This is a genomic window from Stenotrophomonas sp. 169 (assembly GCF_014621775.1).
Classification (GTDB): domain Bacteria; phylum Pseudomonadota; class Gammaproteobacteria; order Xanthomonadales; family Xanthomonadaceae; genus Stenotrophomonas.
Map to the genome: position 1 here is coordinate 3,429,892 of NZ_CP061204.1, position 56,131 is coordinate 3,486,022.

Here is a 56,131-nt window from a genome sequence, read left to right on the forward strand (position 1 = left end):
AGATCTTGTGCTGGGCCTGCGCCACCGCCATGCCATACCCCGGCACCACCACCACCCGTTCGGCATAGGCCATCATCGCCGCCACGTCTGACGCATCGATCGGCTTCTGCGCGCCGGTGATTTCCTGCGCCTCGCCCCCGGCGTTGCCGCCGAAGTTGGAAAACAGCACGTTGCTGATCGGCCGGTTCATGGCCTTGGCCATCAACCGCGTCAGCAGGATGCCCGCCGCGCCGACCATCATGCCCGCAATGATCAGGGCTTCGTTGCCCAGCACATACCCTTCAAAGGACACCGCCAGGCCGGTGAACGCGTTGTACAGCGAGATCACCACCGGCATGTCCGCGCCGCCGATCGGCAGCGTCATCAGAACGCCCAGTGCGAGCGCCAGCACGAAGAAGGCCACGATCGCCCAGCTGCTCAGCGTGGTCGCCGCTACGATGCCCAGGATCACCACGGCCAGCGCCACGATCAGGTTCAGCGCCTGCTGCCCCGGCCAGGTGACCCGCTTGTCCAAGCGACCGTCCAGCTTCGCCCAGGCAATCACCGAACCGGACAGCGACACCGCGCCGATCGCCGCACCGGTCACCGCCAAGGCGATGACAATTGCCGACGGCTGGCGCGCGGCCAGATCGGCCAGCGCCTGCGCGCTCCAGTGCGTGGTATCGCGGTTGGCCAGCGCTGACCAGCGCAGCAGCTCCACCGCGCCGATGGCCGCGGCCGAGCCACCGCCCATGCCGTTGTACAGCGCCACCATCTGCGGCATGTCGGTGATGGCGACCTTGCCAGCCGACCACCACGCCAGCCCGCCCCCCAACGCCAGCGCAACCAGGATCAGCGGGATGTTGTGCAGCTCAGGCAGGAAGAACGTCGCCACCGTGGCCAGCAGCATGCCCACGCCCGCCCAGCGGATGCCGCTGCGCGCGGTCACCGGCGATGCCATGCGCTGCAGGCCGAGCAGGAACAGGGTGGCAGCGACGAGGTAGCTGGCCTTGACCAGCCAGTCGAGCAGCTCAGGAGTACTGATGTTCACGACTGCGACTCCTTGCTGGCGTCGGTGTCGGCCGGCTTGACGCTCGGCTTGAACATTTCCAGCATGCGCGCGGTGACCACATAGCCGCCGGCCGCATTGCCGGCACCCAGCACGACCGCCAGGAAACCGAGGATCTTCTCCAGCGGCGTCTGGGCATGCCCCAGCACCACCATCGCACCGATCAGCACGATGCCGTGGATGAAGTTCGACCCGGACATCAACGGCGTATGCAGGATCACCGGCACCCGCGAGATGATGACGTGGCCGGCGATGGCCGCCAGCATGAAGATGTACAGCGCTACGAATCCGTCACTCACCGGCAACGCTCCCGCTCTGTGATGTAGCCCCATCATAACCACGCGCTGAACCGCGTGCGCCCCGCGGTCAACCTTGCCGCTGCCCGCGCGTTGTTCTTGGTACGCCCCATGAAGGACCCGTACCCTGTGCTGGTGAGTCCGCTTGCTGCCACCGCTGCTGCGCCGCCTGCTTCGCTGGACGCTTTCCTGGCCAGCGTGGGGCCGCGTGCGTTCCGCTTCGCCGAGGCCGGCCTGCGCCAGCGCGAAGATGCCCTGGACGCGGTGCAGGACAGCCTGATGCGCATGCTGGACTACCGCGACAGGCCGGCCGCCGAATGGCCACCGCTGTTCTGGAGCATCCTGCGTCGCCGCGTGATCGACATGCAGCGCCGGCGCCGCTTCCGCCTGCCGTTCTGGCGCGACAACGTGGATAGCCAAGGCGAGCCGGTGGATTGGGCCGACGAAGGGCCCGGTCCCGCCGAAGTGCATGCGCAGCGCGCGCAGTACGAAGCGCTGGTGCAGGCGCTGCGCATGCTGCCGGCCCGCCAGCGTGAAGCCTTTACGCTGCGCGTGCTGCAGGATCTGGACGGCGCGACCACCGCGCGCGCCATGGGCTGCAGCGAAGGCGCCGTAAAAACCCACTTGGCGCGCGCCCGCGACGCGCTGAGAACCCTGATGGAGAACCCGACGTGAGCCGCACCCTGCCCCCCGACGACCAGTTGCACGCGCTGCACCAGCAGGCCGTGCAGGCGCTGTCGCCTGCCACGTTGGCCCGCCTTCGCAGCGCACGGCACGCCACGGCCCCGTCGCGGCGCAGCCCCGCGTGGTGGATGGCCACCGCATTCGCCGGGGTCGCCGCGCTGGGTATCGGCCTCAGCCTGCAGATGCGTGAGGCGCCCTCCTCTACGGTCGCGCCGATGGTGGCGGCGCTGGAAAGCGATGGCGGCGCACTGGATGAAAACCCCGACCTCTACCTGTGGCTGGGCAACACCGACCTGGCGATGGAGTGAACCGATGAAGATGCCCTCCCCTTCTTTCCTGCTCGCCCCCCTGCTGCTGATGACGGCCAGCGCGACGGTATCGGCGCAGACTGCGCCGCCTGCATGGGAACAGCTGAGCCCTGCCCAGCGCGATGCGCTGGTGGCGCCGCTACGTGATCGCTGGAACAGCGCTCCGCCCGACCAGCGCCAACGCATGCTCAACCACGGCCAACGCTGGCAGGCGATGACGCCCGAACAGCGCGATCAGGCCCGCAAAGGCATGCGTCGCTTCGACGGCATGAGTCCGCAGCAACGGGAGCAGGCCCGCGCCCTGTTCGGCAAGATGCGCGGCATGACGCCCGAGCAGCGCGCCGAGCTGCGCACCCGTTGGGGCAGCTTGACCCAGGACCAGCGCCAGCAATGGGTGCGGGACAACCCGCCGCCCCCGCGCAACCGCGACTGACCTGACGTGTCCTGGCCCGGCCTAGCTTGGCTTGGCTTGGCCTGGCGTGGCTTGGCCGGGCTTGGCTCGCACGGCTCTGATCTGTCCGGCTCGGCTCGCTCTGCTCGGCTCTGCTCGCTCTGCTTGGCTCTGCTCTGCTTGGCTCTGCTCTGCTTGGCTCTGCCCTGCTTGGCTCTGCTCTGCTCTGCTCGCCTCTGCTCGCCTCTGCTCGGTAGAGCCGACTTCAGTCGGCTGCTCTCCCGGGCACCGCGCCGTCAGCCAGCCGCCACCCAGCGCGTCTTTGCCAGCAGCTCATCGTCCCAATCAAACCGGACCTCACCCTCCTGCACGAACAGGCTGACGAAGTTCAGCACATTCCGCGCGTACATCTCACTAGCGTGCGTGGCGCCGAGGCTGGCCAGGTTCAGCGGCCCATCCACCATCACCCCGCCGTGCTCGATGCACTCGCCCGGCACCGTCAGCGCGCAGTTGCCACCGCTCTCCGCTGCCAGGTCCACGATCACACTGCCAGGGGCCATCCCTTCCACCATCGCCTGGCTCAGGATCACCGGCGCCGTCCGTCCCGGCACCGCCGCCGTGCAGATCACCACATCCACGCCACGCAGATGGTCGGCCAAGCGCTGCTGCTGCAGCGCGCGTTCTTCATCGGTCAGCGCACGCGCGTAACCGCCCTCGCCCGCCGCACTGACCCCGAGATCCAGAAAACGTGCACCCAGCGACTGGATCTGCTCACGCGTCTCCGGCCGCACGTCGAAGCCTTCAACCTGCGCGCCCAGCCGACGCGCGGTGGCAATCGCCTGCAGGCCCGCCACGCCCGCCCCCACCACCAGCACCTTCGCCGGGCGCACCGTGCCGGCGGCCGTGGTCAGCATCGGGAAGAAGCGCGGCGCACGCTGTGCCGCGATCAGCGCCGCCTTGTAGCCGGCCATGCCCGCCTGCGAACTCAACACATCCATCGATTGCGCGCGCGACGTGCGTGGCAACTGCTGCAGCGGGAAGAGGTGCAGACCGGGATGTGCCACCAGATCCGCCAGACCTGCATCGCGCGCCGGATTCAACAGACCGACCACGCTGGCTCCGGACTTGAGGCGCTGCAGCCTGGTCGCGTCCGGCGCCTGCACGCACAGCAGCACATCGATCTCCGCCCACCGGCTGTCGTCCACGCTGAGCGCGCCCGCATCCAGATACGCCTGATCGGTGAATCCCGCCGCCACCCCCGTACCCGGTTCGAACCAGACGGTTGCGCCCCGGGCCACGAGTTTCTTGGTTGTCTCCGGCGTGAGCGCGACCCGCCGCTCGCCTGCTGCGGTTTCCTTGACGCCCAGCAACGCTACGGACATGCGATTCCCCGCCGAAGAATGAATCCCGATGGTAGCGCGCGCATCGGGGTGGGGGTAGCGCCGAGCCACGCTCGGCGAGCAAAGCGGCAAAAACACAAGGCCCCAGCGGCTTCAACCACTCTTCTATCCCCCGCCACCCCGTGCCTCTGCCTCAGACAACGCTTGGATCGTTGATGCAGTGCGCTTCAACGCTGATCTCAAACGCCTGCTTCGCCTTGGACAATTGTTCGAGATACGCCGCGTTTCCCTCGTAGACGATCGAAGAAAGAAACCCCTCGGAGCTGCTTACGAAGGCATTCACGGGCGCAAAACCGCCGTCCACCTGAACCACTACCGTTGCCACATGCAGGGCGACGGCTTTATTGGGGAATGCGATGGATTCATTGAATACCGGCTTTCCACGCAGTGTTCGTCGGAGCGCGATACCGCCACCCCCTACTGCACGCTGGACATCGTTTATTTCATCAACCTGACGCTGCCACAGCACAGCGGTTTCGGGACTCAGGCACGCTTTCGCCTCTTCGAGAATCAAACGCTCCAGATCGGATAGAGGAGTCAGACGCGAGAAGAGAGAGCTGAGCATCGACTTCATCGCGCGCCCGCCTTTCTTCTGCAAGTACGAACCGACTTGAGGCATTCCTGTGCCTTCCGCATTCCCAGCTCCTGTAAGTTGCACATCTACACCATCCTCCTTGAATCAGCACAAGTCCAAGGCTTTCGCCCAGCATCTCCGCCGCTACGCCGCCCCACTTATTCGACGCATGAATTCTTGAGGGCTGACGCGACAGTGGGATGCACAGGATGGCTGAGCATCAACTTCCGAATGAGCCTGCACTCCACGACGAAGCGCCTGATGTCAGGAACGGACAATAGTCCACCACCTTTACCGACACCACCCAGATAGATCCACACCCTGCCCCCTTCACGAGTCTCAACACCAGCAACCCGACGTCCATTGGAGGTGCGGTACAGAACCGTGCCAACCATCCCCCGCCCATTGACCTCCGCAGACTGGATATCTGCGTAGATGGATTTATCATCGACCCCCGCGTGGCTATACATGAAAAGTAGGCCTACGGCGAAGGCGAAGGCGAAGGCAGCCAAAGCCAAGCTCAAAATCGCCCGCTTCATATCTCGACCCCAGTACACGCCGTCTTGAAGGATTTTATTCAACCTCCCGACGTAGTCAGCCACGCGGCTTCGGCGGCAACGCGGTTTTCAAAACCAATATTGCAACCTCAAACAAAATGTACGCCGACCCCAGAATTGCCAGATAGATCCATCCACTCGCCACACCAGGCCCACAATACGGTTGAGTAAGGCAGATGAAAATTCGAGAAATGGTAACCACATCTATAGCTAAGGCCGCGATGACGATTATTACCGCAAGGAAGAGGTAAATGCGCCTTCCCTCGTTCACGACCCTCTTAGTGACGAACCACGATCTCAGCGGGATCGCCCCTGTGGCGAACAACCCTATAAACCCCATAACGTAGACGAGTACGCTCATTTAGTCCTCAACATCTGCCTAAGCAAATTACCTGGGAAGAATGTTCCCGCCTCCACATAAGGGAACGACGGATTCCCACTCAAAGCGGAAGACGACATAATTGCGCATTCGAATGGGCCGGCAGAAGGAAGGTCCATGGCGTTGGAGATTACATTCTCCTCTTCTGCTTGCGATGTACTTTTGCAAGAAGACTCCACCTTCTGCCCATCATGAAACTTGCTAAACTTCGCGATATTTGCAGCATCACCGGTGACGATCCCACCGCTTCCGCCCCCAGTTGCGGCACCATATGCTCCCGCAGGATCGTATAGGGCAGGACCGCCTGAACCATCGCCGCGCGACGTGTAGACCGCTGCGTGATCTCGAATACCGCCATGTCCGACTGTCGTCAGCAGGCATGTCTTCAGTCCAAGGGAGTCAATTGCCCCGAGCGGGCTTCCAGCGACGTAGCCATACGTATTCGTCCCCCCTTCCAACCCAATCGGATCACTCTGCACATACCGCCCCACCCCCGCATCATAATCCCGCTGGTAGTTGTAGTTCAGCCCGCTCTCCGGCGTAGCCTGCTGCCCCGGGAACCGCAGCGCAAACCCAAACGCGACGCCATCCCCATCCGGATCCTCATTCGCAGCATCCGCCCCGAACGCCTCACCCGTCAGCGCCCACTCCCACACCGGCACGTTACGCGTCGCGTCGATGATCACCCGTGGTGTGCCCAGGTGATCCGGCTGCACGTAGCCCAGCGCCGGCACACCCGCGCTGGATTCACTGAACACCGCAATCGGATAGTTCTCCAGCCACACCACCTGCTGCAGCGGTTGGCCGCTGGCGCTGTATTCACCCAGCCATTGGCCGGATTCGTCATACAGCGTCGTGGTGGTTTTGCCGCCCGCCTGCCGCATCACGCGCTCGCCCCGGTGGTTATAGCGGTAAATTCCCAACGACGTGGCGCCCTGCTTGACCTGTCCCAGTCGGCCAGCGCTGTTGTAGGCGTAGGTCAGACCATTCATTTGCGTTGTGTTGCCCGCAGCGTCATAGGTCCTCGCCAGACCGCCCACGCCGGTCAGACGGTGGCTGGTAGCCGGATAGTGATACGCCAGCGTTCCTGCATCGCTGCCGGCCTGCGAGCGGTTGCCGGTCGCGTCCCAGCCATAGGTATGCGTCGGCATCCCCGCAACATCCGCTGCCTGCAACAGGCGCCCCATCCCGTCGTAACTGTAGGTCGCGAGCACGCTTCCGGATGCACCGGCACGCAGCTGGGTAAGCGCACCCACTGCGTCATATCCAAATCCGAGCTTGAGCCCACCGGTCGACGCATCGCTGACGCTGCTCACCCTGTAGTCCTGATCATGCGGACGGTTCAGGCGACGTTCGTTTCCATAGGTCCAGCCGGTGATGGGACCGAACGGCGCATGGCCCACCTGCTTGACCAGAACCTGCCGAGCCAAAGTTCCACGCTTGAGTCCTACCTGGGTGACGCGGCCCTGCGCATCCCGCATGTAGTCGGCCACCGCCCCACCGGGATAGATCACAGAGGCAAGCCGTCCCGCCTTGTCGTAGGTGTACCGCAGAGTCGTCGCGACGTTGTTGATCGTCTGGATCTTACGGGTCACCTGACCGAAGCGGTCGTGGCAATACTGGGTAGATCCACCGGGGTGAACCACGCGCCCAACTCGACCGATGGCGAAGCGCTCTGTCGTTGCGCATGCCGCCGGTGCGACGTCGTACTGCACCGTCACGTCTTGAATGGGGTCGGGATAGGCGATGGACGTAACGCGGTTCAACGCATCGTAGCCATAGGTCGCAGTGACGCCACGCGCATCGGTACGCGTCGCCATGTTACCTGCGGCATCACGGGTCATTGTGGCGCTCCCCGTGTCCGGGCTGGAAAGGACCAGCAGGTCACCGAAGCCGTTGTAAACGAAGCAGTCTTAAGCAGCCGGTCACACCCCACCAGAACTGTAGAAAAAAAACGCTGCAAACAGCGGGAACTGCGCGATGATTAGAACAATCAGGATGACCTTATTAATGAACCTGGAAAACCAGAAAACCAAGCAATTAAGAAAAATCATCCCAAGAGGTAGGCCTATCAAAAAGGCGGAGCGACTGGTTAGCATGCCGCTGATGAGGCCCGCTTCAGACCCACGCTTGTAGGCGCCGATTCCGTAGGAAAGTGCCACGTACCAGAGAAAGATGGGCAACGTCAATGCCACTCTGCGCCTGGTGAAAAAATCCTTCATTACGGCACCCCGGCATCATTTATAGTTGACGACGCCCTCATGCCCAAATACTGGAATATGAGCGGCCCTGCCAGCTGATTTATTACAGGCATCGCCCCCACGCCCGAACCAACTACTTGGGCACCAATCACGCCTCGCCTTTCAGTTATTGATATATTCACGGAACCTCCAAAAACATGACCCGGCAAAGTAGCATTGGTAATGGTCATGCTGCATTGATCCACAGTTTGCCGGATCGGATTATCACCCTCCAGTCGTAGATCCCTTGTCCCTTCGAGGGCAGGAGGCGCACCGGGCGCTGAGAATTTCTTCACTGCTTCAAATGCTTGCGCCTTAGTGCACCCTCCCGAGCAGAGCGGGGTCCAAACTTCGTAGTGGTGAGACCCTACTGTGGGCGGAACCGCGCCTGATAGCTTGTAGATGTACTCGAGATCACGTGATCTGAGGCCGAACGGGTCCAACAGGCTGAGCGGATCAGCGCTTGCATAGAGGTATGGGTTGATTCCACCCGCCAACCCAATCGGATCACTCTGCACATACCGCCCTACCCCCGCATCATAATCCCGCTGGTAGTTGTAGTTCAGCCCGCTCTCCGGCGTCGCCGGCTGCCCCGGGAACCGCAGCGCAAACCCAAACGCGACGCCATCCCCATCCGGATCCTCATTCGCAGCATCCGCCCCGAACGCCTCACCCGCCAGACTCCACTCCCAGACAGGCACATTACGCGCCGCATCAATGATCACCCGCGGTGTCCCCAGGTGATCCGGCTGCACGTAGCCCAGCGCCGGCACACCCGCGCTGGATTCACTGAACACCGCAATCGGATAGTTCTCCAGCCACACCACCTGTTGCAGTGGCACCCCGCTTGCGCTGTATTCGCCCAGCCACTGGCCTGATTCGTCATACAGCGTCGTGGTGGTCTTACCGGCCGCCTGCCGCAGCACGCGCTCGCCCCGGTCGTTATAGCGGTAGATTCCCAACGACGTGGCTCCCTGCTTGACCTGTCCCAGTCGGCCAGCGCTGTTGTAGGCGTAGGTCAGACCATTCATCTGCGTTGTGTTGCCCGCAGCGTCATAGGTCCTCGCCAGACCGCCCACGCCGGTCAGACGATGGCTGGTAGCCGGATAGTGATACGCCAGCGTTCCTGCATCGCTGCCGGCCTGCGAGCGGTTGCCGGTCGCGTCCCAGCCATAGGTATGCGTCGGCATACCCGCCGCATCCGCCGCCTGCAACAGGCGCCCCATTCCGTCGTAGCCGTAGTTCGCGAGCACGCTTCCGGTTGCACCGGCACGCAGCTGGGCAAGCGCACCCACTGCGTCATATCCAAATCCGAGCTTGAGCCCACCGGCCGACGCATCGCTGACACTGGTCACCCTGTAGTCCTGATCATGCGGACGGTTCAGGCGACGTTCGTTGCCATAGGTCCAGCCAGTGATCGGGCCGAACGGCGCATGGCCGACCTGCTTGACCAGAACCTGCCGAGCCAAAGTTCCACGCTTGAGTCCTACCTGGGTGACGCGGCCCTGCGCATCCCGCATGTAGTCGGCCACTGCGCCACCGGGATAGATGACAGACGCCAGTCGGCGTGCCTTGGTGTAGGTGCACTGCAGGGTCGTCGCTCCGTGGGTCACCTGACCGCAGCGGTCGTGGCAGTAGTTGATCATTCCATCAGAGATCGCCGAGGCTCTTGGGTTTGCTCAACCGACCTCCACCCGCAAACGTCGTGCCGCTCCACGTAGCGAGCCCGACGGGACTATCCGCAAACCACCAGAAGAGCGTTCCCATTCAGAACCTGCTCAAATGCATGCAAATCTGGAGCCATAACCATTACGTATATGGGCCCCGCCTCATCACCACGCTCGTAAGCGAACAAAAATTTGTCTTTTCCATCGCTTCTTTCCTTACCGAGTAATTTGAATCCATCCGTTGCGGCTATACCTTTCTTGACAGCTCTATGTGAGAACCTTGGGTGCCCACCTATCTGAATTTCGGCCACTGAATCATTCACTTTGATGTTGCCCAAATCAAAGTCCGGCCCAGGCTCTTGAGGCTGAAACGAGACACCCGGCGGAAGTGCCGCACAGACGTTGAATCTTTCGCTTAAAACGGCTACCTCCTGTTCAGCCTGGCAGGCAGTAACCAAGACCATCGCAGCGAAAAACAAGAACTTAGTTGCAACCGCAGCCATGTCGAATCACCTCGTTTCCAGCCGTCAAGAAATCTTTATTGTTCTGCTCATTCACAAGAACAGTCAGATTTCTTCCCATAATGCCGGGCCCATAGTCTCCGAGGCCTAAGAGGTGGCCCGCCTCGTGCGCGAATGCAGCATCCCCCCACTGACCAAGCAGATACCAGTTGCGGGCAAGCTGCGCGACGTATTGCTCGCGCAGGCGGGGTCGAGTAGGAACATGGCAAGCAAAATCTGGGGACCACCATCGAGCTTCATGGCGAAGCTCCAAAGTCGCAATCGCGATTCGTTGCATCGACTACATTCCTCCGGTGCACCTCAGTTGCTCCCCCAGATATTCAGCCACAATAGTGCGATGCCAACCGGGGTGGGGAGGGGTACTTCCTGACTCGAGCTAGCAGCATGCTCGCATAATCACTGGAGAGACATGGTTATCCGAATATTGGCTCGTACCAAAACATCCCCTTTTTCCTCAGCCACGGAAACCTTCCATCATCAAAAACCGAGAGCTGCGCCATGTCGATGCCGTAGCGAGTAAAAATTGAAATCAGCTCAGACAGGTCATTATCCCCAAGGGTCGTTGCCACGCTCAAGTATATTGAATCGCCTTCCCCTTTAATTTTTTCGACGGCAGGAACGGAGCCAAGCCAGGAGAACAGGTTTTCTTCATCGCGAGGCGAGAAGTAAGTCAAACTATAAATCTCCAATACAACTAAGCCAGGCCCTGTCATCTCTCCCTCCCGCCGGGATACTTGTTCTTATAGCCGCCACCATTAAGCTAAATGCCTCAATGCTCAACACCGTGAGCTGCTTCGCCCTGCCCAGTTGGAACCAACACGTTCGATTTACCTTCTTCGCGCCCCGAACCGCAGCTCCATACGCCCTTCGCTGCTGCAAACGCTACCAACTATTTGAGAATTGTCACGCCGACGCATACCGCCCGCATTGAGCCTTCGACGGTGAGGCTTTTGAACGCAGCACCCCATACATTCTAATCACTCGCAACCCCGAATACCTCCGAGTACCAAAAAGCACTTGGATCCCTGAAGCTCTTTGATATTCCAGGAACGTCTAAACGTTTGAGCTCAGGCATTGGAATTTGATACCGAAGAAAAAGTGAGACGAATTCGAGTGCGTCATCAAATGTAATCTCATCCCTATCAACAACGGCGTATATAGCTCTACCCTGACCAAAGACATCGGATACCGATCCAATACCTTTCAGCCACGCGAAGAAATACAGCTCATCCTGAGCCGAATAGAACTTGACGCCAGCCATCTCTATTTCTAAAGGCTCCTGGCCACTCATCGTCTTTTGCCTCCTGGATAAACATTTTCGTAATCTCTACCATTTTTACCCTGCACGTCCCAGTGCGGACCTCCGTGCGCTGAACCGCCCTGCCCACTAGGGACCCATACGTTACCATCCGCGTCGAGCCATCCGTTACCGCGCCCTTTGGGCGACTGCTGCCATTTCGGCCCACCCTTCGGCGGACAGTAGCCTTCCGCATCGCCAGGCAAACCCGGAGCCTTCGCGCCATGCCTATCATATGCATCACTGGGCGGCTTGACGTTATTTAAAATTGTTGCAGCAACTGGAATGGCCGGAAAATTGATTGCTCCCAGCTGCCACGTCGTGTTGACGACGTCCCCGAGCGTGACGGTCGGCAGCGCCCCTGTGGAGTCTCCGACAGGGTATCCATCAACCGTATATTCGGGGCTCCGCCCTGGCATGTACCCAGGGGGATTGACGTTGCGAATTGAGCGCATTTGCAGTCCATCCGGATCCGCCGCTAGCAGAGGCCCACCGGCAACATACCCGTATGTGCTAAGCCCGCCCAATAATCCAATCGGATCACTCTGCACATACCGCCCTACCCCCGCATCATAATCCCGCTGGTAGTTGTAGTTCAGCCCGCTCTCCGGCGTCGCCTGCTGCCCCGGGAACCGCAGCGCAAACCCAAACGCGACGCCATCCCCATCCGGATCCTCATTCGCAGCATCCGCCCCGAACGCCTCACCCGTCAGCGCCCACTCCCACACAGGCACGTTACGCGTCGCGTCGATGATCACCCGTGGTGTGCCCAGGTGATCCGGCTGCACGTAGCCCAGCGCCGGCACACCCGCGCTGGATTCGCTGAACACCGCAATCGGATAGTTCTCCAGCCACACCACCTGTTGCAGTGGCACCCCGCTTGCGCTGTATTCGCCCAGCCACTGGCCTGATTCGTCATACAGCGTCGTGGTGGTCTTACCGGCCGCCTGCCGCAGCACGCGCTCGCCCCGGTGGTTATAGCGATACATTCCCAACGACGTGGCTCCCTGCTTCACCTGTCCCAGTCGGCCAGCGCTGTTGTAGGCGTAGGTCAGACCATTCATCTGCGTTGTGTTGCCCGCAGCGTCATAGGTCCTCGCCAGACCGCCCACGCCGGTCAGACGATGGCTGGTAGCCGGATAGTGATACGCCAGCGTTCCTGCATCGCTGCCGGCCTGCGAGCGGTTGCCGGTCGCGTCCCAGCCATAGGTATGCGTCGGCATACCCGCCGCATCCGCCGCCTGCAACAGGCGCCCCATTCCGTCGTAGCCGTAGTTCGCGAGCACGCTTCCGGTTGCACCGGCACGCAGCTGGGCAAGCGCACCCACTGCGTCATATCCAAATCCGAGCGTGAGCCCACCGGCCGACGCATCGCTGACACTGGTCACCCTGTAGTCCTGATCATGCGGACGGTTCAGGCGACGTTCGTTGCCATAGGTCCAGCCAGTGATCGGGCCGAACGGCGCATGGCCGACCTGCTTGACCAGAACCTGCCGAGCCAAAGTTCCACGCTTGAGTCCTACCTGGGTGACGCGGCCCTGCGCATCCCGCATGTAGTCGGCCACCGCCCCACCGGGATAGATCACAGAGGCAAGCCGTCCCGCCTTGTCGTAGGTGTACCGCAGAGTCGTCGCGACGTTGTTGATCGTCTGGATCTTACGGGTCACCTGACCGAAGCGGTCGTGGCAATACTGGGTAGATCCACCGGGGTGAACCACGCGCCCAACTCGACCGATGGCGAAGCGCTCTGTCGTTGCGCATGCCGCCGGTGCGACGTCGTACTGCACCGTCACGTCTTGAATGGGGTCGGGATAGGCGATGGACGTAACGCGGTTCAACGCATCGTAGCCATAGGTCGCAGTGACGCCACGCGCATCGGTACGCGTCGCCATGTTACCTGCGGCATCACGGGTCATTGTGGCGCTCCCCGTGTCCGGGCTGGAAAGGACCAGCAGGTCACCGAAGCCGTTGTACTGATAGTTGGTATGCAGTCCCTTCGGATCGGTGACGCGCGTAACGTTGTCCAGCGCGTCGTACTGCATCAGGGTCTCGGCCGCGACACCCGCGCCGTCCTGCAGCGAACGCGCCAGACGATTCAGCGCATCGAAACCCTGCGTGCTGGGGCGAAGCAAGGCGTCGGTGACCAGGGTCGGATTGCTGTTGGCGTCATAGCCATAGGTCGTAGCGAAGTTACCCGCGTCCTTGAGCGCGGTCAGCTGGCCCAGCGTGTCGTACACCCGTGCCATCGTGCGGCGAAGCGTACCTGCATCGTCGAGCACCTTCTCCTGCAGGCGATTTCCTGAGTTATCCAGAACATAGTGCAGTGTGTTTCCTGACGTGTCGGCGATGTCGGTGAGACGCTGCGCGGCATCGTATTCGTAGGTGATGGCACTGCCGTCCGGCTGGTTCACCTGCTTGACCTGGCCGGTCGGCCAGTACGCGATCGAAGTGACCCGGTCGTCCGACGTGGTTGCGCCACGGACGATCACCTGCGTCGGCCATCCACGCGCATGGTATCGATAGTCGGTGATTACATTGTTCGCGTCCCGCGAGGAAAGTACGCGTCCCGCCGCGTCGTAGGCCAGCACGTCGACCTTGTGCCCGAGACCGTTGGTGGTGCTGCGCAGATCGCCTTTGCGGAATGTGCACGCACCAGCGCTGCTGCAGCCGGCATCATCTGCGGTGTAGTACGCGTAGGTGACGGTGTCGGCCACGACGCTGCGCGGCCCATCCACGCTGCGCAGGAGGCCAATCTCCGGGCAATCGTCTCCCACCGTTTCGCAGTAGGCAAGGGTGGTCACACGCGTCTGCCCGCTGACAAGGTCCTGCACGGTGATCGAGACCGGCTGCATCCTCGCATTGCGCGTAATACGGGTTTCGCGGTTTGCTTCGCGCTGCAGTACGACGGATTGCTGCCGACCGCCACGTGGGTGGTCGATACGCGCTGCTCGGGCAGGCCCGCCGCTTCGGTCACCGTGTGGCTCTGCACCGCACCCGCAGCGGGATCATTGATGTCTGCATACAGGTGGCTGGTCGCCGTGCCGCGACGGTCCGTGACGCTCTGCACGCGTCTGCGGAAATCCGTGGTTTCCGGCAGGTAAGTTCGGCTGATGCTTCCCTGGGAATCGGTGATGCCATTGACCTTGCGCGGCAGACCGCTGGTGCCTGAGGCCGTCAGCCCAAAGTTCGACTGCCGACCGAGCGCATCGGTCACGACGGTGCCCGTCGCGGTATAGGCCAGTTTGACACCATCCACACCGACGTCGCTCTGCGTGCAGTCGCCCGAATGCCGGCTGCAAGTGACCCGGCCCTTTTCGTCATAGCCGAACCAGCTGAATCGCTGTCCATCCTCCGCCGTTATGCCTGTGAGGTGTTGCGGGAAACGGCTGTCCTCGTAATGGTAGGTACGCGCACCACTGTCCGGGTAGCTTGCCGAAGCCAACTTGCCGTTGCCGTCATAGAGATAGGAGACGACGACGGCGCCACTGATCGAGAGGGACGAGATGACCGTATCGTCCGCGGGCAGCGCGTACTGGAGCGTTACTTGTCGCCCTGTTGAATGTGTAATGGACAGCAAGCGGCCGCGCGCGTCATGGATGTACTGAAGCCAGGTGCCGTCCTCGAACTCGCGCCATTGCAGTCGGCCGGCTGCGTTGAAGACCATGACTTCATCGCGGCGCCGGAGCGTCCAGTCGGTGCCCTGCTGTGAAACGCGGTCGCCGCTGCCATTGTTGGCCTCGTACTCTGTCCCTTGCTTGACGAAGGCGATGTGGCTGCCATCTGCCTCCACCAGGCCGACCTTCAGTTCGGTCCCGGCAGGCATCGTGGTCGTATCCACGCCCATTGCGAGCCGGATGTTGTGCGAGTGCGTCCAACCCGGACCGAAGGCACCACCGGCCGTACTGCTTTGAGAGTGGTAGTAGCGATTGAAGGTCAGCCAGCTGAGGGAAAGATCTTCCTCAGTTTCGAACTTGTCACCTGTCGTGGGATCGCAGGGATTGCCTACATTGCATTCATTGGTAAGCGGGCCGCTCCAGTAACTGAACATCGCGGCATATGCCGGATTGTCCCATGTCGTCTGCATTCCACAGGCTTCAAGCTCCTCACGCCACTGCATGACACTGGGATTCGGACATTTCACCGAACGCCGTCGTGCGACGGTCAGCGTGTTGCTGGCGGCACTGCACTGACCAGTTTCAGACTTGGTATAGAACCCAAGCGCAAGCGTTCCATCTTCCTGGGTATTGCTGCCATCAGCGCCGGCACCATCGCCTGCCGAAACATCCCATGACACGGGCGAGGCACTCGCCGCAGGGCACCCGTCCGTGGCAAAGACGCTGATGATTTCAGCACGCAGCGCTTCTTCGCTGTCGAGCGGCGGGCGCTCGCTCCATGAGTGCATCCAGTCGGAGACAACGACAGGAGCCGGCTTCACGCGATAGTCGTAAACCGTCTTGGCGCCAAGGACCGTCTGTTTACGAACCTCCCAAGAGAAAGGCCCGTTGCCTGCATAGGGCGCGAGTATGGCCTCGACGTCCTGCTGCACCCGTCTCTCTGTCGCTCTGACCTGGCCCATGCTCATCTGCGCATGCCACGTCTTGATCACTTCCTGCGCAGCAACCTCGCTGCAAAAGAAGCATGAACCCACGATGGCCACAACACAGGCCGGGGCGAATCGGGCAGCCAGCATCCTTGTCCTCCCTCCATTGAGTAAACCTACAGCGAGCAGCCACCCGCCTTGCTTCGCATCAAGCCATACCCAAACCGTGAACGTCCGTGAACCATACCTCAGTCCGAAGAACGAAAAAGGGGACGGAGGGGATTAAGTCGTAATCGGCCAAGCCGATTACGACTTAATCCCCTCCGTCCCCTTTTTTTCAATGCACGGTGCGGTTGGCCTGAGGATCCAGGCGGTCGATCACGCCTTGCATGGCGCTGTCGAATGCGCCGTTGTCTACGTGCGGGCGCAGGCGGCCGAGGCGCACCATGACGGCCAGTTCTTCCGGGGAGGCGACGCAGAAGCGGACGCCGCGGCGGTTGACGAACAGCAGCCGCTGGGAGATCGGGCTGATCCACGACAGCTTGCCGGCCTGCAGCTTGCCGTCCTTGTCGATGAAGTCCAGCCAGATGCCGATCTCCATGCGACGGAAACGATCGGCGTCGGCATTGTCGAAGTTGTCGTCATCCACCGATGCGGTCACTTCCGCAGAGGTGGGGTCGGTGGGCGGCGGCGGCGGCAGCATGCCCTGCGGCAAATCCGGCAGCGCGCGCTCCAGCTCGGGACGCGACTCGGCGATGCTCTGCAGCGTGTCGTGCAGCGCATCGATCGCGCGTGCCGCGCCGTCACCGTGCACGCCGACGCTGGTGAACACCCGCCCCAGTGCCGGCTGCCACGCCTGCAACCACGGCTTGCCGACGATCTTGCGCCGCGCCTCGGCGACTTCATCCAGCAACCCATCGGCCAGCGCCAGAGCTTCGGCCACCGATGCCCCATCGTCGCCCTCGCGCAGCAGCGCCAGGGTCAGATGATGCTGCCACGGCTGGCGCAGGAACTCGGCGATCGCCTGCGGCAGCGTCGCGTCGGCGATGCGCCGATCCAGCTCGGCGCTGGAGCGTGCACGGGCCAGTTCGAGTTTCTCCTGGCCACGCTGCGTCTCCGCTGCACGACGCTCGGCGATCTCGATCCGCCGACGGTGCTGGGCCAGGAAGTCGCGGAATTCTTCTTCCAGGGTGAGGAAGATCGCCAGGTTCTCGTTGAACTCGGCGACCAGTCGTTCAATGATCTCTTCGACCTTGCCCATCAACACGCGCTCGGCCTGGCTTTCGCCGGTATTGCCTTCGCAGGCCTCGGCCAGCGAGTTGAGCAGCTTGCGCGCGGGGTGGGTCTTCTGCACGAACATGCGCCTGTCCAGCATCGCGACCTTCACGAACGGCACCACCAGGCGACCGATCAGCTCGCGCGAGCGGCCTTCCAACTCACGTTCGTCCAGCATGACGTCGAACAGCATGCCGACCAGATCGATCGCATCTTCGTCCTGCGGGTCCAACCGGGCCTGGCTGGGGTCCATGCCCAGCTGGGTCGCGTTGGACAGCACTTCGCTCTTCAACCGTTGCGCCAGTGACTCGCCGTCTTCGCCGATGGCTGCACGCAAGGTGGCGCTGGGCGTGGCCTGCAGCAGCGAGAGCACCGACATCATTTCGCGCTGGCTCAACGGACGCTGCTGTCCCACCGCGACCTGTGCGGCGGACGTGGCGTCCTCGCGTACGTGGCGGGTCTGGCGCAGCAACTCATGCAACGCATCCAGCAGCATGCCTTGTTCGCCGCCCTGCCCCGAGGGTCCACTTTCACCGTCACCCGGCATGCCCTGCAGCGAACCGCGCTGCTGCGCCCAGCGGTCCGTGAACCGTTGCGCCCACGCCGGTGCGGCCTGGCCATCATCCTGCCCTTCATAGGCGTCCGCGCCCGGTGCCTGGCGGTGTTCCACCAAGTCATCCAGCATGCCTTGCGCGGCAGCGGCCTGCTGCGGGCGCGGTGGCGGCGGTGGCTGCCGGCGTGGCGTTGCCATGTTCGGCATCACCCCCGCCTTGACCAGATGGTCGTCCACCTTTTCGTAGATCTTGCCCACCGGGCCGTGCAGATCGCGCTCGCACAACTTGATCAGGACCAGGCGGACTTCCGGAGCCAGCTCGCAGTCGGCGAACGCCTCGTGCACCGCCACGCCCAGATGTTCGGGGCTGATCGGATTGGTATCCGCATCCAGCTCCAGACCGCCGCCGATGAAACCCAGCCGCCGATCAAGGCGGCCCAGCACGGATTTGAAATCGCGCAACAGGATGGTGGCGAACTGCCGCGCCGCCAGGCGCGATTCCAGTTCATGCTCACCCACCAGGCTCAGCACTTCGTCGCCTTGCCCGGACAAGGTCACCTCGGCCGACAACGGTGTACCGGCAGCAAAGGCATCCCAGCTGCGCTCCAGATGGGCGATGAAGCCATTGCCGATATCGTCGCGCCGTCGGCGCAGCTCGCGCATGCCATCCAGGAACAACAGCTGCGAGGAGCCGGCCGTTGCGGCACGGTCGAACAGCACGTCGTCGAACCGTGCGAGCACGGTCGTGAATGCAAGCGATAGCGCGGGCAGGGTCGCTTCGCGCACCAGCATGAGCTGGGTCACGTCGCGTCCCGGCGTTCCCATCGGACTGGGCGTCACCATGCGTGAAGGCTCCCCACCTTCGGCGAAACTGGATGCTGCGGCGATGACATGACAGCTGACGCCTCCCCGGCGTCAACTGCTCGATGGTACGTCGTCCGCCCCGCCGCAGACAGTGAATCAGTCCTCACTTCCAAACCCCACGGCCGGGCAACTCACAACATACGTATCGTAAGCGGTGCAGGGGCTGCAGCGCGAGCGCCATGGCGCAGGCACGGGGAAAATGGAGCCTGATGGACATCACATTCTGTCACTGGGAAGGGGAGGCCGGCACGGGCCGGCTGACGCGGGCCACTATACCCGGCGACCTGTGATGAATGATTAAGCCGCGAGGCACTGGGGGCGCAGGTTCCGGGCTCCGTTCACACGGGGGGTGGCGCCCCCCACCCTTGCCCGTAGCTGACTGCCTTCCCGGCCCCGCCAGGTGACGTCGCTATACTCAGGGTTCCGCTTTACTGACTGGCCCCCGCATGTCCGATCCTGCTGCCCTGACCGCCCTCGATGCACGCCGTTCGGTGCCTTCGCGCCAGCTGGGCGAGCCTGGCCCGGACGCCGCCACCGTGCTGCGCATGCTCGAATCGGCCGTCCGTGTGCCCGACCACGGCAAGCGCGTGCCCTTCCGCTTCCTGCAGATCGACGGCGACGCACGCGCGGCGCTGGGCGAATTCCTTGTAGGACGTGCGCAGCAACGTGACCCGCAGGTGTCGTCCGCGCAGCTGGAGAAGGACCGCCAACGGTTCAACCATGCCCCGCTGGTCATCACCGTCGTCAGCCGTATCCGCCCGGATGCAAAGGTGCCCGCCGAGGAGCAGCTGATGACGGTCGGCTGTGTCTGCTTCGCCCTGCTGCAGGCCGCACAGGCACTGGGCTTCGGCGCCCAGTGGTTGACCGGCTGGATGGCCTTCGACGCAGCCGTGCACGCCCATCTCGGACTGACCGAGGAAGAAGGGATCGCCGGTTTCATCCATATCGGCACCCCGAAAACCGAGATCCCCGAACGCGACCGGCCCGATCCGCAGGCCCTGCTGCAGCAGTGGACGGGCACGGCGTGAGCGCTGTCGAGCGGGTCGATGACCCGCTGCCGTCGAGCACGCCAACGGCTCAGCGACCGCGCGCGCCGTTGTATCTGGTGGATGCCAGCATCTACGTCTTCCGCGCCTGGCATTCGATGCCGGACGAGTTCCAGGATGCGCAGGGCTGGCCCACCAACGCCGTGCACGGTTTTGCACGCTTCCTGCTGGACCTGCTGGAGCGGCAGCGCCCCAAGCACATCGCCATCGCCTTCGACGAAGCGCTGGACAACGGCTACCGCAACCGGCTGTATCCCGCCTACAAGGCCAACCGCGATCCGGCCCCGGAAGCCCTGCGCCGGCAGTTCGTCCACTGCAAGGCCCTGTGCGCGGCCCTCGGCCTGCCGGTGATGGCGCACCATGATTACGAAGCCGACGACCTGATCGGCAGCGCCCTGCACGCCCATCGCAGCACCCACCACGGGTTGATCATCTCCGCAGACAAAGACCTGTCGCAGCTGTTGCTGGAGCAGGACGAGCAATGGGATTTCGCCCGCAACGTCCGCTGGGACATGCACGGCGTCAAAGGCCGACTGGGCGTGCATGCGCACCAGGTCGCCGATTACCTTGCGCTGTGCGGTGATGCGGTCGACAACATTCCCGGCATCACCGGCGTGGGCAGCAAGTCCGCTGCCGTGCTGCTGGCCCACTTCGGCAGCCTGGACGCCTTGTACGAGCGACTGGACGAAGTGCCGTTCCTGCGTCTGCGTGGCGCGGCCCAGATGGCGGTGCGACTGCGCGAGCAGCGCGAGCACGCCCTGCTGTGGCGGCAGCTGACCACCATCGCACTGGATGCACCACTGGACGGCACGGTCAGCGGCCTGTTGCGCGACGAGGTGGATCCACAGCTGCTTGACGGCCTGTGCAGCACGCTGCGCTTCGGCCCCTTGACCCGCCGGCGGCTGTTCGCCGTGGCCGGCCTCGGGGACACCAGCGCGCCAGCCCCTTACCCCACATCGAGCGAGTTCGCATGAGCCAGCGCACCACCGAAGCCCCTCGCGTCGTCTTCGAAGGCAAGTACCAGCGCATGGTCGTGCGCGGCACCTGGGAATACAGCGAGCGTACCCACGCCGGTGGTCTGGCTGCGATCATCATCGCGGTCACCCCGCAGGACACGGTGCTGTTCGTCGAGCAGTTCCGCGTGCCCCTGCAAGCCAGGACGATCGAAATGCCGGCCGGCCTGGTCGGTGACATCGACGCAGGTGAGTCCATTGAACTGTCCGCCGTGCGCGAGCTGGAAGAAGAAACCGGCTGGACGGCCGAGCATGCCGAGGTGCTGATGATCGGGCCGACGTCGTCCGGCGCGAGCAGCGAGAAGATCGCCTTCGTACGCGCTACCGGCCTGAGCCGGGTGGGTGTCGGCGGCGGCGATGACAGCGAGGACATCACCGTGCATGAGATCCCACGCGCCAACGCCGCTGCCTGGCTGGTGCAGAAGATCGGCGAAGGCTACGAGCTGGATGCCAAGCTGTGGGCGGGCCTGTGGATGATCGACCATCATCTGGATGGCACCCCGCGTGGCTGATGCCGATCTGCGCCACGCGCCGTCCCTGCTGGGCGCGGACGACCCGCCGGTGTTCGCCATCCACCGCCCGCAGGGCACATCGCCGTACGTGCTGCTGGCCGACCACGCCGGCCAGTGCGTGCCGCATGCATTGCGTGCACTGGGCCTGCCGCAGGCCGAGCTGGACCGGCACATCGGCTGGGACATCGGCATCGCCGGCACCACCCGTGCGCTGTCCGAACGGCTGGATGCCTGGGCCATCGAACAGACGTATTCGCGGCTGGTGATCGACTGCAACCGCCCGCTGACGTCCCCCACGCTGATGCCTGAAACCAGCGATCACACGGTGGTTCCGGGCAATGCGGCCCTGTACGCCGCCGAGCGGCAACAACGCATCGATGCCATCCACACGCCATACCATGCGCGCATCGACGACGAGCTGGACGCGCGGCGCGCCGCATCGCGCCCGACCCTGCTGGTGATGATGCACAGCTTCACCCCCAGGATGAACGGCGTGGAGCGGCCGTGGCATGCCGGCGTGCTGTACCACCGCGATACGCGCATGGCCGATGCGCTGTTGCACGCGCTGCGCGACGAGGACGACCTGGTGGTCGGTGACAACCAGCCGTACGCAGTGAGCAGCACCAGCGACTACGCCGTGCCTGTGCATGGCGAAGGCCGGGGCCTGCTGCACGTGGAACTGGAAATCCGCCAGGACCTGATCGCCGATACCGCCGGCCAGCGGGCATGGGCGGACAGGCTGGCGCGCATTTTCACCGCGCTGCAGCCGGTACTGCTCGGCTGATCCAATGCCTCGGCAACGACGGCCACGGGCCTTGGTAGTGACGGCCGGTGGCCGTCAGCCGCGGGTCCCATGACGGCCCACGTCCATCATCCCGTCATCGCGACGGACGCAGCCACAACGCCACCGCCACGCCCAGCAGCGCGAACAGCGCTGCACCGTACTGCGCAGTGATCAAGCCCTGCAGCGCCTCCACACTTGAACCGGCGGCACCAGCGGTGCGCCCGGCGTTGGCCGCCATCACCAGCACCGCCAGCCCCAGCGCCCCCCCGATCTGCTGGGCCGTGGCCGCCATGCCCGAGGCAACGCCCTGCTGCGCCGCCGGCACACCCTGCCCCGCGACAATCCACATCGCCGTCCAGGTCATGCCTTGGCCCAGGCTGAGCACGACGATGCCCGGCAGCAGTGCCCAGTAGGTCTGGCCATGCGGCAAGGCCAGCGCCACGCCGGCGATGCCGAGCGCGCCAGCGCCCATGCCAAGCGCGAGCACCTGCCGCGGTGAGCGTCGGCTGAGCATGCGTTCGGCCACGCTGATGCCGTAGGTGCATACCAGCGTGGGCAGCAGGAACGCCAACCCGGCCTGCAGCGGTGACCAGCCGTAGCCATCCTGGAAGTACAACGCAAGGAAGTAGTACTGCACGCCGAAGCTGCTCATGAACAACATCGTGAGCAGCATGGCCGCACGCAGGCTGCGCAGCCGCAGCAGCGCGAACTGCATCAACGGATCGCGGCTGCGCTTTTCAATCTGCACGAAGACCCACAGCAGGGCGACCGACAGCAGCAGGCACGCAAGCGTCAGCGGCGCCGTCCAGCCCCACTCGGGCCCCTGCACCAGCGTGGTCACCAGCAGGCTGCCGCCCAAGGTCACCGTCGCGCAGCCGGCCAGGTCGAAGGAGCGACCCGAGGGCACCGCCGCATCCTGCGGCAACCAGCGTCCCGCCAACCCGGCGCACGCCGCGGCGACGGGCACGATCACCAGCAGCACCGATGACCAGCCAAAGAACTGCGTCAGCACGCCTCCGAGCAACGTGCCCAGCGCGAGCCCCGCCGCGCTGGCCATGCTCCAGATCGCCAGCGCCCGGTTGCGCGCCGCGCCCTCGGCGTAGATCGTGTTGATCAGTGAGAGCGTGGCCGGGAACAGCAGGGCCGCACCGATGCCCTGCACCGCGCGGGCCGCGATCAACATGCCTGCGCTGCTGCTCAGCCCACCGACCAGTGAGGCCAGTGCGAACAGCGCCATGCCGATGCGATACAGGCGGCGACGCCCCAGCAGATCCGCCGCCCGCCCTCCCAGCAACAGGCAGCCGCCAAACGCCACGGTGTAGGCACTGACGATCCACTGCAACTGCTGCGCATTGATGTCCAGCTGGATGCCCATCTCATGCAACGCGACGAAGATGATCGTGGCATCCAGCGCGATGATCAGCTGGGCCATGGCCAGCAGGGTCAGCGCGAGACGGGGCGGAAACAGCGGGATACGTGGGTTCATGCCGATGGGGACTGCGGGGAGGTGCGCAGTCTCATTGATGACGCTCGACAAAGAAACCCCGATACTTCGATTTCTGTAATGCATACAGGCATCAATCAAAGGTCAGCGATGGATCTCAACGCCGTGCGCATGCTGGTGCAGGTCGCCGACGCCCGCAGCTTCACCGTGGCGGCGGGTCAGCTGGGCATCAGTCAGTCCGGGCTGTCGCGTGCGATCGGGCGGCTGGAAACGGAGCTTGGCGTGCGCCTGCTCAACCGCAACACGCGCAATGTCAGCCTGACACCGGATGGCCGTCAGTTCGTCGACCATTGCACGCCGTTGTTGTCCGGTCTGGAAGACGCTGAGCGGCGTTTGGGGGACCGCCCCTGCACGCCCTCCGGCATCCTCAAGCTCACCGCGCCGTCGATGTTCGGTCGCAAGGTGCTGGTGCCACTGGCGGGCAGGCTGATGGCCGAGCATCCGCTGCTGCAGTTCGAGCTGGTGCTCAACGATCGGCTGGTCGATCTGGTGGACGAGGGCTTCGATGCCGCACTGCGCACCGGGCCGATCAGCGATGTGCGCATGGTCGCTCGCCCCCTGCGTCCACTGCACTGGGTCACGGTGGCCGCGCCCGGTTACCTGGCCCGGCACGGCGCACCCGCCACCGTTGATGCGCTGCATGACCACGTGTGCCTGGCCGTGCGCAACCTGCGCAGCGGACGGCTGGTCGACTGGCAATTCCGCGAAGACGGCCGGCTGCGCGAATTCACCGCCCCGGCGCGGATGGTGTTCGACAGCGGCGACCCGCTGGTGGAAGCGGCAGTGGCCGGTGTGGGTATCGTGCAGGTGATGGATTTCGCGGTGGCCGATGCCTTGGCGGCCGGCACGCTGCAGCGCGTGCTGCAACCCTTTGAAGGACGCAGTCGTGCGCTGTCGCTGGTCTACCCGCCGTCGCGGCAGGCGTCACCGAAGCTGAAGGTGCTGGCTGATGCGTTGTTGGCCGGAGAGTGGTGACACGGGAATGGCCGGTGGGTGACGACCAGGTGCCGTCACCCAACCGGATGCAGGTTCACCCGCATCCGTTGACGGCCAGCGGCCGTCACTGCCGCGGCTGGCTCAGGCGAACGAATCCGTTGCCCGCACCAGCGCGTCCACGTTCTCGGCTTCGAACGCCGAGTGCCCCGATGCCGGGGTGATGTCCAGCTTGGCTTTCGGCCACACCTTGGTCAGGTCCCAGGCATTGGCCAGCGGGCACACCACGTCATAGCGGCCATGCACGATCACGCCCGGGATGTCGGCAATGCGATGCGCATCGCGCAGCAACTGGTCTTCCACCTCGAAGAAGCCACCGTTGACGAAGTAGTGGTTTTCGATGCGCGCGAAGGCCAGCGCGAACTGCGGATCTTCGTGGCTGTTGACGAAGTCGTCGTCCACGTGGAGGAAGCTGGTCGCACCCTCCCACACGCTCCACGCCTTGGCCGCCGCCAACCGGGTGGCTTCGTCGTCACTGGTCAGGCGGCGGTGGAACGCCGAGATCAGGTCATGCCGTTCAACGGCGGGGATGGGCTTGAGGTAGTGCTCCCATGCATCCGGGAACAGCCGGTTCGCGCCTTCCTGATAGAACCATTCCAGCTCCCACCGACGCAGCATGAAGATGCCGCGCAGCACCAGCTCGCTTACCTTGTCCGGATGGGTCTGAGCATAGGCCAGCGCCAGGGTGGAACCCCAGCTGCCGCCGAACACCTGCCACTTCTCGACGGACAGGTGCTCGCGCAGTTTTTCGATGTCCGCGACCAGGTCCCAAGTGGTGTTGTCCACCAGATCGGCGTGCGGCGTGGACCGGCCCGAGCCGCGCTGGTCGAACAGGATGATGCGGTACTTCGCCGGATCGTGGAAACGGCGCATCTTGTCGCTGCAGCCGCCACCGGGGCCGCCATGCAGCAGTACCACCGGCTTGCCGTCAGGGTTGCCGCACTGTTCGAAATACAGCGTGTGGCGGTCATCGACCTTCAGCGTGCCCTGGTCGTACGGGGCGATGTCGGGGTACAGCGTACGCATGTGTGCAACTCCATGGTGGTGCCCTGCGCGCGGCAGGAGAGCCTCCATTCTAGGCCGGTCGTCGACCCAGCGTGACCCGGTCGCGCTGCTCCAGGTCCTGTACGGTCTCCACCGCGTCCCACCCTGCCTGCTGAAGCAGCAAGCGGATGGCCGCGCCCTGGTCCCAGCCGTGTTCCAGCAGCAGCCAGCCACCTGCGTGCAGGTGCTGCATGGCACCGGCGACAAGGAGCCGGATGTCAGCCAGGCCATCTTCACCGGAGGCCAGCGCGGTGGCGGGTTCGAAGCGCAGATCACCCTGCTGCAGGTGGGGATCGTCGCTGCGGATGTAAGGCGGGTTGCTGGCGATCAGATCGAAGCGCTGGCCCTGCAGCGGTACCAGCCAGGATCCGTGGGCAAAGCGCACCGTGGTCAACGCATGGCGTTGGGCATTACGGGCGGCCACCGCCAACGCCGCCTCACTGAAGTCGGTCGCCAGCACCCGTGCGTTCGGCCGCTCGCTGGCCACGGCCAGGGCGATGGCGCCACTTCCCGTTCCCAGATCGGCCACCTCCAGTGGCCTGTCCAACGGCAAACGCGCCAGTGCCAGCTCGACCAGCAGCTCGGTTTCCGGACGCGGGATGAGGGTCGCCCCGTCAACGTCCAGATCCAGGGTCCAGAAGCCACGGCGTCCGGTCAGGTACGCCACCGGCTCACCCTCCGCGCGGCGCGCCACCAGCGCGCTGAACCGCGCGCGGTCAGCATCACCCAACGCATCGGCTGCGTGCGCGAACAGCCAGGAGCGGGCGCACTGCAGCGTATGCAGCAGCAACAGCTCCGCCTCGTGCCGGGCATCCGGACCGGACAGCCGAGCGGTGGCATCGGCAAGGACATCACGTACTGAAACCGGGGAAGACGCGCTCATCGGACTCAACCTGCAGGGGCGCGCAGCTTAGCCCAGCGTCTGCGACGCAATCAGCTCACCCAGCGCCACCCCGTCCTGCATGACCTGGGTGACGGGCCACCGCGTTCAGCTGCAGGTGGGGGTCTGAAATAAGCGCGACCTATCGACGAAGCCGGCATTGGACCTCAGGAGCGCCGTGCGACAAGGCTTTCCCGACGCTCCGGTGGGGTGAGCTTCATTACGATGCGCTGCTTTGATAGTCAATGCCTATTGAATAGATGCGATCAATGGATTGTCCTTATTGAATTGGAGCCGGTAATCTAGGCCCTGTCGATTCACCCAGTCCCCTTCACCCAAGAGGAATATCCATGTCCCTGATCAACACCCAGATCCAGCCGTTCGAAGCCAACGCTTACTTGAATGGCGAGTTCATCAAGGTTTCCGACAGCACGCTGAAGGGCCAGTGGTCCGTCCTGATCTTCATGCCGGCTGCTTTCACGTTCAACTGCCCGACCGAGATCGAAGACGCGGCGGATCATTACGCCGAGTTCCAGAAGGCCGGTGCCGAGGTCTACATCGTCACCACCGACTCGCACTTCGCCCACAAGATCTGGCACGAAACCTCGCCGGCCGTTGGCAAGGCCCAGTTCCCGCTGGTTGGCGACCCGACCCACCAGCTGACCAACGCCTTTGGCGTGCACATCCCGGAAGACGGCATGGCCCTGCGTGGCACGTTCGTGATCAATCCGGAAGGCGTGATCAAGACCATGGAGATCCACTCCAACGAGATCGCCCGTGACGTGTCCGAGACCCTGCGCAAGCTGAAGGCTGCCCAGTTCACCGCCGCCAACCCGAACCAGGTCTGCCCGGCCAAGTGGAAGGAAGGCGAGAAGACCCTGACCCCGTCGCTTGACCTGGTCGGCAAGATCTAAGCTGCCCCCTCGCTCCCATGCCCGCCCCGTGCGGGCGTGGGGGTGAACCCAAGACGCCGGCGCCAGCCACCGCCAGCCCCTTCCACAGGCGTCTTGGGTTCACCCCTACCCCTCGCTGGTCCGCTACCTTGTGCAGCGGCGCCACGCCCCCTGTTTGCCTGAAGCCAGGAGAAAACCATGTTGGATGCCAACCTGCAGTCGCAGCTGAAGACTTACCTGGAGCGCGTCACCCGCCCGATCCAGATCACCGCGCGCGTGGATGACGGTGCCAAGGCACAGGAAATGCTGGAACTGCTGACCACGCTGGACAGCCTGTCTGACAAGATCTCGCTGGACGTCCTGCGCGACGGCCAGGGCCGCGTGCCCTCGTTCGACCTGGGCAGCCCGGGCGAAGACATCCATGTGACCTTCGCCGGCCTGCCGATGGGCCACGAGTTCACCTCGCTGGTGCTTGCACTGCTGCAGGTGGGCGGTCACCCGTCCAAGGCGACGGCCGAGGTCATCGAGGCGGTGCGCAACCTGGAAGGCGAGTACAGGTTCGAAACGTATTTTTCGCTCTCCTGCCAGAACTGCCCCGATGTGGTGCAGGCGCTGAATCTTGCCGCAGTGCTCAATCCGCGCGTGCAGCACGTGGCCATCGACGGTGCGCTGTTCCAGGACGAAGTGGAGCAGCGACAGATCATGTCCGTGCCCACCGTGTATCTCAACGGTGAACTGTTCGACCAGGGCCGCATGACGCTGGAGCAGATCGTGGCGCGCCTGGATACCGGTGCTGCCAAGCGCGATGCGCAGAAGATCGCCGCCAAGGAAGCGTTTGATGTGCTGGTCGTCGGCGGCGGGCCGGCCGGTGCTGCAGCGGCGATCTATGCCGCGCGCAAGGGCATCCGCACCGGCGTGGCCGCAGAGCGTTTCGGCGGCCAGGTGCTGGACACCATGGCGATCGAGAACTTCATTTCGGTCAAGGAGACCGAGGGCCCCAAGCTGGCCATGGCCCTGGAACAGCACGTGCGCGAGTACGACGTGGACATCATGGACCTGCAGCGCGCGACTGGGCTGGTGGCCGCCGGCGACGACGGGCTGGTGCAGGTGCAGCTGGAAAATGGCGCCGTGCTGAAGTCGAAGTCGGTGATCCTGTCCACCGGCGCGCGCTGGCGGCAGATGAACGTCCCCGGCGAAGACCAGTACCGCAACAAAGGGGTCGCCTACTGCCCGCATTGCGATGGCCCGCTGTTCAAGGGCAAGCGTGTGGCGGTGGTCGGCGGTGGCAATTCCGGGGTCGAAGCGGCGATCGATCTGGCGGGCCTGGTCGCCCACGTCACCCTGCTGGAGTTCGACACCACCTTGCGTGCTGACGAGGTTCTGCAGCGCAAGCTGCGCAGCCTGGGCAACGTGACCGTGCTGACCAGCGCGCAGACCACCGAAGTGCTGGGTGATGGGCAGAAAGTGACCGGCCTTGTCTACAAGGACCGCATCGGCAACGATTCGCACCGGGTCGAGCTGGAAGGCATCTTCGTGCAGATAGGACTACTGCCCAATACGGAGTGGTTGGCCGACGCCATCGCCTTGTCACCGCGTGGCGAAATCGTCATCGATGATCGGGGCCAGACGAGTTTGCCCGGTGTGTTTGCTGCGGGAGACTGCACTACCGTACCGTACAAGCAGATCATCATCGCCATGGGCGCCGGATCGACGGCTGCACTCAGTGCTTTCGACCATCTGATCCGCTCGTCCGTGAGCAAGAGCAGCAGCACCGTTGCAGAAGCTGCCTGACAAAAGATCCCGGACCACCGGGACCGCACGTGTCCACTGGGTCAACCACGCCATCACCCGGTATCTATCCAATGAGGTCTCAGGATGAACCTACGTGATCTGAAATACCTGGTGGCGCTGGCGGAGCATCGTCACTTCGGCAAGGCCGCGGCGGCCTGCTTCGTCAGCCAGCCCACGCTGTCCACCCAGATACGCAAGCTGGAAGACGAGCTCGGGGTGTCGCTGGTGGAGCGCGCTCCCCGCAAAGTGATGCTGACACCCGCCGGCCACGACGCGGCAGCGCGCGCACGCGTGATCGTGGCCGAAGTAGAGCAGATGAAGGAGGCCGCGCGTCGCAGCCGCGACCCGGAGGCCGGTGCAGTGCGGCTGGGCATCTTCCCTACGCTCGGTCCGTACCTGCTGCCGCATGTCATCCCTCGCATCCGCGAGCGCTTCCCACAGCTTGAGCTGTTGCTGGTGGAAGAAAAAAGCGATGTCCTGCTGGCCCGACTGCGTGAAGGCAAACTGGATGCAGCACTGCTGGCGTTGCCGGTGCTGGACGATCAGCTGCATACCGAGTTCCTGTTCGAAGAACCGTTCCTGCTGGCGGTGTCCGCCCAGCATCCACTGGCGGGGCGCAAGCGGCTGGACGTGCAGGAACTGTCGGCCCAGCGCCTGCTGCTGCTTGAAGACGGGCACTGCCTGCGCGATCAGGCACTGGAAGTCTGCCGGCTGTTCGGCGCAAACGAAAAATCGGAGTTCCGCGCCACCAGCCTGGAGACGCTGCGGCAGATGGTCGCCGCGGATGTGGGCATCACCCTGCTGCCGACGCTGTCGGTCAAGCCACCGGTACCGCGATCGGACAACATCCGCCTGCTGGACCTGATCGGTGACAATCCGCCCAGCCGCCGCATTGCCATGGCGTGGCGGCGCAGCTCGGCGATGAGTGGGTTCCTGCAGCAGTTGGCGGATCAGTTCAAACACCTGCCCGCATCGCTGTTCGCGCTGGAGGACGGGGCGCCGCCTCCGCCACGCGGCATCGATCGCACCGCGCCGGCGCGGCTGGACTGAGCCGCAGCGGAACAGCGAAATCCCTGGAAGCGGTCAACGGGTCGATTCCCGCCCCGTTTGTCCCCACAATAGAACGAGGCGGCGCCATCCGGTGCCGCCTTTTGTATGGTCCCTTTCCAGGAGTACTGCATGACCACCGCCAGCGGCCTGCCGCCATCCATCACCGTTTCTTCCCACGATCTTGCCCGGCTGGAGGCCTTGCTGGACTCGCCTGCGGCGAGTGCACTGCCCACTGCCGCAGCGCTTTCAGAAGAGCTCACCCGCGCCAACGTGCTGCCGACGGCGGAAATGCCGGAAGGCATCGTCATGATGCATTCGCGGGTAGAGTGCGAAGATGAAACCTCCGGCGATACCCACGTACTGACCCTGGTGTACCCCCGCGAAGCCAATGTCGATGAGCACAAGGTCTCCGTGCTGGCGCCCGTTGGCACGGCGCTGCTGGGACTGGCGATCGGCCAGCGCATCGAGTGGGATGCCCCCGGTGGTCGCAAGTTGAAGCTGCGTGTCACCGCTGTCCACAACGACAAGCCCTGAAGAATCCCAGACCCTTTGGCCGCGCCCCACGCGCGCCCGCAACGATGGAGCTGCAATGAGCACCCCCCCGTCCAAACTTTCCCAGCTGCGCGAACTGTCTGTGGTGGTGGCCGACACCGGCGACTACGAGGCCATCAAGAAGCTGCGGCCAGTGGATTGCACGACCAATCCCACCCTGGTGAAGAAGGCGCTGGACCTGCCGGTCTATGCCACGTTGATCGAAGATGCGCTCAACTGGGGTCGGCAGCAGAGCGGCGAACGCGATGCGGTCGTCGATGCCGTCGCTGATCGGCTGACGGTGGGCGTGGGTACGCTGTTGAGCACCCTGGTGCCCGGTCGCGTGTCCACCGAAGTGGACGCCGACAAGTCGCATGACACCGAGGCGACCATCGCCAAGGCGCGTCGGTTCGTGCAGATGTACGCAGACGCCGGCGTGCCGCGCGAGAAGATCCTGATCAAGATCGCCGCCACCTGGGAAGGCATCGAAGCCGCCCGCGTGCTGCAGGCCGAAGGCATCGACTGCAACCTGACCCTGATCTTCAACCCGACCCAGGCGCTGGCCTGCAGCGAAGCGGGCGCGTTCCTGATTTCGCCCTTCGTCGGCCGTATCCTGGACTGGTACGTGGCCAATGGGCAGGCACCGGCCACCATCGACGAAGACCCGGGCGTGGTGTTCGTACGCGGCGTGTATGCCGAGTTCAAGCGCCGCGGCTCGTCGACCGTGGTGATGGGCGCCTCGTTCCGCTCGACCGCGCAGATCGAAGCACTGGCGGGCTGCGATCGCCTCACGATCTCGCCGGACCTGTTGGAAAAGCTGGATGCTGACCAGGGTGCGCTGGAGCGCAAGCTGGTCGCTGGTGCGACCGAATCGGTGAAGTCCACGCCGATCGACAGCGCGCGCTTTGCCGCTGATCTGGCCGCCGACCCGATGGCAACCGAGAAGCTTGCCACCGGCATCGACGCGTTCGCCAAGGATCTGGAAAGCCTGCGGGCGCGGATCCGCGCGGAGCTGTAATTGTGTCGGGCGGGTCGAACGGGTAAGCCCCCCTCGCGGCGGGCTGCTTTTTTTACATCCGGCGCTGGGCCAGGCGGTGGAGCTATGCGGGGGACGGCAAGAACTGCATCCATGCGTGCCTCGTTTCGCGCCATCCATGGCGCTCAACGCCCCCGCCCAGCCCCACCGCCCGGCCCCCTGACAGGTTCCGTGGCCGCCCGCCGCGTATGAAAAAAGAGAAAAGCGGTAGCGCCGACCCATGGTCGGCGAGCGCAGCGGGCCGTTGACGGGAACATTCCGCCGAGCATGGCTCGGCGCTACCAGGGCACCGCCCTGGACCCGCCGACGCCACAGCCCTGCAGCCGTTGACTTTGCCCTGGCTTGAAAAGCGTCAGGGTGCCGCGATGCCGGTACCGATCGGGCAGCTCACACCGGTACCGCCGATGCCGCAGTAGCCGTTCGGGTTCTTCGCCAGGTACTGCTGGTGGTAGTCCTCGGCGTAGTAGTACTCCGGTGCCGGATACACGATCTCGGTGGTGATGGGGCGGTAGCCGGCCTCCTTCAGATGCACGCCATAGACCTCTTCGCTGGCCAGCGCCGCCGCGTACTCGCCCTCGGTCAGGCAGTGGATGGCCGAGCGGTACTGGGTGCCGGTGTCGTTGCCCTGACGCATGCCCTGGGTGGGGTCGTGGCTTTCCCAGAACACCTGCAGCAGCTGCTCCACGGTGATCAGTTTCGGGTCGTACACCACCTCGACGATCTCGGTATGGCCGGTCAGACCCGAACAGACCTCCTCATAGGTGGGGTTCGGCGTCACCCCGCCGGCGTAGCCCACCGAGGTGCTGTACACCCCGGGCAGGGTCCAGAACTTCCGCTCGGCACCCCAGAAGCAGCCCATGGCAAAGCGGATCCGCTCGTATCCCGCGAAGCGATCCTTCAGCGGATGACTGTTCACGAAGTGCTGGTTGTTCTGCAGTGCCAAGGGCTGATCGCGCCCGGGCAGCGCCTCTTCCGCACGCGGCAGACGCTGCTTGAAGGCGCCGATACCGAGAATCCCGTTGCCAAGTCCCAACATGCTGTGCTCCTAGGCCGGCTGGCCGGCAAGATCGTCTGTGTCTGAAATGGGGTCGTCCGGGCCGTGGCCCAAGTCCAACCCGGCCATCACGGCTTCTGCCTCCGCACGGGCGGCGTCGGGGATGGCGACGCGCAGCACGCCGAACAACGGCAGCTCGCCCATGCCGCCCAACAACGACTCGCCGAAGACGAACGCGGGGATACCGGCGTCCTCCAGCGCATGCTTGGCCAGGTGGGCATCAAACAGGTTGTCGGCCTTGTACACGATGTGCATGGACATTTCCTTGGATGACTGTCATCGAGCATACGCTTGCGGCATGAACGGGCCTGTGGTCCTGTCCAGCAGCCCCAGGACGGACACCCCGCGGGCAGCTGGAGCGCTGACACGCTAGACTGGCGGTCTTTCTGCCCTTGATTGCCGCATCATGTCCGAGCACACCCCTGCCAGCCCCGAAACCCCCACCGACGGCACCGAGAAGCGCGATTTCATCCGCCAGATCGTGCGCGAGGACCTGGCCAGCGGCAAGCACCAGGCAATCAAGACCCGCTTCCCGCCGGAACCCAATGGCTACCTGCACATCGGCCATGCCAAGTCGATCTGCCTGAACTTCGGCATCGCCGGCGAGTTCGGCGGTGTGTGCAACCTGCGTTTCGACGACACCAACCCGGCCAAGGAAGACCCGGAGTACGTGGCCGCGATCCAAGACGACGTGCGCTGGCTTGGATTCGAGTGGAACGAGCTGCGCCACGCCTCGGACTACTTCGAGGCCTACTACCTGGCGGCGCAGAAGCTGATCCGCGACGGCAAGGCCTACGTCTGCGACCTGTCGGCCGAGGAAGTGCGCGCCTACCGCGGCACCCTGACCGAGCCGGGCCGCCCGTCGCCTTTCCGGGATCGCAGCGTGGAAGAGAACCTGGATCTGTTTGCCCGCATGCGCGCCGGCGAGTTCCCGGATGGGGCCCGCACCGTGCGCGCGAAGATCGACATGGCCAGTGGCAACATCAACCTGCGCGATCCGGCCCTGTACCGCATCAAGCACGTCGAACACCAGAACACCGGCAATGCCTGGCCGATCTACCCCATGTACGACTTCGCACATGCGCTGGGCGATTCGCTGGAAGGCATCACCCATTCGCTGTGCACGCTGGAATTCGAAGACCACCGCCCGCTGTACGACTGGTGCGTGGATCATGTGGACTTTGCCCATGACGATGCGCTGACCGCCCCGCTGGCTGCGGCCGGGCTGCCACGCGAAGCCGCCAAGCCCCGTCAGATCGAGTTCTCCCGCCTCAACATCAACTACACCGTGATGAGCAAGCGCAAGCTGATGGCGCTGGTCACCGAGCAGCTGGTGGATGGCTGGGACGATCCGCGCATGCCGACCCTGCAGGGCCTGCGTCGCCGTGGCTATACCCCGGCGGCGATGCGCCTGTTCGCCGAGCGCGTGGGTATCAGCAAGCAGAACTCGCTGATCGATTTCAGCGTGCTGGAAGGTGCCCTGCGCGAGGACCTGGACAGCGCGGCCGCTCGCCGCATGGCGGTGATCGATCCGATCAAGCTGGTGTTGACCAACCTGTCCGACGGGCACGAAGAGACGCTGACCTTCAGCAACCACCCGAAGGATGAGTCCTTCGGCAGCCGCGAGGTGCCGTTTGCCCGTGAGCTGTGGATCGAGCGCGACGACTTCGCCGAAGTGCCGCCGAAGGGCTTCAAGCGCCTGCTGCCGGGTGGTGAAGTGCGCCTGCGCGGCGCTGGCATCATCCGCTGCGATGAAGTGATCAAGGACGCCGACGGCGCTATCACCGAGCTGCGCGGCTGGCTGGATCCGGAGTCGCGCCCCGGCATGGAAGGCGCCAACCGCAAGGTCAAGGGCACCATCCACTGGGTCAGCGCAGCGCATGCGGTGCCGGCCGAAGTCCGCCTGTACGATCGGCTGTTCTCGGTACCCAACCCCGATGACGAGTCGGAGGGCAAGACGTACCGTGACTACCTGAACCCCGAATCGCGTCGCACCGTCACCGGCTATGTCGAACCCGCCGCTGCCAGCGCCACGCCGGAACAGTCGTTCCAGTTCGAGCGCACCGGCTACTTCGTCGCTGACCGGCGTGACCACACAGCGGCCAAGCCGGTGTTCAACCGCAGCGTGACCCTGCGCGACACCTGGTCGGCCTGACACCACCGACGTCCGTGCGCGCGGCCACCACCGCGCGCCCTTGCCGCCGCCCCTGCCCGCCCGCTTCATCGGACGCGGGCTACACTGCGCGCGGCTGTTGTTGTGTTCCACCCCCGTAACCCGATGAGAGGCACCCCGCGATGCTGTATGCGCAAGTCCACCTGACCCTTCCCGCCTGGATCCATGACCAGATCGACCTGGATCAGCGCTATCCGGGCGACGAAGCCAAGGTCGCACTGGCCATCACACTGTCCCGGTTGAATGTCGATCATGCCAGCGGCGGCCCCTTCGGTGCGGTGGTGTTTGGCCCGGATGACAAGGTGATCGCCGCCGGGGTGAACCGCGTGATGCCGCACAACACGTCGCTGGCGCACGCCGAGAACATGGCCTACATGCTGGCCCAGCAGCGCCTGCAGACGCCGCGCCTGAACGATGTGCTGTCGCCGATCATGCTCGCCACGTCCTCGCAACCCTGCTGCCAGTGTTACGGCGCTACGGTGTGGGCCGGCATCGATCGCCTGCTGATCGGCGCCAGCGCGGCCGACGTGGAAGAACTGACGCCCTTCGACGAAGGCCCGCTGCCGGCCGACTGGGTGGGCGAACTCAACAAGCGCGGTATCGAGGTGGTGCAGGGCCTCAACCGCGACGACGCGCGCGACGTGCTGCGCGCTTACGGAGAAGCCGATGGCGCACGCTACTGAAGCAGGCAATACCGCACCAGGCGTCGGCCTGCTGTGTCTGTGCCGGCAGGGCTTCGAGCCCGAGCTGGCGGCCGAACTGTCCGCACGCGCAGGCGAATTCGGCTTCGCCGGTTATGCCCGTACCCAGCGCAATGATGGCTATGTCCTTTTCATGTGCGACGAAGCCGCCGCACTCAGTCGGATGCTGTCCTGGCGCGAGTTGATTTTCGCGCGGCAGAAGCTGGTCGTATTGGCCGAGCTGCCGCAGTTGGATGCAGCCGACCGCATCACGCCGATGCTGGCGGTGCTGGGCGATGCACCTCGCTTTGGCGACCTGTGGGTGGAGCATCCGGATTCGGATGCGGGCAAGCCGCTGTCGGGCCTGTCGCGCGCGTTCGCCAACGCGCTGCGCCCCGCCCTGCGCAAGGCCGGCAAGCTGACCGACAAACCCAACGAGAAACTGCCACGCCTGCACGTGGTCTTCGTCGATGGCACCCATGCCTTCGTGTGCACGGCGTCACCCGCCGACAGCGCACCGTGGGCGCTGGGCATTCCCCGCCTGAAGCTGCTGCCCGACGCGCCGTCGCGTTCTGCGCTGAAGCTGGAAGAAGCCCTGCTCACCCTGCTGACACCCGAGGAGCGCGAGGCGCTGATGAAGCCAGGCATGCGTGCCGCCGACCTGGGCGCCGCTCCGGGTGGCTGGACGTGGGTGCTCACCCGCCAACACCTGAAGGTGCTAAGCATCGATAACGGTCCACTGCGCCAGCATGTGCTGGATACCGGCCTGGTCGAGCACCTGCGTGCCGACGGTTTCCATTGGCAGCCCGAACAGTCGCTGGACTGGATGGTCTGCGACATGGTCGAGCAGCCGCGACGCGTGGCCGAGCGCATGGCCACCTGGTTCCGCGAAGGCTGGTGCAAGCATGCGATCTTCAACCTCAAGCTGCCGATGAAGAAGCGCTGGGACGAAACCCGCCTGTGCCTGGACCTGTTCGAACAACAGGCGGGCAAGTCACTGGTCGTGCGCGCCAAGCAGCTCTATCACGACCGCGAAGAGATCACCGTGCTGGCCTCGCCACTGCGCTGATCCCTCCGCTCTTGCCGGCACTCCCGGTAGCGCCGAGCCATGCTCGGCGCTTCGTGCCAAGGATCGAGGTTGGCGAGTATCCGGGTCAAGAAAGGTACGGCGCCATCCGCTGCGCGTTGAGGATTTCACTGCGCACCGCGACCAAGGACCGGATCACCATGCGCGCAGCTTCGCTGCGGACATCGACCAGGAGCTCGTCCGACCCGCTGTACTCTTCCGTACCCGACAGCCAGCTGTTGCGCCAGGCTTGGCTCAGCTCATGTTCCTGCGCGGCGTATGCATTCTCGATGACATTGAGGCTCGATCTCAGATCCGACCTCGTGCAATCGCATCGCGCGTCATCGACCAGCCAGCCCTCGATTCGCGTACATGCCTGTTCTGCCGCGATCGATGGCCATATCTCACGTTGCCGCGCGTCTTTTACCTGTCGCAGTACGTCGCGCAGGCCGCCGACCAGGGCGGTCGATTCCGGCACGGGCGGCGATCTCGGGCGCAGGCCCACACACGACAAAAGCGCATCGATGAACCGGGTGCATTGATTTTCCTCGCGCGGGCGCTGCGCAGGCACTGAACGGCTTCGCTTCCGCAAGCCAGTGGGAAGGGCGATGGACGAGGCGATCTTCATGTCATCAGCGTCTGTTCGAGGTGTGCAATGTTCACTTCATGCGGGGTTGATAGATGTCGCGCAGCGTAGCGACTGCGGCGCTCAGGTCCGTTGCCCGATGTGCGTTGATGCTCCCCGCGTCAGCCGCTTGGGCCCGGGCCGTTTTCAGCTGCCCCTTGAGGTCCACTTCCAGATTGCGGATGGCTTGCACGATTTTTTTTGCTTGCATGTGCGGCTCGAGTTTCAGCCAAGCGTCGCCTGGGACTGCCGGCAGGCCGGCCGCGAAGCGCTCAAGCCGGTCCTGCGACCTAAGAGCGACTGCGCCAGCGCCCTTGAAGTCGAACGAATTGCTGACCGTCTCCAATGCTCTGGCGATCTGCGCTCGCTTCGTCAAGGGGTCGGCGACAATCGCTTTGGCCAGCTCTTTTTTTGCGTAGCTGACCGGTCGAAACGTCTGCAGAAGCACGCTGCTGATGCTCATGAGGGAGTGCACCTTGGGAAGGGAAAGTCATGCGACTATGCCCCGCATGCGTTCCGGCGGCTTTCAGAATCGCCGCGCGTCGCTTCCACCGTAGAGAAAGACCTCCATGAACTCCCGCACTCTCATTCTGCTTTGCCTGCTGGCTGCGCATCCCGCGCTTGCTCAATCCAATCGCCCGGCCCCGGCCGAAAGCCAGCCGTTGCGCGATGAAAGCGGCGTGGTACGCGCGCAGCCGCTGGCCGCCGGACGCGTGACCGGCAGCGTGGACATCGCCGTTCCGCTGGGCGAGACACCGGTGACGGTACGCTCGGTCACCCCCGCGAGTGCGTCGGGGCAGTACCGCATCCATTTCGCACATCTGGACGTCGACGGTGATGGCTTCATCAGCCGCGAAGAAGCGCAGGCCAATCCGTCGCTGGCCGACGAGTTCATCTCGCTGGACGTGAAGCGGCGCGGGAAGCTGGACCGGGACGATCTGGCGGGCTGGTTGCTGGACTGATGCAGAAGCCGCCGAGCATGGCTCGGCGCTACCGAGGCGTTCGCCTGCGTTGACGGCGTGCCGACGGTGCGTTCGCCTGCGTGACGGCGTACCGACGAGGCGTTCGCATGCATTGATGGCGTGCCGACGATGCGTTCGCCCGTGGCGACGCCGTGACGCCGAGCCGCGCTCGACGTCTGCCGCCGGACGAACCCGTCAGATACCCGCGGCGCGCTTCCAGAACAGCTGCAACAGCGGCGACAGCTTGCCCGTGCAGCCCAGCACGCGGCCACGCGCCAGGGTCAGGTGCAGCTCATCGTTGGAAAACATGCGGTTGATGCCATCGAAGCTGTAAGCCGCCACCGTATTGTCGCTGCGACGCTCACGCGCCCAGCGCTGCAGCCGTTGCGGCGACAGCTGCGGCTGCCCCCGACGCTGCACCGAGGGCGCAAGCCATCGCTGCAGGGCGGCGACGTCCCGCAGCCCCAGGTTGACGCCTTGCCCGGCCAGTGGATGGACGACGTGCGCGGCATCGCCCAGTGCCACCACGCGACCCGCCACGTAGTGACGGGCAAGCTGGCGACGCAGCGGGAATGCAGCGCGCGCTGACACCAGCCTCAGCTCACCCAGGCGCCCGCCGAAGGCACGCGTCAGCTCGCGGTTGAACACGGCCTCGTCCAGCTGCAGCACGCGCTCGGCGTCTGCATCCGGCAAGGTCCACACGATCGAACTGCGGTGTGCCGCCACCGGTAGCAGGGCCAATGGCCCCCCCGGCAGGAAGCGTTGCCATGCGGTGGCCTGGTTCGGCAGTTCGCTGTCGACGTACGCGACGACACCGCGCTGCTGGTAATCGTGCTGGTCCACCGTGATGCCGGCCAGCTGCCGCAGCGTGGATTCCGCTCCATCTGCCGCCACCGCCAGCGACGCCTCGATCCGGCGCCCATCATGCAGCCGAAGCCGCACGCCCTGCTCGTCCTGCTCCATGCCTTCCACGCGCGCAGGGCAATGCACCTCCACCCCCGCAGCAGGAAGCGCCGACCACAGGCGGTCCACCAGCAGTCCGTTCTCGACGATCCAGCCCAGTTCGCTGCGGCCAAAGCGGTCCGCGTCGAACAGCAGGTCGTCGCCGCCAGCGGCATCCCACACCTGCATGCGCCGGTACGGATGTGCGCGCCCACGGATGACCGACTCCCATACGCCCAGACGCTGCAGCAACTGCACGTTGTCCGCGGCGAAGGCAAACACGCGCAGATCCGGTTCGGTCGCCTGCCAGGGGGGCGGCTCACGCCCCTCGATCACGGCCACCGACAGGCCGACGTCGGCCAACGCCAGCGCGCAGGCGGCCCCTACGACGCCACCGCCGACGATCACCACATCGGTGCGGGGGCGGCGGCTCATGCGGCCTCCCCGCGGCACAGCCGGGGCACATCGCCACGGAAGCCCATCGCCCCCCCACCAACAGCGACTGCAACGAGGTCGCCTGCGTGGCCAGCAGGCCCAGGCTGCGCAATGGCCGCATCAGCGGTGCGTCGTTGCTGGTCAGACGGGCCAGCCCGCCGGAAAACGCAATGGTCTGCGCGCGGTCTTCCGCGCGACGCTGCGCATAGGACTGCAACAGCGCGTCACTGCCGGCGTCGCCGCCGTCTTCAAGCACCTCCGCCAGGGTCAGCGCATCGCGCAGGCCCAGGTTGAAGCCCTGCGCGCCGAGCGGGTGGATGGTCTGCGCAGCGTTACCGAGCAGCACGGCGCGTTCCCCCACCAGCGCGGCGGACAGGACCTGCCGCAGCGGATAAGCCGCCCGCGGACCGGACTCCAGCAGACGCCCGGCACGCCAGCCCACCGCCGCCTGCAGCCGTGCCAGCCAGGCCGCATCGTCCAGTGCCATGACCGCATCCGCATCGTCGCGCGCCACGCCATGGACCACGCCGAAATGGCGGTCACCGCGCGGCAACAGCGCGGTCGGGCCGGTATCGGTCAGCCGCTCCCACGCCGTGCCGTCCGGTGCGCGCTGGCTGCGCACGCGTGCAACAAACAGCGTCTGCTGGAAATCATGGTCTTCCGTGCCGATGCCCAACGCGGCGCGGACACCACTTGCGGTGCCGTCCGCACCCACGACAAGCCGCGCCAGCACTGTGTGTTCGCCGTCGTCATCCTGTACCCGCACCTGGCGATGGCCATCGACCACCTCGCCCAGCCCGAGGAAACGCGCCGGACGCCTGCGCACGAGCCCGGGCAGCTCCTGCAGCCGGGCCTCCAGCGCGTTGCCGAAATCACGCGCGACCACGACTTGGCCGAACCACGGCCGGCCATAGTCGGCCGCCGCCAGCTGCACGCGGCCGAAGTCCCCGGCGCGGCTGACATGGATGCGGGTGATCGGGCCCGGTGCGCTGCCCAGCTTCTGCATGACGCCCAGCGCGGTCAGCGCATTGACCGTGGCGGCGGCGAAGCTCAGGTTGCGCTGGTCGAATACCGTCGGCACTGCCGCTCCCGCACTGGCTTCCAGCAGGCAGGCACTGCGGCCGATCCGCTGCAGGGCAATGGCCAGGCTGGCACCCACCAGGCCGCCGCCGACGATCAGGACATCAACACGTTCGCTCATGGGTCAATGATACGCGTTCGGGTGGTGCCGCCGGCCGCTGGCCGGCCCCAGCGCCGGGGTGCCCATGCGGTCTAGAATGGGCCTCGTTCACCTTTCCGTGCGTGCCCTGCCATGACCCCCACCGTGCACCGCGCTCTTGCGCTGACCTGCCTCGTGCTGCTGATGGCCGCCACCCGGGTGAATCATTTTGCCGCCATCCCCGATGCGTCGTGGGCGGTCTTCTTCATCGGAGGCTTTTACCTGCGCAGCTGGACGCGCTGGGCCTTCCCCCTGCTGATGGGCTTGGCGGTGGTGGTGGACTGGCTGGTGATCCGCCGCCTCGGGCTGGATTTCTGGCAGCACTACTGCGTATCGCCCGGTTACTGGATGCTGCTGCCGGCGTACTTCGCCCTATGGGCCGGCGGCATGCTGCTGGAACGGGGTTACCAGGGCGCCACCTGGCCGGCGCTGGCCAAGACGATGCTGCTGGTGGTCGCCGCTGTCGCGGTCTGCCACCTGTTCGCGCAGGGCGGCTTCTACTGGACCACCCGCAACGTGGCCGAGCCGACGCTGGGCGGCTGGATGAAGAACTACGCTGACTGGTTCGGCCCCTACCTGGGTACCACCGCCCTGTATGTCGGCCTGGCTGCCGCCCTGCAGCTTGCGCTGGAACAGGTTGGCAAGCTGCGCCAGACCCAGCGCGACGTGCAGGGCTGAGGCGGCGATGGGCAATCGTCTGTCCCGCATCTATACCCGCACCGGCGATGACGGCAGCACCGGGCTCGGCGATGGCAGCCGGGTCGGCAAGGACGATGCGCGGGTTGCCGCCTTCGGCACGGTCGACGAAGCCAATTCCGCGCTGGGCGTCCTGCTGGCTGTGCCGCTGCCGACCGAAGTGCAGTCGCTTCTGGTCCGCCTGCAGCACCAGTTGTTCGACCTCGGCGGCGAGCTCTGCATCCCCGGCCATGCCGCGATCACCGACGACGACGTCACCGCGCTCGAGCAGCAGTTGGATCACTTCAACGCCGACCTGCCGGTGCTGAAGGAGTTCATCCTGCCGGCCGGCGGGGAAGCGGCCGCACGCTGCCACCTGGCACGCACCATCGTGCGCCGGGCCGAGCGCGAGACCGTGGCCTTGTCCCGCCACGAGACCGTCAGACCCCAGGCGCTGCAGTACCTCAACCGGCTCTCCGACCTGCTGTTCGTGATGGCCCGTGTACTGGCCCGTGCCGATGGCCACGGCGAAGTGCTCTGGCAGCACGCGCGTCGCCACGCCTGACTCCACCCGGACCCCTTCGCCCATGCTGGTTTTCACCCACCCTTCCTGCCTGCAGCACGACCCCGGTGCGGACCATCCCGAATCCCCCCAGCGACTGCGCGTGGTGCTGGACGCCCTGCGCAGCGCGTTCCCCGACCAGCTCGATTGGCGCGAAGCGCCGACGGCCAAGCGCGGCGATCTTGCCCGGGTACATGACAGCAGCCTGATCGATCTGGTGCTGCAGCCGCAGACCGCCGATCTGCGCCAGATCGACCTGGATACGCGCACCTCGCCCGGCTCGGCCGCTGCCGCGCTGCATGCCGCCGGGGCCGGCGTGGCGGCGGTGGATGCGGTGATGCGCGGCGAAGACACGCTGGCCTTCTGCGCGGTACGCCCACCGGGCCACCACGCTACCGCCACGACGGCGATGGGCTTCTGCCTGCTCAACAACATTGCCGTCGCCGCAGCCCATGCGCGTGACCGCCATGGCCTGGAACGCATCGCGGTCGTCGATTTCGACGTGCACCACGGCAACGGCACCCAGGACATCTTCCAGCTTGATCCGCGGGTGGCTTACTACAGCACCCACCAGGCCGGCCTGTTTCCCGAATCCGGCCTGCGCCGCGACCGTGGCGCCGGCAACCTGTTGAACATCCTGCTGCCCCCGGGTAGCGGCAGCCTGCGCTTCCGCAATGTCTGGGTCGAAGAGATGCTGCCGGCCATTGACGATTTCCGCCCACAGCTGGTCCTGGTCTCGGCCGGTTTCGATGCCCACCTGCGCGATCCACAGGCCGACCTGATGCTGGAAGCCGAGGATTTTGCCTGGATCACCACCGAGCTTCATGCGCTGGCGCGCCGCCATGCGGCCGGCCGCCTGGTGTCGATGCTGGAAGGCGGCTACGACCTGCAGGCCCTGGCCGAGTCCAGCGTGGCCCATGTCGGCAGCCTGTTGGACGGTGCCGGAGCGGCCGGCCGATGAACCCGAGCCGCCGATCATGAGTCGCCTTCATTGCCCCTATGCAAGGGATGGGGCAAGCTACGGATCGTTTTCGCCTGAACCATCACGCGTGCGCAAAGCTCTCCGCCTGCTGCCTCTCCCCCTCGGCATCGCCTTGTGCCTGCCGGCATTTGCCGATGACAAGCCACCGAACTGGGGGCTTTGCCCTGCGTCCGACGCGCTGCCCGCCTTTGGCGACGCGCCGCCGGCGGACAAGGCTGCCTCCGAAACCCGTACCGAACAGCCCACCGACATCGAAGGTGACGAGCTGTCCGGCACCTCGACGGTGCCGCAGTACGAGGGCAACGTCGCGCTGAAGCGCGGCGACCAGTTCCTCGGCACCGACCACCTGAGCTTCGATACCGAAACCGGCAATTACGTCGCCGAAGGTAACGTGCGCTACCAGGATTCCTCGATCCGGATGGTCGCCAAGCGCGCCGAAGGCAACCAGGAAGCCGACACCCACAAGATTTCTGACATCCAGTACCAACTGGTGTCACGCCGTGGCAACGGTGGCGCTGAATCGGTGGACCTGCAGGGTGCGGTCGGGCAGATGCATCGCTCCACCTACACCACCTGCGATCCCTCCCAGCCCATCTGGAAGCTGTCGGCGCCGCAGATCGAAGTGGACAACGATGCGGGCTTCGGTACCGCGCGCAATGCCGTGCTGCGCATCGGCAAGGTGCCGGTGCTGTGGGCACCGTACTTCAAGTTCCCGATCGATGACCGTCGACAGACCGGCCTGCTGTACCCGGAGCTCGGCCTGTCCGGGCGCAACGGCTTCGATTATGCGCAGCCGATCTACTTCAACCTGGCGCCGAACTACGACGACACCCTGACCCCGCGCTACATGAGCAAGCGCGGCCTGATGGTGGACAACGAGTTCCGCTACCTCTACGAAGGTGGCCGCGGCGAGCTGCGGACGGCCTACCTGCCCAACGACAAGCTGCGCGACAAGGACCGGGGCCGGGTCGAGTATTCCGGTTACCACAACTTCAACGCCAACTGGCAGGCACGCGCCGGGCTGGCCTGGGTCAGCGACGAACGCTACCTGGAAGACTTCGCCAACAGGCTGCTGGGCGTGACCGCGTCCAACCTGCAGAGCCAGGCCGGCATCTACGGCACCGGTGAAAACTGGACCGCCGGCCTGATGGCCGACTACTGGCAGTTGACCGATTACACGCTGACCGAAGAGTCGCTGCCCTACAACCGGCAGCCGCGCCTGTTCGGTACCTGGGAGCAGCCGATCCTGCCATGGCTGGAAGTGGGTGTGTACGCCGAAGCCGTGCGCTTCGACCGCGATGACATCAACTACAAGTTCGGCCCGGAGCAGGAATACGAGCGCAACGGCCTGAGCAAGCAGTCGTTCGGCGGCTCGCGGTTGGACATCAAACCGTATGTCACCATGCCGATCAGCGGTGCGGCCTGGTATGTCACCCCCACCCTGGCATGGCGCTATACCGGCTATGACCTGGAGCAGGGCCTGGCCGACCAGATCCGGGCCACCAACCTGGCCGATGCGGGCATCACCAACCCGACGCCGGATCAGCTGCGTGGCAACACCTCGCCGAACCGCAGCGTGCCGATCGCCAGCCTGGACGCGGGCATGTTCTTCGACCGCGAGACGACGATCGGCGACAAGCCGTACCTGCATACGCTGGAGCCGCGCCTGTTCTATCTGCGCACGCCCTACCGCGACCAGAGCGAGCTGCCGGTCTTCGATACCCGTGACTTCACCTTCAGCTGGGGCCAGTTGTTCCGCGATTCGCGCTATACCGGCGCCGACCGCCAGAACGATGCCAACCAGCTGACCATGGCCCTGAGCACGCGCTTCATCGACCAGACCAGCGGCCGCGAGCGCTTCTCGGCCAGCATCGGCCAGATCCTGTACTTCGACGATTCGCGCGTCACGCTGCCCAGCAGCCCCACGCCGGTGGAGCAGGGCAAGTCCGCATGGATCGCCGACACCAACTACATGATCAACGACCGCTGGAATCTGGGCGCCACCTACCAGTGGGATCCCAAGAACAAGCGCGAAGACCTGGCCAGCGTGCGTGCTCGCTACCTGATGTCCAACGACGGCATCGTCAACCTGACCTACCGTCATCGCATCAACCCGGATGGCAGCAACCTGCTCAAGCAGGGCGATCTGTCGTTCCTGTACCCGATCAATCCGCGCTGGAGCGTGGTGGGCCGGTATTACTATTCCATCGAAGACAGCAAGCCACTGGAAATCATCGGTGGCGTGCAGTGGGACAGCTGCTGCCTGGCCGTGCGTGCACTGGCCCGTCGCTACGTCCGCAATCGCGAAGGCGAACTCAATACCTCCTTCCAGCTCGAGTTCGTGCTGAAGGGCCTGAGCTCGCTGGGCCAGAACACGGACCGCACCTTGCGCCGTGCTATCCTCGGCTATAACCGCGACGACCTCTATCTCGTGCCCCCCAGCACCACCGGCGCGACCCGCGACGACTACGATCCGAATCTGATCCCATGACCAAAACCCTTCCCGTCCTACTCGCCTCCCTGCTGGCGGTGTCCACTGCGTCCGTGCCTTTCCAGGTACTGGCCCAGCAGACCCAGGCACTGGATCGCATCGCCGCCGTCGTCGATGAAGACGTCATCCTGCAGAGCGAACTGGACCGCGCACTGGCCAACATCAAGACCCAGTACGCCGGTCGCGAGAACCAGCTGCCGCCGGACGATGTGCTGAGCCGGCAGGTGCTGGAGCGGCTGGTGCTGGTCAAGCTGCAGGTGACGCGCGCTGAGGGCAGCGGCATCCGGGTATCGGACCAGGAACTCAACCAGGCCGTCGACTCGATCGCCCAGCAGAACGGTGGCACGGTCGAGCAGCTGCGCTCGCGCCTGGCTGCTGACAACATCGATTACGACGAGTTCCGCCGTTCGGTGCGTGACGAGATCATCGTCCAGCGCCTGCGCCAGAGCTATGCCCAGAGCCGCATCAGCGTCAGCGAAGGCGAAGTGGACGCAGCGCTCAAGCAGCAGGCCGTGGCCGGTACCCAGTACCACCTGGCGCACATCCTCATCGCGACCCCGGACGGTGCCGATGCCAACCAGATCGCCACCGGCCAGCAGAAGGCCGACGGCGTGAAGTCGTTGCTCGACAAGGGTGAGCTGGACTTCAACGCGGCGGCCGTCCGGTATTCGGACAGCCCCAATGCGCTGGAGGGCGGCGACCTCGGCTGGCGCTCGATGGACGAAATTCCGCAGGCCTTCCTGCAGGTGATGCAGGGCATGAAGGCCGGCGACGTGGTCGGCCCCCTGCGCGGCCCGAGCGGCTTCCAGCTGCTGAAGCTGGTGGAAGTGCGTGATGCCAACGCTGGCGGCGCTACCGGCCAGACCGTGACCGAATATCAGGCGCGTCACATCCTGGTGCGGGTGACCGATCAGCAGAACGATGCCGCCGCCAAGGCGAAGATCGATACGCTGCGCGCGCGCATCGTCGGCGGTGCCGATTTCCAGGCCGTGGCACGGGAAGCGTCCGAGGACAACAACAGCCGCGGCCAGGGCGGTGACCTGGGCTGGTTCCCGGTCGATGCCTTCGGCCCGGACTTCGGCCGCCAGGTCGAAGGCGTGGCCGACGGTGGCATCAGTGCGGCATTCCGCACCGACGCCGGCTGGCACATCGTGCAGCGCGTCGGCACCCGGCAGACCGACGTCGGCGTTGACAACCAGCGTGCGCAGATCCGCGAAACCATTGGCCGCCGCAAGCTGGAAGAAGAGTACAACCGCTTCCTGTCCGAGCTGCGTGGCGAAGCCTACGTGAGCTTCCGCAGTGGCGACCGGGCGGAAAGCACCGCCACGCCGCCCCAGTCCTGAGCCATGCTCCCCGAGCTCGCTCTGGTACCGGGCGAGCCCGCCGGGATCGGGCCGGAGCTCTGCATCCGTCTGATCCAGCAGCCGCGCACTGATTGCCGGCTGCTGGCGTTTGCCGACCCCGTCACCCTGCGTGCCGCGGCAACCGCCCTGTCCCTTCCGCTGCAGCTGCTGCCTGAAGAGGCGCACGCCTGCCGGCCCGGTGACCTGCGACTTCGCGCGATCCCCAACGCCACGACCAGTCAGTTCGGCATGGCCGACCCCCGCAATGCATCGGCGGTGATCGACGCCCTGCTGGGCGCGGGCCAGGCCTGCCTTGACGGCAGCCTGGAGGGCGTAGTGACCGGCCCGGTGCACAAGGCCGTGATCAACGAGGGCGGTATCGCCTACAGCGGCACGACCGAACTGCTGGCCGACCAGGCCGGCGTACGCGTGGTGATGATGCTGGCCAACCCCATCGTCCGGGTGGCCCTTGCCACGACCCACCTGCCCCTGCGCGCGGTCGCCGATGCGATCACCGCCGACACCCTCGAACATGCCCTGCGCACGCTGCACGCTGCCTTGCGGCGCGAGTTCGGCATCGCACGGCCGCGCATTGCCGTGCTGGGGCTGAACCCGCATGCGGGCGAAGACGGGCATCTGGGCCGGGAAGAGCTGGACCTGATGATTCCGCTGCTGCAGCGCCTGCGCGGCGAAGGCATGGAACTGATCGGACCGCTGCCGGCAGACACGGCCTTCCTTCCGGCCAAGCTGGCCGGGTTCGACAGCGTCCTGGCGATGTATCACGACCAGGGGCTGCCGGTGCTCAAATATTCCGGGTTCGAGCAGGCCGTGAACCTGACCCTTGGACTGCCCTACCCCCGTGTCGCGGTCGACCATGGCACGGCGCTGGACCTGGCCGGTCGCGGCATCGCCGACCCCTCCAGCCTGCAGGCGGCCACCACCCTGTGTGCGCAGCTCGCCCGGCAACGTAGACTTACGACATGAATCCGCATTCCCCCACTGGCCCGGCGTTCACCGCCCCGGCCAAGAAGCAGCTTGGCCAGCACTTCCTGGCCGACCGTCACTACATCGACAGCATCGTGCGCGCGGTCAATCCCAAGGACGGCGATCGTCTGGTGGAGATCGGGCCCGGCCAGGGTGCGATCACCCTGCCGCTGCTGCGCCAGCATCCAAAGCTGACCGTCATCGAGTTCGACCGCGATCTGATCGCACCGCTCACCGCCGCCGCCGAACCGCTGGGCGAGTTGACCATCATCCAGAGCGACGTGCTGCGGGTGGACTTCACCGCGCTCGCGCAGGCCGAGGGGGGCAGTGGGCAGATCCGCCTGGTGGGCAACCTGCCGTACAACATTTCCTCGCCGATCCTGTTCCATGCGCTGGACCATGCCGGCGTGGTGCGCGACATGCACTTCATGCTGCAGAAGGAAGTGGTCGACCGCATGGCCGCCGGCCCGGGCAGCAAGGTGTTCGGGCGCTTGAGCGTGATGCTGCAGGCGTACTGCGAAGTCACCTCGCTGTTCGACGTGCCGCCGGGCGCGTTCCGCCCGCCACCGAAGGTGGACTCGGCCGTGGTGCGGCTGGTGCCGCGTGATCCGGCGACGATCGGCATCAAAGACCGCAAGCGCTTCGCCGAGGTGGTCAAGGCCGCGTTCGGCCAGCGCCGCAAGACGCTGCGCAACGCCCTCAACAATGTGGTCACGGCCGAGCAGTTCATTGCGGCCGGAGTTCGCCCCGATGCCCGCGCCGAACAGCTGGAGGTGGCGGAATTCGTCGCCTTGGCCAATGCAAGCTGATTACACTGCCACGATGCACGACGAACCCTATGCAATGGACGTGGAAGTGGCCCCCCGCTTCCTCGATGACCAGTCCGCCCCCGAAGATGGACGCTTCGCGTTCGCCTATACCATCCGCATCCACAATCGCGGCGGCATCGCCGTGCGCCTGGTGGCACGCCACTGGCGCATCACCGATGCCAACGGCCACGTCGAACACGTGGACGGCGATGGCGTGGTCGGTGAGCAGCCCCGGCTGCGGCCGGGTGAAGACTTCCGTTACACCTCCGGTGTCATGCTCGGTACGGAGCACGGCACGATGCAGGGGCACTACGACATGGTGGCCGACGATGGCACCGAGTTCGCCGCCGACATCGCGCCCTTCGTATTGACCATTCCCCGAACCCTGCACTGACACGGAGGCCAGGCCATGAGTGTGTGGGCTATCGGCGACCTGCAGGGTTGCTACGACGTCACCCAGCGACTGCTGGAAAAGATCAACTTCGATCCATCACAGGACACCCTGTGGTTCGCCGGTGACCTGGTGAACCGGGGCGGCCAGTCACTGGAAACGCTGCGCCTGGTGCATTCCCTGCGCGAACACAGCGTCGTGGTGCTGGGCAACCACGACCTGTCGCTGCTGGCCGTTGGCGCGCGTTCCGAAGAGGAGCAGCGCAAGGTCAACCCGGACCTGCTGCGCGTGGTCACCGCCGAAGACCGCGACGTGCTGCTGGAATGGCTGCGCATGCAGAAACTGGTGCATACCGACCGCGAGCTGGGCTGGATGATGGTGCACGCTGGCCTCGCGCCGAAGTGGACCACGCAGATGGCGGAAAAGCATGCGCGCGAGGTGGAGCAGCAGCTGCACGGCAACGGCTATCGCAAACTGCTGCGCAACATGTATGGCGACAAGCCGATCTGGGCACCCAACCTGGCCGGCTATGATCGCTCCCGCGCGATCATCAACTTCTTTACCCGCATGCGGTACTGCACGCCGCGGGCACGCATCGGCATCGAAGACAAAGGCACGCCCGGCACCCAGGAGCAGGGGCTGTACCCCTGGTTCGAAGTACCCGGACGGGTGGAGCGCGACCTCAAGGTCGTCTGTGGCCACTGGTCCGCGTTGGGCCTGACCATCACCCAAGGCGTGCACGCCATCGATACCGGCGCGGTCTGGGGCGGCAAGTTGACCGCACTCCAGCTGGATACCGATGAACTGCGCGTGGTGCAGGTGCCGGGCCGCGACGTGCCCGCGCCCGTAGCCGGCGCACGGCCACCGCGTGCGCCCAAGCCCAAGCCGAGGCCGCCGTTGCAGGCACGTCAGGAGCCGGAGGAAGGCGAAGCTGCCGCGCAAGGGCAGCCGGTGGCCGGTGAGACCCGCACGCGGGGACCCCGCCGGCGTCGCGGTCGCGGCCGCGGCAATGGCGGCGGTGGCGCCGCCAGCCCTCCTCCGTCGGAATAATCGCACTTGCAACAACGCCGCCTTTCGGCGGCGTTGTTGTTTCAGTCAGTGCCCCAGCAAGGGATCATTTGCCGCCCAGTCGCTCCCACAGGAAGCTGTAAGCCAGCGCCTGCATGTGCGCGGCCTGCGCGTTGTTCGCTGCGCCGCCATGACCGCCTTCGATGTTCTCGTAGTAGGTCACGTCCTTGCCCGCATCGATCATCTTCGCCGCCATCTTGCGCGCGTGGCCCGGATGCACGCGGTCATCGCGCGTGGAGGTGGTGAACAACACCGGCGGGTACGTCTTCTTCGCATCGAACAGGTGATACGGCGAGAACGTCTTGATGTACTCCCAGTCGGCCGTGTCCGGATTGCCGTATTCGGCCATCCACGAGGCGCCCGCCAGCAGGTGGCTGTAGCGCTTCATGTCCAGCAGCGGCACCTGCACCACCACCGCACCGAACAGCTCCGGGTACTGGGTCAGCATGTTGCCGGTCAGCAGACCGCCGTTGCTGCCACCCTGCACGCCCAGGTGCGGTGCCGACGTGATCTTGCGGCTGACCAGGTCCTGCGCCACCGCGGCCATGTCTTCGTACGCCTTGTGACGGTTCTGCTTCAGCGCTGCCTGATGCCAGCGCGGACCGTACTCACCGCCACCACGGATGTTGGCGACCACGTACACGCCGCCCTTTTCCAGCCACGCCCGCCCCATGCCACCGGAGTAGTTCGGGGTCAGCGAGATCTCGAAACCGCCGTAGCCGTACAGCAGGGTCGGATTCGAGCCGTCGAGCTTCATGTCCTTGGCGTGCACCACGAAGTACGGCACGCGGGTGCCGTCCTTGCTGGTGGCGAAGTGCTGTTCGATCACCTTGCCTTCGGCATTGAAGAAGGCCGGCATCGTCTTCAGGACCTCCGGCTTCCGACCGATCTCGGCCAGCGCCAGCGTGGTCGGTGTCAGGTAGTCGGTGGCGGTCACCCACACCGCATCGCTGTCGTTGCTGTCCACTGCGCCGACGCCCAGCGTGCCGAAGGTCGGCGCGCCGACGAACGGGCTGGTCTTCCAGCCACCGGTGCCCGGCGTCAGCACGCTCAGGCGGTTCTTGACGTCGTCCAGCACGTTCAGCACCACGTGGTTCTTCGTCCACACCGCACCGGCCAGCGAGGTGGTGTCGGTCGGCGCGAACAGCACGTCGAAGTCACGCTTGCCTGCCAGGAAGCCATCCAGGCGGGTGGCCAGCAGCGAGCCCGCCGCATAGGTCCTGCCCCCCACCGTCCACGGCTCACGCAGCTCCAAGCTGAGCCACTGCTTGTGCAGACCCTTTTCAGCCGAGTTCGGGGCATCGATCTTGGTCAGTGTGCCATCGTCGCCCCGCAGGTACAGTTCGTTGTTGTAGAAGGCCAGTGTGCGGCTGACCAGATTGCGCTCGAAGCCGGGCGTATCGTCATGGAGGGCCGCGATGTACATGTCATCCGGCTTGCCCTCGTACACCACCTGCGCAGCGGACAGCGGCGTACCGCGCTTCCACAACTTCGCCACGCGCGGATAGCCGGAGCTAGTCATCGAACCATCGCCGAAATCGGTGTAGACGAACACGTTGTCGCGGTCGATCCAGCCCAGCCCGCCCTTGGATTCCGGGCGGAAGAAGCCGTCCTTGATCCAGCTGCGGTTGCCCAGGTCGAACTCGCGGGTGACATCGGCATCGGCACCGCCGCGCGACAGCGCGATCAGGCAGCGGTTGTACTCAGGACGCAGGCATTCGACGCCATGCCACACCCAGTTTTCGCCCTCGGCCTTGTTCAGCGCGTCCAGGTCGAGCACGGTTTCCCACTTCGGCGACGCCTTGCGGTACTCGGCCAGGGTAGTACGGCGCCACAGGCCGCGTTCGTGCTGGGCGTCCTTCCAGAAGTTGTAGTAGTACTCGCCGATCTTTTCCACGCCGGGGATCTTGGCGTCCGAATCGAGCACTTCGCGGATGCTGGCTTCCATCTGCCGGAAGGCCGGGGTCTGCGCAAGGCGCCCTTCGGATTTCGCGTTCTGTTCCTTCACCCAGGCCAGCGGCTTGTCGCCGGCGACGTCTTCCAGCCAGGCGTAGCGGTCGTCGGAAGCCGGTTCAGCGGCCATGGCGGTCCCCGCCGAGGCGGTGGTCATCATGCCGGCCAGCAGGCAGGCGGAAGCGAGTCGTGACATTGCGGTTCCAGGCAGTCATAAGCTGCAGAACGCTAGCACAGCGTCGCGCCACCGCTCCTGTGTCGAAGGTCAGGCCACCCGCGGCTGGCGGTGGCCACGTCGCCGGGCCTGCGGGCGATGGCGCGACGTCCAACGGGGCAGCGGGAAGCGCAGCAGGGCCCACCACGCGGTCAGCGGCATGGCCAGCAGCCAGAGCGGCAGCCAACCCAGCCACGCGCTGCTGCCGCGCGCTGCGGGCCAGACGACCACCAGCGCCAGACCGGCCAGGGCCACATGCCTGACGCAGCGCAGCAGGCGGGGATCGACCGCTTCGGCCTTCCGGCGGGGGGGAGCGGGATTCATCTTCGACATGGCGTTCTCCGGCATAGGGGGGTGTCCAGGCGCCGACTGTGCCCGTGTCGTTTCTCACTGGCTGCGACATCCATCGGTCAGACACCATTGACGAATCCCTCGCGCGCATTCGACCATGCTTGCGCAAGCCCTCCTGGAGCCCGCTGCCTCATGCCGTCGATCCGCCCGCTTTGTATCGTCCTGCTCACCACCCTGATCGTCGGGCCGGGTTGTGCCATGTTCCGTTCGAGCGCGTCCAGCGCCCCGGAGCCCACCGAAACCGTTGACGCCAGCGCGTTGGGAGCGCCGATCAACCTGAAGCGCTTCATGGGCACCTGGTATGTGATCGGGCGCGTGCCCAATTTCATCGAGCGCGGGCATGTGGCCAGCGTCAATGAGTACACCCTGCGCGAGCCGCAGAAGATAGGCATCACCTACCGCTACCGCGATGGCTTCGGCGAACCCGTGCAGGAGATCCAGGCGCGGGCCTCTGTCGATGAAGACAGCGGCAACCACAACTGGCGCACCTGGTTCTATCGCGTGGTCCCCACGCATTCGCGGGTGCTGGAAGTCGCGCCGGACTACTCCTGGGCGCTGGTCGGGTATCCGGGCCGCGAAATGGCGTGGATCTTCGCGCGCAAGCCGGAAATGGAAAACGCCCTGTACAAGCAGCTGGCCGAGCGCCTACGCGACGAATACGGGGTGAACACCGACAAGCTCAAGCGCGTGCCGCAGCAACGCAGCCAGGTCGACCGCCTGGGTTACGAGGTCCCCAACAAGCGCTGAGCGCCCCCGCAGGATCCACGGTAGAGCCGACGGTAGAGCCGACTTCACTCGGCTGCCCTCCACCAAGCCCGAGGTAGAGCCGACTTCAGTCGGCTGCCCTGCACCAAGCCCGAGGTAGAGCCGACTTCAGTCGGCTGCCCTCCACCAAGCCCCAGGTAGAGCCGACTTCAGTCGGCTGCCCTGCGTTGACACCAGCCGACTGAAGTCGGCTCTACCCGAGCGCTACCCGAGTGCTTCTTGTGGCCGGACTGGCGCTGGCATGTGCAACGCGCGCAAGTGCGCCTTCCCTGAAGACGTCGATCCGGCCGGGATTCAGCGCGATGCCCACCACCGCCATGGTCGGCGGAATCGGCACGATCAGGAGAAAGAAGAAGGGCACCCAGCAACGCTGAGCGTTGCGAGCGCGATGCCCTCCGCACTGCCGCGGCGAAGCATAGGACTACTGCCCCACTGTCGTAATAAGTGCCGCAGTGCGCGACAGCATCAGACGCGAAACCCGAGGATCTGGCTGTCGAGCAGTGATGCTGCCCGACAAAAAATTTCTTCTGGAGACCATCGTGAAGCATTTACTACTCGCGGCCGCAATCACTGTTGTCCTTTCCACGAACACCGTCCATGCGACGGAGCCCGTCGCTGCCCACCACGGTCTGCTTGACCTGGCGCAGTTACAGGTCCTGCTCGGCCTGGAGAATCCGCACCCGACTGCGGGCTCCAGCCCGGACCAATCAATCGTCTGGTTAACCGACAGCGCATTGGCCCACGCCGACCGCCGTGCCACGGCAGTGGACGCCTACCGACGCGGCCACCCGGTCGCTGTGCTGCGGCAGGATCAGGACGCCGCAGTGGATACCGTGCTGCACGGTATCTTTGGCCTCTCATCTTCGGCCGCACTGACGATCTACGTGCGAGATCCAGACGGTTCACCCCACCTGCATACGGTGGCGGAGCTCCCGGAGTCGATTGGCGATCGTCAGCAGCTTGCGCGCACCCTCATCGAAAGCATCGACACCGCGTCCAAGGCGCTGCGCGGACCTGGGCCGTCGACGGCGGCTCCCTCCACCGATGGCGCAGAACTCGTCGCCCTGCCCGTCATGGTCTTCACCGAAACACAGTACGCGTCAACCGGCAATGGCGCCTTCGTCACAGTGCGCGGCGAGATCGTGCGTGATAGCGGCCGCGCCCACGACGCCTTGGTAGTGAGCGCGAAATCGACCCACAACCTGAAGCCCCATGACAACGGGAAGTCCGGCCCAAGCATCGTCGTTCCAGGCAAGTACGAGTACTTTCTCCGCCTGTTCACCCCGGACAACACCGGGGCCCTGCCCAAGCTCAGTGAATCACGGCCGGCCAGCTCACCATCAACCGACCTGAACATCAGCGAGTCGCACACCACCACGACCAGTTACGGTTTCGGACTGAGTCGCGAGGTGAGCGCGGGCTTGAACAAAGAGGGTCCCTCCGTGGGGGCGAAAGCGGCCTTCAGCTTTGACTTTTCGCGCTCTTACAGCACAACCAACGCATTGTCCTTCACCGTAAAGGACTACTCGATCGGCGCCAATGCGGTGCAGACTCCAGCCCAGACCTCGCGCGTCTACTGGCAGATGCCATTGGCTTCAGTGATCGCCTCCAAGGCGGATTACTTCGGCAGGTCGCCGAGTGAAAGCAAAATGACGGCGTCAATGCGGCAGGTGACCGCCGAGGGGAGCGCGGTCTGGTTGATCCCCGGCACGTACGCCGGCACGATGAGCCTGTCCGCCGGCGGAAAAATCGACAACCTTGGGTTCGACGGCTCTGCCATAGATCACAAGCCCGATCCATACCTTCAGCCCACTGCCTCGGTGAGCATCCGTGCGGACTCGCCTTACCTCACACGCGAAGTGACCGTCTTCATCCAGTCAAAAGCGGGCAACGGCGGCTGCCTGCGCGATGAACACGGCGTTGTGGTCCTGCGCCAGTGCCCGGATGTTGCACAGGACAACTGGATCGAAGACCTGCATGCACAGTGGCAACTGGATACCCAGGGCCGCTACTTCAATCGGGGCTCGAAGATGTGCATGCGGATCCTCACCTCGGGCTTGGCGCCAGGCGGAGGCGGGGAGATCGTGATGCAGAACTGTTCGCTCAACCGCGACCAGCAATGGGAATGGCACACCGACCGTATCTATACCAAGCACGGGGATGGTCAATCGGAATGGCGCATGTTCGTCGGGCCGGGCGACATCGTCGGCGTGCGCACGACCGGCAAACCGGAGTACCAGCCCATTCCTTTCAACGTCAACCATGCATTGCTCAAGCCATGGTCCAGTTACCCCAGAAAGCCGGGGAGCACTGACTTCGTCCCGAAGTTGGGTGACCTCGGTCCCAACGATCCGATATCGGACGAAACGAAACTACTGGGCCCGCCGTTGGTGGAAGAACGCTGGGAACTGATCGTGCTGCGCCAGTCATTGCACCGCTGAGCGCGGGCTGCACACCTGCAGATGTCCGCCGGGACACGCAGGCACGCGGGCTTACCGGCGACTGTAATGTGCGACCAACCGGTCGCCCAGCATCTGCAGCAACTGCACCAGCACCAGCAGCAACACCACGGTGACCAGCGCCACATCGGTGTGCGAGCGCTGGTAGCCGTCGCGGAAGGCCAGGTCACCCAAGCCACCGGAGCCGATCGCACCGCCCATCGCAGTAAAGCCGATCAGCGCCACAGTGGTCACCGTTGCCCCGGCGATCAGGCCTG

General features: G+C 64.9%; 54 protein-coding genes and 2 pseudogenes (2 of these 56 running past the window's edge). 28 read left to right on the forward strand and 28 right to left on the reverse strand.

Annotation, left to right across the window (positions count from 1 at the left end):
• Both ICJ04_RS15060 and ICJ04_RS15065 read right to left on the reverse strand, forming a co-directional pair.
• Window positions 1-1,030, reverse strand: partial view of an NAD(P)(+) transhydrogenase (Re/Si-specific) subunit beta gene (locus ICJ04_RS15060; RefSeq protein WP_188324986.1) — the 5' portion only. The gene continues 431 nt to the left of window position 1, outside the view; 1,030 of the gene's 1,461 nt are visible here — the first part of the coding sequence; the start codon lies at window positions 1,028-1,030; its stop codon lies beyond the left edge, outside the window.
• Complete coding sequence (locus ICJ04_RS15065; RefSeq protein WP_188324987.1) at window positions 1,027-1,347, reverse strand: NAD(P) transhydrogenase subunit alpha; 321 nt, start codon at window positions 1,345-1,347, stop codon at window positions 1,027-1,029. Before ICJ04_RS15065 ends, ICJ04_RS15060 begins: the two co-directional genes overlap by 4 nt.
• Window positions 1,348-1,455: 108 nt before the next feature.
• On the opposite strand from ICJ04_RS15065, the gene ICJ04_RS15070 reads away from it, so the two are divergent.
• The 3 genes from ICJ04_RS15070 to ICJ04_RS15080 are packed head-to-tail and all read left to right on the forward strand — an operon-like array spanning window position 1,456 to window position 2,769.
• Window positions 1,456-2,019 (forward strand): RNA polymerase sigma factor, encoded by a 564-nt coding sequence (locus ICJ04_RS15070; RefSeq protein ID WP_188324988.1) that lies wholly within the window; start codon window positions 1,456-1,458, stop codon window positions 2,017-2,019.
• Entirely contained in the window at window positions 2,016-2,336 is a 321-nt protein-coding gene (locus tag ICJ04_RS15075; protein ID WP_188324989.1) for a hypothetical protein, read from the forward strand. Before ICJ04_RS15070 ends, ICJ04_RS15075 begins: the two co-directional genes overlap by 4 nt.
• A gap of 49 nt (window positions 2,337-2,385) precedes the next feature.
• Window positions 2,386-2,769: a DUF3106 domain-containing protein gene (locus tag ICJ04_RS15080; RefSeq protein WP_223203080.1), complete on the forward strand. Its 384-nt coding sequence runs from the start codon at window positions 2,386-2,388 to the stop codon at window positions 2,767-2,769.
• 254 nt (window positions 2,770-3,023) lie between these two features.
• Here the strand turns inward: ICJ04_RS15080 and ICJ04_RS15085 are convergent, their stop codons facing one another.
• From ICJ04_RS15085 to ICJ04_RS15145, 13 genes are all read right to left on the reverse strand, one after another.
• Complete coding sequence (locus ICJ04_RS15085; RefSeq protein ID WP_188324990.1) at window positions 3,024-4,109, reverse strand: NAD(P) transhydrogenase subunit alpha; 1,086 nt, start codon at window positions 4,107-4,109, stop codon at window positions 3,024-3,026.
• A 151-nt stretch (window positions 4,110-4,260) separates the two neighbouring features.
• The gene (locus ICJ04_RS15090; RefSeq protein WP_223202911.1) at window positions 4,261-4,725 is read right to left on the reverse strand and encodes a hypothetical protein; all 465 of its coding nucleotides are present in this window, start codon (window positions 4,723-4,725) and stop codon (window positions 4,261-4,263) included.
• A 134-nt stretch (window positions 4,726-4,859) separates the two neighbouring features.
• Complete coding sequence (locus ICJ04_RS15095) at window positions 4,860-5,303, reverse strand: hypothetical protein (protein WP_188324992.1); 444 nt, start codon at window positions 5,301-5,303, stop codon at window positions 4,860-4,862.
• Window positions 5,296-5,619, reverse strand: a complete 324-nt coding sequence (locus tag ICJ04_RS15100; protein ID WP_188324993.1) for a hypothetical protein — start codon at window positions 5,617-5,619, stop codon at window positions 5,296-5,298. Before ICJ04_RS15100 ends, ICJ04_RS15095 begins: the two co-directional genes overlap by 8 nt.
• On the reverse strand, window positions 5,616-7,481 hold the full coding sequence (locus tag ICJ04_RS15105) for an RHS repeat protein (RefSeq protein WP_188324994.1): 1,866 nt from the start codon (window positions 7,479-7,481) through the stop codon (window positions 5,616-5,618). The genes ICJ04_RS15100 and ICJ04_RS15105 overlap by 4 nt, the downstream gene beginning before the upstream one ends.
• 81 nt (window positions 7,482-7,562) lie before the next feature.
• Window positions 7,563-7,859, reverse strand: a complete 297-nt coding sequence (locus tag ICJ04_RS15110) for a hypothetical protein (RefSeq protein WP_188324995.1) — start codon at window positions 7,857-7,859, stop codon at window positions 7,563-7,565.
• Entirely contained in the window at window positions 7,859-9,523 is a 1,665-nt protein-coding gene (locus tag ICJ04_RS15115; RefSeq protein WP_188324996.1) for an RHS repeat-associated core domain-containing protein, read from the reverse strand. The genes ICJ04_RS15110 and ICJ04_RS15115 overlap by 1 nt, the downstream gene beginning before the upstream one ends.
• Window positions 9,524-9,612: 89 nt before the next feature.
• Window positions 9,613-10,047 (reverse strand): hypothetical protein, encoded by a 435-nt coding sequence (locus ICJ04_RS15120; protein WP_188324997.1) that lies wholly within the window; start codon window positions 10,045-10,047, stop codon window positions 9,613-9,615.
• A 431-nt stretch (window positions 10,048-10,478) separates the two neighbouring features.
• A complete protein-coding gene (locus tag ICJ04_RS15125; RefSeq protein WP_188324998.1) occupies window positions 10,479-10,778 on the reverse strand; it encodes a hypothetical protein in 300 nt (99 codons plus the stop codon).
• A 260-nt stretch (window positions 10,779-11,038) separates the two neighbouring features.
• Window positions 11,039-11,356: a hypothetical protein gene (locus tag ICJ04_RS15130; RefSeq protein ID WP_188324999.1), complete on the reverse strand. Its 318-nt coding sequence runs from the start codon at window positions 11,354-11,356 to the stop codon at window positions 11,039-11,041.
• On the reverse strand, window positions 11,353-14,214 hold the full coding sequence (locus ICJ04_RS15135; protein WP_188325000.1) for an RHS repeat-associated core domain-containing protein: 2,862 nt from the start codon (window positions 14,212-14,214) through the stop codon (window positions 11,353-11,355). Before ICJ04_RS15135 ends, ICJ04_RS15130 begins: the two co-directional genes overlap by 4 nt.
• Entirely contained in the window at window positions 14,160-16,052 is a 1,893-nt protein-coding gene (locus tag ICJ04_RS15140) for a DUF6531 domain-containing protein (protein WP_188325001.1), read from the reverse strand. Before ICJ04_RS15140 ends, ICJ04_RS15135 begins: the two co-directional genes overlap by 55 nt.
• Before the next feature lie 187 nt (window positions 16,053-16,239).
• Window positions 16,240-18,522: a DUF1631 domain-containing protein gene (locus tag ICJ04_RS15145; protein ID WP_223203081.1), complete on the reverse strand. Its 2,283-nt coding sequence runs from the start codon at window positions 18,520-18,522 to the stop codon at window positions 16,240-16,242.
• Between the two features lie 518 nt (window positions 18,523-19,040).
• Here ICJ04_RS15145 and ICJ04_RS15150 point away from each other — a divergent pair.
• From ICJ04_RS15150 to ICJ04_RS15165, 4 genes are read left to right on the forward strand one after another with little or no spacing between them, the layout of a single operon-like run.
• Window positions 19,041-19,622 carry a nitroreductase gene (locus ICJ04_RS15150; protein ID WP_188325002.1) on the forward strand — a complete coding sequence of 194 codons (582 nt, stop codon included), beginning with the start codon at window positions 19,041-19,043 and terminating at the stop codon, window positions 19,620-19,622.
• Window positions 19,623-19,648: 26 nt separating this feature from the next.
• A complete protein-coding gene (locus ICJ04_RS15155; protein WP_188327363.1) occupies window positions 19,649-20,614 on the forward strand; it encodes a 5'-3' exonuclease H3TH domain-containing protein in 966 nt (321 codons plus the stop codon).
• Window positions 20,611-21,165, forward strand: a complete 555-nt coding sequence (locus ICJ04_RS15160) for an NUDIX hydrolase (protein WP_188325003.1) — start codon at window positions 20,611-20,613, stop codon at window positions 21,163-21,165. The genes ICJ04_RS15155 and ICJ04_RS15160 overlap by 4 nt, the downstream gene beginning before the upstream one ends.
• Window positions 21,158-21,949, forward strand: a complete 792-nt coding sequence (locus ICJ04_RS15165; RefSeq protein WP_188325004.1) for an N-formylglutamate amidohydrolase — start codon at window positions 21,158-21,160, stop codon at window positions 21,947-21,949. The genes ICJ04_RS15160 and ICJ04_RS15165 overlap by 8 nt, the downstream gene beginning before the upstream one ends.
• A gap of 94 nt (window positions 21,950-22,043) precedes the next feature.
• Here the strand turns inward: ICJ04_RS15165 and ICJ04_RS15170 are convergent, their stop codons facing one another.
• The gene (locus ICJ04_RS15170) at window positions 22,044-23,435 is read right to left on the reverse strand and encodes an MFS transporter (RefSeq protein ID WP_188325005.1); all 1,392 of its coding nucleotides are present in this window, start codon (window positions 23,433-23,435) and stop codon (window positions 22,044-22,046) included.
• A gap of 108 nt (window positions 23,436-23,543) precedes the next feature.
• Between ICJ04_RS15170 and ICJ04_RS15175 the strand changes: the two genes are divergently transcribed.
• On the forward strand, window positions 23,544-24,428 hold the full coding sequence (locus tag ICJ04_RS15175; RefSeq protein ID WP_188325006.1) for a LysR family transcriptional regulator: 885 nt from the start codon (window positions 23,544-23,546) through the stop codon (window positions 24,426-24,428).
• Between the two features lie 102 nt (window positions 24,429-24,530).
• Here the strand turns inward: ICJ04_RS15175 and pip are convergent, their stop codons facing one another.
• Entirely contained in the window at window positions 24,531-25,472 is a 942-nt protein-coding gene (gene pip / locus ICJ04_RS15180) for a prolyl aminopeptidase (protein ID WP_188325007.1), read from the reverse strand.
• A 49-nt stretch (window positions 25,473-25,521) separates the two neighbouring features.
• Entirely contained in the window at window positions 25,522-26,373 is an 852-nt protein-coding gene (gene prmC / locus ICJ04_RS15185) for a peptide chain release factor N(5)-glutamine methyltransferase (protein WP_188325008.1), read from the reverse strand.
• Between the two features lie 347 nt (window positions 26,374-26,720).
• On the opposite strand from prmC, the gene ahpC reads away from it, so the two are divergent.
• From ahpC to ICJ04_RS15210, 5 genes are all read left to right on the forward strand, one after another.
• Entirely contained in the window at window positions 26,721-27,284 is a 564-nt protein-coding gene (ahpC, locus tag ICJ04_RS15190) for an alkyl hydroperoxide reductase subunit C (RefSeq protein WP_188325009.1), read from the forward strand.
• A 177-nt stretch (window positions 27,285-27,461) separates the two neighbouring features.
• Window positions 27,462-29,054: an alkyl hydroperoxide reductase subunit F gene (gene ahpF / locus ICJ04_RS15195; protein ID WP_188325010.1), complete on the forward strand. Its 1,593-nt coding sequence runs from the start codon at window positions 27,462-27,464 to the stop codon at window positions 29,052-29,054.
• Window positions 29,055-29,138: 84 nt separating this feature from the next.
• Complete coding sequence (locus tag ICJ04_RS15200; RefSeq protein ID WP_188325011.1) at window positions 29,139-30,104, forward strand: LysR substrate-binding domain-containing protein; 966 nt, start codon at window positions 29,139-29,141, stop codon at window positions 30,102-30,104.
• Between the two features lie 129 nt (window positions 30,105-30,233).
• The gene (gene rnk / locus ICJ04_RS15205; protein ID WP_188325012.1) at window positions 30,234-30,638 is read left to right on the forward strand and encodes a nucleoside diphosphate kinase regulator; all 405 of its coding nucleotides are present in this window, start codon (window positions 30,234-30,236) and stop codon (window positions 30,636-30,638) included.
• Between the two features lie 55 nt (window positions 30,639-30,693).
• On the forward strand, window positions 30,694-31,653 hold the full coding sequence (locus ICJ04_RS15210) for a transaldolase (RefSeq protein ID WP_188325013.1): 960 nt from the start codon (window positions 30,694-30,696) through the stop codon (window positions 31,651-31,653).
• A 370-nt stretch (window positions 31,654-32,023) separates the two neighbouring features.
• Here the strand turns inward: ICJ04_RS15210 and msrA are convergent, their stop codons facing one another.
• Both msrA and ICJ04_RS15220 read right to left on the reverse strand, forming a co-directional pair.
• Window positions 32,024-32,707 carry a peptide-methionine (S)-S-oxide reductase MsrA gene (msrA, locus tag ICJ04_RS15215; RefSeq protein WP_188325014.1) on the reverse strand — a complete coding sequence of 228 codons (684 nt, stop codon included), beginning with the start codon at window positions 32,705-32,707 and terminating at the stop codon, window positions 32,024-32,026.
• Between the two features lie 9 nt (window positions 32,708-32,716).
• Window positions 32,717-32,980: a DUF2007 domain-containing protein gene (locus tag ICJ04_RS15220; protein WP_188325015.1), complete on the reverse strand. Its 264-nt coding sequence runs from the start codon at window positions 32,978-32,980 to the stop codon at window positions 32,717-32,719.
• A 151-nt stretch (window positions 32,981-33,131) separates the two neighbouring features.
• Between ICJ04_RS15220 and ICJ04_RS15225 the strand changes: the two genes are divergently transcribed.
• The 3 genes from ICJ04_RS15225 (at window position 33,132) to rlmM (ending at window position 36,647) form a co-directional block, all read left to right on the forward strand.
• Window positions 33,132-34,880: a glutamine--tRNA ligase/YqeY domain fusion protein gene (locus ICJ04_RS15225; RefSeq protein ID WP_188325016.1), complete on the forward strand. Its 1,749-nt coding sequence runs from the start codon at window positions 33,132-33,134 to the stop codon at window positions 34,878-34,880.
• 140 nt (window positions 34,881-35,020) lie between these two features.
• A complete protein-coding gene (locus ICJ04_RS15230; protein ID WP_188325017.1) occupies window positions 35,021-35,581 on the forward strand; it encodes a nucleoside deaminase in 561 nt (186 codons plus the stop codon).
• On the forward strand, window positions 35,565-36,647 hold the full coding sequence (rlmM, locus tag ICJ04_RS15235; protein WP_188325018.1) for a 23S rRNA (cytidine(2498)-2'-O)-methyltransferase RlmM: 1,083 nt from the start codon (window positions 35,565-35,567) through the stop codon (window positions 36,645-36,647). The genes ICJ04_RS15230 and rlmM overlap by 17 nt, the downstream gene beginning before the upstream one ends.
• An 85-nt stretch (window positions 36,648-36,732) precedes the next feature.
• On the opposite strand, the gene ICJ04_RS15240 is transcribed toward rlmM, so the two are convergent.
• On the reverse strand, window positions 36,733-37,272 hold the full coding sequence (locus ICJ04_RS15240) for a hypothetical protein (RefSeq protein ID WP_188325019.1): 540 nt from the start codon (window positions 37,270-37,272) through the stop codon (window positions 36,733-36,735).
• Window positions 37,273-37,303: 31 nt separating this feature from the next.
• A complete protein-coding gene (locus ICJ04_RS15245; protein WP_188325020.1) occupies window positions 37,304-37,732 on the reverse strand; it encodes a hypothetical protein in 429 nt (142 codons plus the stop codon).
• A gap of 106 nt (window positions 37,733-37,838) precedes the next feature.
• Here ICJ04_RS15245 and ICJ04_RS15250 point away from each other — a divergent pair, with 106 nt between their 5' ends.
• Window positions 37,839-38,231 carry an EF-hand domain-containing protein gene (locus ICJ04_RS15250; RefSeq protein ID WP_188325021.1) on the forward strand — a complete coding sequence of 131 codons (393 nt, stop codon included), beginning with the start codon at window positions 37,839-37,841 and terminating at the stop codon, window positions 38,229-38,231.
• Between the two features lie 195 nt (window positions 38,232-38,426).
• On the opposite strand, the gene ICJ04_RS15255 is transcribed toward ICJ04_RS15250, so the two are convergent.
• The 3 genes and pseudogenes from ICJ04_RS15255 to ubiH all read right to left on the reverse strand — a co-directional run bounded on the left by ICJ04_RS15255 (window position 38,427) and on the right by ubiH (window position 40,809).
• A complete protein-coding gene (locus ICJ04_RS15255; RefSeq protein ID WP_240008898.1) occupies window positions 38,427-39,581 on the reverse strand; it encodes a UbiH/UbiF family hydroxylase in 1,155 nt (384 codons plus the stop codon).
• Window positions 39,526-39,639 (reverse strand): annotated as a pseudogene (locus ICJ04_RS18460) (hypothetical protein); the annotation flags it as partial. The gene ICJ04_RS15255 and the pseudogene ICJ04_RS18460, both read right to left, overlap by 56 nt.
• Window positions 39,605-40,809: pseudogene (gene ubiH, locus ICJ04_RS15260) on the reverse strand (2-octaprenyl-6-methoxyphenyl hydroxylase). The pseudogenes ICJ04_RS18460 and ubiH, both read right to left, overlap by 35 nt.
• Before the next feature lie 111 nt (window positions 40,810-40,920).
• Between ubiH and ICJ04_RS15265 the strand changes: the two are divergent.
• From ICJ04_RS15265 to ICJ04_RS15305, 9 genes are all read left to right on the forward strand, one after another.
• Window positions 40,921-41,505, forward strand: a complete 585-nt coding sequence (locus ICJ04_RS15265; protein ID WP_188325023.1) for a hypothetical protein — start codon at window positions 40,921-40,923, stop codon at window positions 41,503-41,505.
• 7 nt (window positions 41,506-41,512) lie between these two features.
• Entirely contained in the window at window positions 41,513-42,067 is a 555-nt protein-coding gene (locus ICJ04_RS15270) for a cob(I)yrinic acid a,c-diamide adenosyltransferase (protein ID WP_188325024.1), read from the forward strand.
• Between the two features lie 22 nt (window positions 42,068-42,089).
• Window positions 42,090-43,025 (forward strand): histone deacetylase family protein, encoded by a 936-nt coding sequence (locus ICJ04_RS15275; RefSeq protein ID WP_188325025.1) that lies wholly within the window; start codon window positions 42,090-42,092, stop codon window positions 43,023-43,025.
• An 88-nt stretch (window positions 43,026-43,113) separates the two neighbouring features.
• On the forward strand, window positions 43,114-45,537 hold the full coding sequence (lptD, locus tag ICJ04_RS15280; protein WP_188325026.1) for an LPS-assembly protein LptD: 2,424 nt from the start codon (window positions 43,114-43,116) through the stop codon (window positions 45,535-45,537).
• Window positions 45,534-46,880 (forward strand): peptidylprolyl isomerase, encoded by a 1,347-nt coding sequence (locus ICJ04_RS15285; RefSeq protein ID WP_188325027.1) that lies wholly within the window; start codon window positions 45,534-45,536, stop codon window positions 46,878-46,880. The genes lptD and ICJ04_RS15285 overlap by 4 nt, the downstream gene beginning before the upstream one ends.
• A 3-nt stretch (window positions 46,881-46,883) precedes the next feature.
• Window positions 46,884-47,864, forward strand: coding sequence for a 4-hydroxythreonine-4-phosphate dehydrogenase PdxA (gene pdxA / locus ICJ04_RS15290; protein ID WP_188325028.1), 981 nt, complete (start codon window positions 46,884-46,886; stop codon window positions 47,862-47,864).
• Window positions 47,861-48,673 carry a 16S rRNA (adenine(1518)-N(6)/adenine(1519)-N(6))-dimethyltransferase RsmA gene (gene rsmA, locus ICJ04_RS15295; protein WP_188325029.1) on the forward strand — a complete coding sequence of 271 codons (813 nt, stop codon included), beginning with the start codon at window positions 47,861-47,863 and terminating at the stop codon, window positions 48,671-48,673. Before pdxA ends, rsmA begins: the two co-directional genes overlap by 4 nt.
• Before the next feature lie 13 nt (window positions 48,674-48,686).
• Window positions 48,687-49,067 carry a Co2+/Mg2+ efflux protein ApaG gene (apaG, locus tag ICJ04_RS15300; RefSeq protein WP_188325030.1) on the forward strand — a complete coding sequence of 127 codons (381 nt, stop codon included), beginning with the start codon at window positions 48,687-48,689 and terminating at the stop codon, window positions 49,065-49,067.
• A 15-nt stretch (window positions 49,068-49,082) separates the two neighbouring features.
• Window positions 49,083-50,114: a symmetrical bis(5'-nucleosyl)-tetraphosphatase gene (locus tag ICJ04_RS15305; protein ID WP_188325031.1), complete on the forward strand. Its 1,032-nt coding sequence runs from the start codon at window positions 49,083-49,085 to the stop codon at window positions 50,112-50,114.
• Between the two features lie 64 nt (window positions 50,115-50,178).
• Here the strand turns inward: ICJ04_RS15305 and ICJ04_RS15310 are convergent, their stop codons facing one another.
• Both ICJ04_RS15310 and ICJ04_RS15315 read right to left on the reverse strand, forming a co-directional pair.
• A complete protein-coding gene (locus ICJ04_RS15310) occupies window positions 50,179-52,281 on the reverse strand; it encodes a prolyl oligopeptidase family serine peptidase (protein ID WP_188325032.1) in 2,103 nt (700 codons plus the stop codon).
• Between the two features lie 69 nt (window positions 52,282-52,350).
• Window positions 52,351-52,632 (reverse strand): hypothetical protein, encoded by a 282-nt coding sequence (locus tag ICJ04_RS15315; RefSeq protein WP_188325033.1) that lies wholly within the window; start codon window positions 52,630-52,632, stop codon window positions 52,351-52,353.
• Between the two features lie 150 nt (window positions 52,633-52,782).
• Between ICJ04_RS15315 and ICJ04_RS15320 the strand changes: the two genes are divergently transcribed.
• A complete protein-coding gene (locus ICJ04_RS15320) occupies window positions 52,783-53,397 on the forward strand; it encodes a lipocalin family protein (protein WP_188325034.1) in 615 nt (204 codons plus the stop codon).
• Between the two features lie 521 nt (window positions 53,398-53,918).
• Window positions 53,919-55,856, forward strand: coding sequence for a hypothetical protein (locus tag ICJ04_RS15325; RefSeq protein WP_188325035.1), 1,938 nt, complete (start codon window positions 53,919-53,921; stop codon window positions 55,854-55,856).
• Window positions 55,857-55,907: 51 nt separating this feature from the next.
• On the opposite strand, the gene ICJ04_RS15330 is transcribed toward ICJ04_RS15325, so the two are convergent.
• On the reverse strand, window positions 55,908-56,131 hold the 3' end of the coding sequence (locus tag ICJ04_RS15330; RefSeq protein ID WP_188325036.1) for a methionine ABC transporter permease. Its footprint extends 466 nt past the window's final position; only the last 224 of its 690 coding nucleotides appear in the window; its start codon lies beyond the right edge, outside the window; its stop codon occupies window positions 55,908-55,910.

Coding starts and splice junctions, on each gene's coding strand:
- ICJ04_RS15325 (WP_188325035.1), top strand. CDS start 53,919: ATGCTGCCCGACAAAAAATTTCTTCTGGAGACCATCGTGAAGCATTTA.
- ICJ04_RS15245 (WP_188325020.1), bottom strand. CDS start 37,732: ATGAGCATCAGCAGCGTGCTTCTGCAGACGTTTCGACCGGTCAGCTAC.
- msrA (WP_188325014.1), bottom strand. CDS start 32,707: ATGTTGGGACTTGGCAACGGGATTCTCGGTATCGGCGCCTTCAAGCAG.
- rlmM (WP_188325018.1), top strand. CDS start 35,565: ATGGCGCACGCTACTGAAGCAGGCAATACCGCACCAGGCGTCGGCCTG.
- ICJ04_RS15310 (WP_188325032.1), bottom strand. CDS start 52,281: ATGTCACGACTCGCTTCCGCCTGCCTGCTGGCCGGCATGATGACCACC.
- ICJ04_RS15210 (WP_188325013.1), top strand. CDS start 30,694: ATGAGCACCCCCCCGTCCAAACTTTCCCAGCTGCGCGAACTGTCTGTG.
- ICJ04_RS15225 (WP_188325016.1), top strand. CDS start 33,132: ATGTCCGAGCACACCCCTGCCAGCCCCGAAACCCCCACCGACGGCACC.
- rsmA (WP_188325029.1), top strand. CDS start 47,861: ATGAATCCGCATTCCCCCACTGGCCCGGCGTTCACCGCCCCGGCCAAG.
- ICJ04_RS15080 (WP_223203080.1), top strand. CDS start 2,386: ATGACGGCCAGCGCGACGGTATCGGCGCAGACTGCGCCGCCTGCATGG.
- ICJ04_RS15230 (WP_188325017.1), top strand. CDS start 35,021: ATGCTGTATGCGCAAGTCCACCTGACCCTTCCCGCCTGGATCCATGAC.
- ICJ04_RS15170 (WP_188325005.1), bottom strand. CDS start 23,435: ATGAACCCACGTATCCCGCTGTTTCCGCCCCGTCTCGCGCTGACCCTG.
- ICJ04_RS15285 (WP_188325027.1), top strand. CDS start 45,534: ATGACCAAAACCCTTCCCGTCCTACTCGCCTCCCTGCTGGCGGTGTCC.
- ICJ04_RS15150 (WP_188325002.1), top strand. CDS start 19,041: ATGTCCGATCCTGCTGCCCTGACCGCCCTCGATGCACGCCGTTCGGTG.
- ICJ04_RS15160 (WP_188325003.1), top strand. CDS start 20,611: ATGAGCCAGCGCACCACCGAAGCCCCTCGCGTCGTCTTCGAAGGCAAG.
- ICJ04_RS15305 (WP_188325031.1), top strand. CDS start 49,083: ATGAGTGTGTGGGCTATCGGCGACCTGCAGGGTTGCTACGACGTCACC.
- rnk (WP_188325012.1), top strand. CDS start 30,234: ATGACCACCGCCAGCGGCCTGCCGCCATCCATCACCGTTTCTTCCCAC.
- ahpF (WP_188325010.1), top strand. CDS start 27,462: ATGTTGGATGCCAACCTGCAGTCGCAGCTGAAGACTTACCTGGAGCGC.
- ICJ04_RS15135 (WP_188325000.1), bottom strand. CDS start 14,214: ATGCAGCCGGTCTCGATCACCGTGCAGGACCTTGTCAGCGGGCAGACG.
- ICJ04_RS15100 (WP_188324993.1), bottom strand. CDS start 5,619: ATGAGCGTACTCGTCTACGTTATGGGGTTTATAGGGTTGTTCGCCACA.
- apaG (WP_188325030.1), top strand. CDS start 48,687: ATGCACGACGAACCCTATGCAATGGACGTGGAAGTGGCCCCCCGCTTC.
- prmC (WP_188325008.1), bottom strand. CDS start 26,373: ATGAGCGCGTCTTCCCCGGTTTCAGTACGTGATGTCCTTGCCGATGCC.
- ICJ04_RS15265 (WP_188325023.1), top strand. CDS start 40,921: ATGACCCCCACCGTGCACCGCGCTCTTGCGCTGACCTGCCTCGTGCTG.
- ICJ04_RS15320 (WP_188325034.1), top strand. CDS start 52,783: ATGCCGTCGATCCGCCCGCTTTGTATCGTCCTGCTCACCACCCTGATC.
- ICJ04_RS15120 (WP_188324997.1), bottom strand. CDS start 10,047: ATGGCTGCGGTTGCAACTAAGTTCTTGTTTTTCGCTGCGATGGTCTTG.
- pdxA (WP_188325028.1), top strand. CDS start 46,884: ATGCTCCCCGAGCTCGCTCTGGTACCGGGCGAGCCCGCCGGGATCGGG.
- ICJ04_RS15140 (WP_188325001.1), bottom strand. CDS start 16,052: ATGCTGGCTGCCCGATTCGCCCCGGCCTGTGTTGTGGCCATCGTGGGT.
- ICJ04_RS15270 (WP_188325024.1), top strand. CDS start 41,513: ATGGGCAATCGTCTGTCCCGCATCTATACCCGCACCGGCGATGACGGC.
- ICJ04_RS15085 (WP_188324990.1), bottom strand. CDS start 4,109: ATGTCCGTAGCGTTGCTGGGCGTCAAGGAAACCGCAGCAGGCGAGCGG.
- ICJ04_RS15315 (WP_188325033.1), bottom strand. CDS start 52,632: ATGTCGAAGATGAATCCCGCTCCCCCCCGCCGGAAGGCCGAAGCGGTC.
- ICJ04_RS15200 (WP_188325011.1), top strand. CDS start 29,139: ATGAACCTACGTGATCTGAAATACCTGGTGGCGCTGGCGGAGCATCGT.
- ICJ04_RS15115 (WP_188324996.1), bottom strand. CDS start 9,523: ATGATCAACTACTGCCACGACCGCTGCGGTCAGGTGACCCACGGAGCG.
- ICJ04_RS15240 (WP_188325019.1), bottom strand. CDS start 37,272: ATGAAGATCGCCTCGTCCATCGCCCTTCCCACTGGCTTGCGGAAGCGA.
- ICJ04_RS15110 (WP_188324995.1), bottom strand. CDS start 7,859: ATGAAGGATTTTTTCACCAGGCGCAGAGTGGCATTGACGTTGCCCATC.
- ICJ04_RS15250 (WP_188325021.1), top strand. CDS start 37,839: ATGAACTCCCGCACTCTCATTCTGCTTTGCCTGCTGGCTGCGCATCCC.
- ICJ04_RS15105 (WP_188324994.1), bottom strand. CDS start 7,481: ATGACCCGTGATGCCGCAGGTAACATGGCGACGCGTACCGATGCGCGT.
- pip (WP_188325007.1), bottom strand. CDS start 25,472: ATGCGTACGCTGTACCCCGACATCGCCCCGTACGACCAGGGCACGCTG.
- ICJ04_RS15220 (WP_188325015.1), bottom strand. CDS start 32,980: ATGCACATCGTGTACAAGGCCGACAACCTGTTTGATGCCCACCTGGCC.
- ICJ04_RS15125 (WP_188324998.1), bottom strand. CDS start 10,778: ATGACAGGGCCTGGCTTAGTTGTATTGGAGATTTATAGTTTGACTTAC.
- ICJ04_RS15175 (WP_188325006.1), top strand. CDS start 23,544: ATGGATCTCAACGCCGTGCGCATGCTGGTGCAGGTCGCCGACGCCCGC.
- ICJ04_RS15070 (WP_188324988.1), top strand. CDS start 1,456: ATGAAGGACCCGTACCCTGTGCTGGTGAGTCCGCTTGCTGCCACCGCT.
- ahpC (WP_188325009.1), top strand. CDS start 26,721: ATGTCCCTGATCAACACCCAGATCCAGCCGTTCGAAGCCAACGCTTAC.
- ICJ04_RS15130 (WP_188324999.1), bottom strand. CDS start 11,356: ATGAGTGGCCAGGAGCCTTTAGAAATAGAGATGGCTGGCGTCAAGTTC.
- ICJ04_RS15275 (WP_188325025.1), top strand. CDS start 42,090: ATGCTGGTTTTCACCCACCCTTCCTGCCTGCAGCACGACCCCGGTGCG.
- ICJ04_RS15145 (WP_223203081.1), bottom strand. CDS start 18,522: ATGCTGGTGCGCGAAGCGACCCTGCCCGCGCTATCGCTTGCATTCACG.